Source organism: Frondihabitans sp. GW821-FHT04F02, from assembly GCF_059420045.1.
Window position 1 is genome coordinate 1 of sequence record NZ_JBWKSZ010000002.1, and the last position, 55734, is coordinate 55734.

The 55734-nt window shown below is 70.7% G+C and carries 54 protein-coding genes (1 of these 54 only partly in view); 26 read left to right on the top strand and 28 right to left on the bottom strand.

Translation table 11 applies throughout. The annotated features are described in order from the left end of the window. The 7 genes from AC07TY_RS05165 to AC07TY_RS05195 form a co-directional block, all read right to left on the bottom strand. Positions 1-1114, bottom strand: a 1114-nt coding sequence (locus tag AC07TY_RS05165; RefSeq protein ID WP_494784561.1) for a hypothetical protein, incomplete at its 3' end; no start/stop codon positions are given. Positions 1115-1418: 304 nt separating this feature from the next. After that, on the bottom strand, positions 1419-2237 hold the full coding sequence (locus tag AC07TY_RS05170) for a hypothetical protein (RefSeq protein ID WP_494784562.1): 819 nt from the start codon (positions 2235-2237) through the stop codon (positions 1419-1421). 131 nt (positions 2238-2368) lie between these two features. Next, positions 2369-2962, bottom strand: coding sequence for a nitroreductase family protein (locus AC07TY_RS05175; RefSeq protein ID WP_494784563.1), 594 nt, complete (start codon positions 2960-2962; stop codon positions 2369-2371). A 152-nt stretch (positions 2963-3114) separates the two neighbouring features. Next, entirely contained in the window at positions 3115-3531 is a 417-nt protein-coding gene (locus tag AC07TY_RS05180) for a hypothetical protein (protein WP_494784564.1), read from the bottom strand. Then, complete coding sequence (locus AC07TY_RS05185; protein ID WP_494784565.1) at positions 3528-4619, bottom strand: threonine aldolase family protein; 1092 nt, start codon at positions 4617-4619, stop codon at positions 3528-3530. The genes AC07TY_RS05180 and AC07TY_RS05185 overlap by 4 nt, the downstream gene beginning before the upstream one ends. Further along, positions 4616-6811, bottom strand: coding sequence for a transglycosylase domain-containing protein (locus AC07TY_RS05190; protein ID WP_494784566.1), 2196 nt, complete (start codon positions 6809-6811; stop codon positions 4616-4618). The genes AC07TY_RS05185 and AC07TY_RS05190 overlap by 4 nt, the downstream gene beginning before the upstream one ends. A 64-nt stretch (positions 6812-6875) precedes the next feature. Beyond that, positions 6876-7706 carry an alpha/beta fold hydrolase gene (locus AC07TY_RS05195; protein WP_494784567.1) on the bottom strand — a complete coding sequence of 277 codons (831 nt, stop codon included), beginning with the start codon at positions 7704-7706 and terminating at the stop codon, positions 6876-6878. On the opposite strand from AC07TY_RS05195, the gene AC07TY_RS05200 reads away from it, so the two are divergent. Further along, the gene (locus AC07TY_RS05200; RefSeq protein WP_494784568.1) at positions 7705-8688 is read left to right on the top strand and encodes an AEC family transporter; all 984 of its coding nucleotides are present in this window, start codon (positions 7705-7707) and stop codon (positions 8686-8688) included. The genes AC07TY_RS05195 and AC07TY_RS05200 overlap by 2 nt on opposite strands. A gap of 43 nt (positions 8689-8731) precedes the next feature. Here the strand turns inward: AC07TY_RS05200 and AC07TY_RS05205 are convergent, their stop codons facing one another. After that, positions 8732-9571, bottom strand: coding sequence for an exodeoxyribonuclease III (locus AC07TY_RS05205; protein WP_494784569.1), 840 nt, complete (start codon positions 9569-9571; stop codon positions 8732-8734). Between the two features lie 110 nt (positions 9572-9681). On the opposite strand from AC07TY_RS05205, the gene pyrE reads away from it, so the two are divergent. Together pyrE and AC07TY_RS05215 are read left to right on the top strand one after the other, a co-directional pair. Beyond that, positions 9682-10233 (top strand): orotate phosphoribosyltransferase, encoded by a 552-nt coding sequence (gene pyrE, locus AC07TY_RS05210; protein ID WP_488624960.1) that lies wholly within the window; start codon positions 9682-9684, stop codon positions 10231-10233. A 602-nt stretch (positions 10234-10835) separates the two neighbouring features. Next, positions 10836-13118 carry a septum formation family protein gene (locus AC07TY_RS05215; protein ID WP_494784570.1) on the top strand — a complete coding sequence of 761 codons (2283 nt, stop codon included), beginning with the start codon at positions 10836-10838 and terminating at the stop codon, positions 13116-13118. 180 nt (positions 13119-13298) lie between these two features. On the opposite strand, the gene AC07TY_RS05220 is transcribed toward AC07TY_RS05215, so the two are convergent. Beyond that, complete coding sequence (locus AC07TY_RS05220) at positions 13299-14135, bottom strand: HAD-IIA family hydrolase (protein ID WP_123505691.1); 837 nt, start codon at positions 14133-14135, stop codon at positions 13299-13301. Between the two features lie 42 nt (positions 14136-14177). Between AC07TY_RS05220 and AC07TY_RS05225 the strand changes: the two genes are divergently transcribed. From AC07TY_RS05225 to AC07TY_RS05250, 6 genes are all read left to right on the top strand, one after another. Then, positions 14178-14864 (top strand): TrmH family RNA methyltransferase, encoded by a 687-nt coding sequence (locus AC07TY_RS05225; protein WP_488624957.1) that lies wholly within the window; start codon positions 14178-14180, stop codon positions 14862-14864. A gap of 25 nt (positions 14865-14889) precedes the next feature. Then, positions 14890-15300 (top strand): DUF3151 domain-containing protein, encoded by a 411-nt coding sequence (locus tag AC07TY_RS05230; protein WP_123505689.1) that lies wholly within the window; start codon positions 14890-14892, stop codon positions 15298-15300. A 198-nt stretch (positions 15301-15498) separates the two neighbouring features. After that, positions 15499-16533: a glycosyltransferase gene (locus AC07TY_RS05235; RefSeq protein WP_494784571.1), complete on the top strand. Its 1035-nt coding sequence runs from the start codon at positions 15499-15501 to the stop codon at positions 16531-16533. Further along, complete coding sequence (locus AC07TY_RS05240; protein WP_494784572.1) at positions 16530-17741, top strand: polysaccharide biosynthesis protein; 1212 nt, start codon at positions 16530-16532, stop codon at positions 17739-17741. The genes AC07TY_RS05235 and AC07TY_RS05240 overlap by 4 nt, the downstream gene beginning before the upstream one ends. Then, positions 17738-19054 carry an O-antigen ligase family protein gene (locus tag AC07TY_RS05245; RefSeq protein ID WP_494784573.1) on the top strand — a complete coding sequence of 439 codons (1317 nt, stop codon included), beginning with the start codon at positions 17738-17740 and terminating at the stop codon, positions 19052-19054. The genes AC07TY_RS05240 and AC07TY_RS05245 overlap by 4 nt, the downstream gene beginning before the upstream one ends. After that, complete coding sequence (locus tag AC07TY_RS05250; RefSeq protein WP_494784574.1) at positions 19051-20181, top strand: glycosyltransferase; 1131 nt, start codon at positions 19051-19053, stop codon at positions 20179-20181. The genes AC07TY_RS05245 and AC07TY_RS05250 overlap by 4 nt, the downstream gene beginning before the upstream one ends. Before the next feature lie 81 nt (positions 20182-20262). On the opposite strand, the gene AC07TY_RS05255 is transcribed toward AC07TY_RS05250, so the two are convergent. The 3 genes from AC07TY_RS05255 to AC07TY_RS05265 form a co-directional block, all read right to left on the bottom strand. Next, on the bottom strand, positions 20263-20850 hold the full coding sequence (locus tag AC07TY_RS05255; protein ID WP_488624952.1) for an arsenate reductase/protein-tyrosine-phosphatase family protein: 588 nt from the start codon (positions 20848-20850) through the stop codon (positions 20263-20265). Then, a complete protein-coding gene (locus AC07TY_RS05260) occupies positions 20847-22280 on the bottom strand; it encodes a tyrosine-protein kinase domain-containing protein (protein ID WP_488624951.1) in 1434 nt (477 codons plus the stop codon). The genes AC07TY_RS05255 and AC07TY_RS05260 overlap by 4 nt, the downstream gene beginning before the upstream one ends. Before the next feature lie 121 nt (positions 22281-22401). Then, complete coding sequence (locus tag AC07TY_RS05265) at positions 22402-23457, bottom strand: glycosyltransferase family 4 protein (RefSeq protein ID WP_494784575.1); 1056 nt, start codon at positions 23455-23457, stop codon at positions 22402-22404. Positions 23458-23566: 109 nt separating this feature from the next. Between AC07TY_RS05265 and AC07TY_RS05270 the strand changes: the two genes are divergently transcribed. Next, a complete protein-coding gene (locus tag AC07TY_RS05270; RefSeq protein WP_494784576.1) occupies positions 23567-23977 on the top strand; it encodes a hypothetical protein in 411 nt (136 codons plus the stop codon). 747 nt (positions 23978-24724) lie between these two features. Here AC07TY_RS05270 and AC07TY_RS05275 read toward each other — a convergent pair. From AC07TY_RS05275 to AC07TY_RS05285, 3 genes are read right to left on the bottom strand one after another with little or no spacing between them, the layout of a single operon-like run. Continuing rightward, complete coding sequence (locus AC07TY_RS05275) at positions 24725-26839, bottom strand: YhgE/Pip family protein (RefSeq protein ID WP_494784577.1); 2115 nt, start codon at positions 26837-26839, stop codon at positions 24725-24727. A 16-nt stretch (positions 26840-26855) separates the two neighbouring features. After that, entirely contained in the window at positions 26856-27518 is a 663-nt protein-coding gene (locus AC07TY_RS05280; protein ID WP_494784578.1) for a P-loop NTPase family protein, read from the bottom strand. Next, positions 27515-28156 carry a TetR/AcrR family transcriptional regulator gene (locus AC07TY_RS05285; RefSeq protein ID WP_494784579.1) on the bottom strand — a complete coding sequence of 214 codons (642 nt, stop codon included), beginning with the start codon at positions 28154-28156 and terminating at the stop codon, positions 27515-27517. The genes AC07TY_RS05280 and AC07TY_RS05285 overlap by 4 nt, the downstream gene beginning before the upstream one ends. Before the next feature lie 218 nt (positions 28157-28374). Between AC07TY_RS05285 and AC07TY_RS05290 the strand changes: the two genes are divergently transcribed. Further along, entirely contained in the window at positions 28375-29541 is a 1167-nt protein-coding gene (locus AC07TY_RS05290; RefSeq protein WP_494784580.1) for an RtcB family protein, read from the top strand. A gap of 100 nt (positions 29542-29641) precedes the next feature. On the opposite strand, the gene AC07TY_RS05295 is transcribed toward AC07TY_RS05290, so the two are convergent. Further along, positions 29642-30376, bottom strand: coding sequence for an endonuclease/exonuclease/phosphatase family protein (locus AC07TY_RS05295; RefSeq protein WP_494784581.1), 735 nt, complete (start codon positions 30374-30376; stop codon positions 29642-29644). Between the two features lie 123 nt (positions 30377-30499). Here AC07TY_RS05295 and AC07TY_RS05300 point away from each other — a divergent pair, with 123 nt between their 5' ends. From AC07TY_RS05300 to AC07TY_RS05310, 3 genes are read left to right on the top strand one after another with little or no spacing between them, the layout of a single operon-like run. Next, positions 30500-30919 carry a fluoride efflux transporter FluC gene (locus tag AC07TY_RS05300; RefSeq protein ID WP_494784582.1) on the top strand — a complete coding sequence of 140 codons (420 nt, stop codon included), beginning with the start codon at positions 30500-30502 and terminating at the stop codon, positions 30917-30919. Then, positions 30916-31299, top strand: a complete 384-nt coding sequence (locus tag AC07TY_RS05305) for a fluoride efflux transporter FluC (protein WP_123505674.1) — start codon at positions 30916-30918, stop codon at positions 31297-31299. Before AC07TY_RS05300 ends, AC07TY_RS05305 begins: the two co-directional genes overlap by 4 nt. Before the next feature lie 40 nt (positions 31300-31339). After that, a complete protein-coding gene (locus tag AC07TY_RS05310) occupies positions 31340-32920 on the top strand; it encodes a Na+/H+ antiporter (RefSeq protein WP_494784583.1) in 1581 nt (526 codons plus the stop codon). A gap of 11 nt (positions 32921-32931) precedes the next feature. Here the strand turns inward: AC07TY_RS05310 and AC07TY_RS05315 are convergent, their stop codons facing one another. Then, on the bottom strand, positions 32932-33741 hold the full coding sequence (locus tag AC07TY_RS05315) for an alkaline phosphatase family protein (protein ID WP_494784584.1): 810 nt from the start codon (positions 33739-33741) through the stop codon (positions 32932-32934). A gap of 151 nt (positions 33742-33892) precedes the next feature. On the opposite strand from AC07TY_RS05315, the gene AC07TY_RS05320 reads away from it, so the two are divergent. The 6 genes from AC07TY_RS05320 (at position 33893) to AC07TY_RS05345 (ending at position 40207) form a co-directional block, all read left to right on the top strand. Then, complete coding sequence (locus AC07TY_RS05320; protein ID WP_494784585.1) at positions 33893-36040, top strand: bifunctional copper resistance protein CopD/cytochrome c oxidase assembly protein; 2148 nt, start codon at positions 33893-33895, stop codon at positions 36038-36040. A gap of 10 nt (positions 36041-36050) precedes the next feature. Beyond that, entirely contained in the window at positions 36051-36689 is a 639-nt protein-coding gene (locus tag AC07TY_RS05325; RefSeq protein WP_148061166.1) for a hypothetical protein, read from the top strand. Between the two features lie 182 nt (positions 36690-36871). Next, the gene (locus AC07TY_RS05330; protein WP_123505671.1) at positions 36872-37645 is read left to right on the top strand and encodes a YcnI family copper-binding membrane protein; all 774 of its coding nucleotides are present in this window, start codon (positions 36872-36874) and stop codon (positions 37643-37645) included. Between the two features lie 3 nt (positions 37646-37648). Then, the gene (locus AC07TY_RS05335; protein WP_494784586.1) at positions 37649-38281 is read left to right on the top strand and encodes a copper resistance CopC family protein; all 633 of its coding nucleotides are present in this window, start codon (positions 37649-37651) and stop codon (positions 38279-38281) included. A gap of 142 nt (positions 38282-38423) precedes the next feature. Then, positions 38424-39710 carry an adenylosuccinate synthase gene (locus AC07TY_RS05340; protein WP_494784587.1) on the top strand — a complete coding sequence of 429 codons (1287 nt, stop codon included), beginning with the start codon at positions 38424-38426 and terminating at the stop codon, positions 39708-39710. Positions 39711-39781: 71 nt separating this feature from the next. Beyond that, a complete protein-coding gene (locus AC07TY_RS05345; RefSeq protein ID WP_123505668.1) occupies positions 39782-40207 on the top strand; it encodes an organic hydroperoxide resistance protein in 426 nt (141 codons plus the stop codon). Between the two features lie 19 nt (positions 40208-40226). Here the strand turns inward: AC07TY_RS05345 and AC07TY_RS05350 are convergent, their stop codons facing one another. Then, complete coding sequence (locus AC07TY_RS05350; protein WP_494784588.1) at positions 40227-41006, bottom strand: hypothetical protein; 780 nt, start codon at positions 41004-41006, stop codon at positions 40227-40229. 165 nt (positions 41007-41171) lie between these two features. Here AC07TY_RS05350 and AC07TY_RS05355 point away from each other — a divergent pair, with 165 nt between their 5' ends. Then, positions 41172-41489 carry a chorismate mutase gene (locus tag AC07TY_RS05355; RefSeq protein WP_494784589.1) on the top strand — a complete coding sequence of 106 codons (318 nt, stop codon included), beginning with the start codon at positions 41172-41174 and terminating at the stop codon, positions 41487-41489. Between the two features lie 5 nt (positions 41490-41494). Then, positions 41495-42496, top strand: a complete 1002-nt coding sequence (locus AC07TY_RS05360) for a lactonase family protein (RefSeq protein WP_494785041.1) — start codon at positions 41495-41497, stop codon at positions 42494-42496. 381 nt (positions 42497-42877) lie between these two features. Here the strand turns inward: AC07TY_RS05360 and purL are convergent, their stop codons facing one another. From purL to AC07TY_RS05380, 4 genes are all read right to left on the bottom strand, one after another. Beyond that, on the bottom strand, positions 42878-45205 hold the full coding sequence (gene purL, locus AC07TY_RS05365) for a phosphoribosylformylglycinamidine synthase subunit PurL (RefSeq protein ID WP_494784590.1): 2328 nt from the start codon (positions 45203-45205) through the stop codon (positions 42878-42880). Beyond that, entirely contained in the window at positions 45202-45897 is a 696-nt protein-coding gene (purQ, locus tag AC07TY_RS05370) for a phosphoribosylformylglycinamidine synthase subunit PurQ (RefSeq protein ID WP_494784591.1), read from the bottom strand. Before purQ ends, purL begins: the two co-directional genes overlap by 4 nt. Continuing rightward, the gene (gene purS, locus AC07TY_RS05375; protein ID WP_123505662.1) at positions 45897-46157 is read right to left on the bottom strand and encodes a phosphoribosylformylglycinamidine synthase subunit PurS; all 261 of its coding nucleotides are present in this window, start codon (positions 46155-46157) and stop codon (positions 45897-45899) included. Before purS ends, purQ begins: the two co-directional genes overlap by 1 nt. Before the next feature lie 284 nt (positions 46158-46441). After that, positions 46442-47335 (bottom strand): cytochrome c oxidase assembly protein, encoded by an 894-nt coding sequence (locus AC07TY_RS05380; protein WP_488624934.1) that lies wholly within the window; start codon positions 47333-47335, stop codon positions 46442-46444. Between the two features lie 87 nt (positions 47336-47422). Between AC07TY_RS05380 and AC07TY_RS05385 the strand changes: the two genes are divergently transcribed. Together AC07TY_RS05385 and AC07TY_RS05390 are read left to right on the top strand one after the other, a co-directional pair. Next, positions 47423-47908 (top strand): Fur family transcriptional regulator, encoded by a 486-nt coding sequence (locus AC07TY_RS05385; protein ID WP_123505661.1) that lies wholly within the window; start codon positions 47423-47425, stop codon positions 47906-47908. Between the two features lie 17 nt (positions 47909-47925). Beyond that, entirely contained in the window at positions 47926-49425 is a 1500-nt protein-coding gene (locus tag AC07TY_RS05390; protein WP_494784592.1) for a catalase, read from the top strand. A 76-nt stretch (positions 49426-49501) separates the two neighbouring features. Here the strand turns inward: AC07TY_RS05390 and AC07TY_RS05395 are convergent, their stop codons facing one another. The 4 genes from AC07TY_RS05395 to purD all read right to left on the bottom strand — a co-directional run bounded on the left by AC07TY_RS05395 (position 49502) and on the right by purD (position 52946). Beyond that, complete coding sequence (locus AC07TY_RS05395; RefSeq protein ID WP_494784593.1) at positions 49502-50119, bottom strand: GNAT family N-acetyltransferase; 618 nt, start codon at positions 50117-50119, stop codon at positions 49502-49504. A gap of 38 nt (positions 50120-50157) precedes the next feature. After that, the gene (locus AC07TY_RS05400; RefSeq protein WP_233579928.1) at positions 50158-50652 is read right to left on the bottom strand and encodes a GNAT family N-acetyltransferase; all 495 of its coding nucleotides are present in this window, start codon (positions 50650-50652) and stop codon (positions 50158-50160) included. Positions 50653-50739: 87 nt separating this feature from the next. After that, a complete protein-coding gene (locus tag AC07TY_RS05405) occupies positions 50740-51669 on the bottom strand; it encodes a phosphoribosylaminoimidazolesuccinocarboxamide synthase (RefSeq protein ID WP_494784594.1) in 930 nt (309 codons plus the stop codon). Then, complete coding sequence (gene purD, locus AC07TY_RS05410; protein WP_494784595.1) at positions 51666-52946, bottom strand: phosphoribosylamine--glycine ligase; 1281 nt, start codon at positions 52944-52946, stop codon at positions 51666-51668. The genes AC07TY_RS05405 and purD overlap by 4 nt, the downstream gene beginning before the upstream one ends. 61 nt (positions 52947-53007) lie before the next feature. Here purD and AC07TY_RS05415 point away from each other — a divergent pair, with 61 nt between their 5' ends. Together AC07TY_RS05415 and AC07TY_RS05420 are read left to right on the top strand one after the other, a co-directional pair. Then, entirely contained in the window at positions 53008-53373 is a 366-nt protein-coding gene (locus tag AC07TY_RS05415) for a sterol carrier family protein (RefSeq protein WP_123505926.1), read from the top strand. 68 nt (positions 53374-53441) lie between these two features. Further along, positions 53442-53798 carry a hypothetical protein gene (locus AC07TY_RS05420; protein ID WP_488624927.1) on the top strand — a complete coding sequence of 119 codons (357 nt, stop codon included), beginning with the start codon at positions 53442-53444 and terminating at the stop codon, positions 53796-53798. Between the two features lie 35 nt (positions 53799-53833). Here AC07TY_RS05420 and AC07TY_RS05425 read toward each other — a convergent pair whose 3' ends face one another. Beyond that, a complete protein-coding gene (locus tag AC07TY_RS05425) occupies positions 53834-54274 on the bottom strand; it encodes a hypothetical protein (RefSeq protein WP_494784596.1) in 441 nt (146 codons plus the stop codon). Between the two features lie 149 nt (positions 54275-54423). Continuing rightward, positions 54424-55734, bottom strand: the 3' portion of a protein-coding gene (locus tag AC07TY_RS05430; RefSeq protein WP_494784597.1) for a transporter. The gene runs 261 nt beyond the window's last position; only the last 1311 of its 1572 coding nucleotides appear in the window; its start codon lies off the right edge, out of view; the stop codon is at positions 54424-54426.

Below are 55734 nucleotides of genomic sequence, written 5' to 3' on the forward strand. Positions count from 1 at the left end.
CTGTGAAGTCGAGCGCACCACCGGGGTGGACGAGGTCGTCGACCGGGCTCGTGATCGTGACCGCCGCACCATAGGTGTATCTGACGCTGACCGAGCCGGCAGACAAACCGCCGATCCACTGGGTTACGCGGAACCGATGAGAGCCCCCGCGATTCGGGGCGGGCACCCTGGCCGAGTAGCGGCCGGAGACTGCGCTGGTGGTTGGCGTGGCGACAATCGTGCCGTCGGCATCGGTGATGGTGATGTCGACGTCCTTCTCACCGATCCCGGCGATCGTGACCTCATCGGTCACGGTCGACGTCGCAGAAGCGGTTCCCGACAGCGCTGCGACTTCCAGATTGACGGTGAGATCCTTCTCGGCAACGATCGTGCCGTCGACCCGGTTCTCCAGGTGGACCGTGTTGGCGCCGACTCTGAGGTTCCTCAGGATCGCGCGCCACTTACCGTCGGCGCCGACTCGTGCCTCCTGGCCGCGGTCAATCACCACGATGGACGCGGGCCGGGCGGTGCCCGAGATGTCAGCCCTGCGAGCGGCAACGCTCACGCTATCGACCTTGGCCGCGAGTGCCGGGTTAACGCTCTCCAGCTTGGCCGCGGTGCCCGTCAGACTCAGTTGCGGGTAGAACGAACTGCCATCTTTGAGGGGAGCCACGCTGAGGTAGTGCTTCGACGAGTCGGAGACGATGCGGCCTTCACTGTCGATCGAGAAAAGCGTGAGAGGATCTCCGCAGGCGGGCCCGCTGGTGGTGATGACACGGCCACCCTGCCACGCCAGGTCGTAGAGGCACTTCCCCTTGTGCTTGCCAGCGTCGACCGTGGCATAGAAGCTGTAGCCGACCGTGGTGGTCGTCAGCGTCCACGATGACGCCGCCTCGGCTTGCTGCCGAGTGTCGTATGCGTGGGCGCTCAGGTCGTCCTGGTCGAGTGCCCAGAACTTGTCGGGGGACTCCTCCCAGATAAATGTGAACTTGGTCCCACTCGCCGGGGTTGAGGAGGTCGTCGTCGAGGTCGATGCGGTCGGAGCTGCGGTCGCCGAAGTCGGTCCGAAAGTCAGGCCCGACATGACGGTGACGGCCGCGAGGGCACCCGCACCGAGGCCCTTGAAAATGGTCATGGACAAAAAGAATCTCCTTCGTGAGGCCACATCGAGTGGCAGTGAGTAACTAGTCGAAGGACTAGTCGTTGGATTTATTTCGCCGGTCGCGAGCAAACGTGAGCCGGGTCTCTGCCCGTTCCGCCACTGGAGAGCCCTTAGTGACGAGCGAGGTGAGAGCGCCGCCGGCCGCGAGATGGCCCTCGCTGTCGGTGTGACATCGTGCCGCCGACGGCGAGGTCCATCTCGGGCACCCGGGCCGCGCTTCGCGGTCACGGGCGGCAGAGCCGGGGAGGGCGCAGGAACTCGCCCACCCGGTTCGCGCTCACTCCTTGCCGGGCGTCCAGGGTCCGTGCGTCACCGAGTCGCTCCGGCCCCGCGAGTCGGTCTGCTCGATCGCGAGGCGGTACGTGTGCGTGGCCGACCACGTCCGGGTCGACGTCCAGGTGCCGTCTTCGCCGGCCTTCACGGTGTCGTAGCGGTCGCTGGACTGGGTGGAGCGGATGACGACGGACGCTCCGGGCGTCGCGGTGCCCCGGATGGTGGCCCGGACGGAGGTGTCGTCGCGGTCGTCGGTCGTGATGCCGGCGAGGGCGAGTTCCTGCCACGCGTCGAACGGCACGGTCGTGGAGCCCGTCGGCGAGGAGCTGGTCCAGCCGGTGACGGGCGTGAAGGTCACCGTGAGGGGGCTCGTGTCGGGCACGTACGCGCCGGCGTTCACGGTGAGCTTGATGCCGCCGTTGCTCGCGCCGGCGTTCGGGAGGTCTGCGCCGGTGCGGAGCGACGTGCGGGTGACGACCGTCGCGCCGTCGGCGGCGGGCTTGGCGGCGAACGAGATGGTCCAGCCGTCGCGGGTGGTCGTCGCCGGCAGTGTCGCGCTGAGGCCCTTGGGCAGAGTCGCGGCCCAGACGAGCTTCTGACCCTTCTTCACGGTCAGGCCCTTGGCATCGGTCGCGGGCTTGATCGTGAAGGCGAGCGTTCCCGTGGTATTCGGCAGGAAGTCGTTGCCGTGGGCGGGGGTGACGGACACCGCGTGGACGCCGATGTTCGTCGTCGCCTTCGGTGCTGCGTTCGCTACGGCGGGCGGCGTCGCCAACGCCGCGACGAGGCCGGCAGTGACGGTAGCGGCCAGTACTCTCTTCATCGAAAACCTCTCATCTGCATTTATGGACAGAATGTTGCATCCAGTGTCATTAATGCAAATGGTCGAGGTTGGCGCAAATCAACGACGGAACGCCGCCCCCAGGAAGGAGACGGCGTTCTGTCAGAAGGGACCTAGTCGCGGGCGACGACGAGCTCGTCGAGGGCGAGGCGAGTGCGGGGGAGCGTCTCGCGCTCGGCCAGCTTCTCGGGGAGCTTGTCGGCCTCGTCGACGACGCCGAACGCGGTGACGGTGACGGGCAGGAAGCGCTCGGTCAGATCGAACGCCGTGCGGATGCCGTCGGCCTCGATGCCGGCCATCTGGTGCGCGTGCAGGCCCTCGGCGTGGGCCTGGACGGTCATCGCCGACACGGCGAGGCCCAGGTCGTACTGGGCCCAGCGGCGCTCTTCGCCCTCGTCGGTGGCGGTCTCGGCGACGGCCACGACGAGCGCTGCCGCATTGCCGGCCCACAGAGTGTTGAAGCCCAGGAGGTTGGCGAGGATCGTGTCGAAGGTCTTCGTGCCGCGGCGGCCGGCGATGAAGCGGCGCGGCTGCATGTTCGAGGCGGACGGTGCCCAACGGGCGGCCTCGAGGAGCGCGGTCAGCTGAGCGTCGGTGATCTCGGCGGCGGCATCGAACGAGCGGGGGCTCCAGCGCTCGTCGAGGAGCTCGACCAGCGGCACCTCGGTCTCGGACGAACGGACGGTGGATGAATTCGTGATGGTCATAGCTGTCTCCTCGACGCCGACGGTGGAACGGGGTGTGGTTCTCCTCGCCGTCGAGGAGTGCTGCTTCGTGCAACAGGCTACGCCCGGTGAATATGCCGACGCATCGACTTTCTCCTGGTGGCCGGGTCTCGGTCCGTCAGGGTCTCGGTCCGTCAGGGTGTCAGGCTGCCGAGCACGGCCGAGTCGAGCATGTCTTCTGTCACCGAGTACAGGGCGACGATCAGGATCGCGGCGACGATCGGCAGCCAGAACGCCGGCACGCGGCGCAGCACGAACAGCACCGAGAACACCGTCGCGAAGACGGCGAGGATGATCGGCACGGCCATCGTCAGGGTGTTCGCCAGAGCCGTGCCGTCGACCGAGTACTGCGGCTCGGCCGCTCGCGCCGCCCCGGTGATCTCGTAGACGACGGCGATGAAGTAGAGGATCGCCGTGAACACGACCGTCGCGACGAGGTCGCCCTTGCGCGGGTGGCGCCGGCCCGGGTACCGGCCCGCCAGGCGGGTGCTGGCCACGGCTCCATCGGGGAGCCGCTCGTCGAGCGGGCGGTCGGGGGTGGGGATGCTCACGGGGCCGACTCGATCTCACGGCGGATCGACTCGACGAGGGCGTCGACGTGTGCCTCGGTGGTGTCGAAGGAGCACATGAGCCGCACCTCGCCGGTCGACCGGTTCCAGTCGTAGAAGCGGTGCTCGGCGCGGACGGGCTCGATGACGTGCCTCGGCAGGATCGCGAAGACGGCGTTCGCCTCGACCGCCTGCGTCACCTCGACGCCGGGGAGCTCCACGAGCGCGTCGCGAAGCCTCTGCGCCATCGCGTTGGAGTGCTGCGCTGACCGCAGCCAGAGATCGCCCTCGAGCACAGCGACGAACTGAGCCGAGACGAAGCGCATCTTCGAGGCCAGCTGGGCGTCCATCTTGCGGATGTAGGTGACGCCGGGGAGCTCGTCGTCGGTGAGGACGACCACCGACTCGCCGAAGATCAGGCCGTTCTTGGTGCCGCCGAACGACACGGCGTCGACGCCCGCGTCGCGCGTGAACTGCTGCAGCGTCGCGCCGGTCGTCGCTGCCGCGTTCGCGATTCGAGCGCCGTCGAGGTGGACCTTCATGCCGAGCGAGTGAGCGTGCTGCGTGATGGCGCGGATCTCGGAGACGCTGTAGGCCGTGCCCATCTCGGTCGTCTGCGTGATCGAGACGGCGAGGGGCTGCGGGCGCTGCTGATCGCCCCAGCCGTAGGCCTGCCGGTCGATGAGATCGGGTGTGAGCTTGCCGTCGGTCGTCGGCACCGTCAGCAGCTTGATGCCGCCGAGCCGCTCGGGCGCTCCGCCCTCATCGGTGTAGATGTGCGCAGTGGCTGCGCAGATGACCGCACCCCAGCGGGGCACGAGGGCCTGGAGGGCGACGACGTTCGCACCGGTGCCGGTGAGGACGGGGTGCACGGTCGAGCCTTCACCGAAGTGCTGCACGACGAGCTCCGAGAAGCGTGCCGTGTAGGGATCGGCCCCGTACGACCCGACGTGCCCGCCGTTGGCATCGGCCAAGGCCTGGATCACCTCGGCGTGGGCGCCGGAGTAGTTGTCGGAGGCGAAGGAGTGGAGGGCGGGATCGTGCAGCTGGCTCACCCCTCCAGTCTCCCTCACTTTGCCGACACGGCTCATTCCTCCGCCGACTCGGACCTCCCGGTGTCGTCGGCGGGCGGCGCGTCGTCGTCGGCGTCGTCAGCGCGGGGCGGCGCTGGCGGCGGAGCGATGTACTCGGGTGCGGGAGCGGCGAACGCGTCGCCACCGTAGACAGCGTTGATGCGCGCCTGGACGTTCCGCCAGATGGTGAGCCGCTGCTGGTTCATCGCGCCGTACCCGCCGTAGATCCGGTACTGGTTCTGGTGGCCCGAGATGTTGCCGACCCAGGAGGCGGTGACGACCTTGCTCGAGCCGCCGACGAGCCAGGTCTGCTCGGCGTGGTCGGTCGTGCCGGTCTTGCCCAGGATCGGCACGCCGTCGCGCGGGTTGGCCGACGTCGCGGTGCCGCCCGTGAAGACCCCCTGCATCGCCGACGCGACCTTGGCCGCGACGCCGGCGTCCATGACCCGCTCGCAGTGCGACCGGTGCCCGGCCAGCTTCTTCCCGTCGCCGTCGACGATCGAGTCGATGTAGATCGGCTCGCAGTAGACGCCGCCGTTGGCGATACCCGCGAACGCGGCGGCCATCGTGACCGGTGCGACCGTGTTGCCCGAGCCGATCACCGACGACGGGTACGCGACGAGATCGGCTCCGTCGGCGGCGTGGACGCCGAGCGATGCGGCGACGTCGCGGATGTCGCAGAGGTCGAGCTTCTGCGCCATCGCGGCGAAGGCGGTGTTGATCGAGCGGGCCGTCGCCTGGCGGGCGGTGACCGTGCCGGGGTTGCCGAAGTCGTCGTTCTTCGGGTCGAAGGTCGTGTAGTCGGCCGCGCCGCAGATGCGCATCGGGCTGAAGTCGCGCGGAGTGGCGTTGACGGTCTCGCCGAGCAGGTGGCCCTTGTTCAGCCAGTCGATGAGCGTGAAGGGCTTGTACGTCGACCCGGGCTGGAACCCGGTCGAGCTGCCCCACTTCTGATCGACCGCGTAGTTGACGGCGGTCGTGGTCGGGCCGCCGCCGTCGCGGGTGTCGTCGAAGTCCTTGTTCTGGGTCATCACGATCACGCGGCCCGAATCAGCCTCGATCGAGACGACGACACCGCCCAGGTCGTACCGCACCTCGTCTTTGGGAGCGTAGGTGTCGACCTGCTGCTTGGCTGTCGCCGTGAGGTCGAGGTCGAGGGTGGTGTGGATCTCGTAGCCCCCGAGCCGCCAGTTGTGCTCGCGCTCGGTGGTCGTCTCGCCGAGGGCGGGCATCGTCTTGACCATGCGCCGGATCAGGTCGCACCACTGCCGGGCGCCGATCTCGCCGACCGCGAGGCAGCCCTGCGTCGCCGAGGTGAGATGAACCGACGACCGGACCGTCTTGGCCTTCGCCTTCGCGAGGGTGGCGGCCGAGATCTTTCCGTGCTCCTGCATCGCCTCCAGGATCACGTCGCGCCGCGCCTTGTTGGCCTTGTAGTGCGAGGCGCTCGACAGGTTGCGCCTCTCGGGGTTCTGCACCGTCGCGACAAGGCTCGCCGCCTCGGACGGCGCCAGCGCCTCGGCGTTCTTGCCGAAGTAGCGCTGGCTGGCGGCCTCGACGCCGTAGGTGTTGTCGCCAAAGTACGCGATGTTGAGGTACGCGAGCAGGATCTCGTCTTTGGTGTAGCGCTTCTCGAGGCCGATCGCGAACTTCATCTCGGCGATCTTGCGCGAGGTGCTGAGCTCGGTGGCCTTCTTGTAGGCGGCTTTGCGCTCGGCCGGATCGTCGAGCGCCTCCGCCTGGGCGACGAGGATGTTGCGGACGAGCTGCATGGTCAGCGTGGACCCTCCGCCAGCCGCGCCGAGCTCTCGCGACAGCGCGCTGCCGGCCGCGGCCCGGGCGAGAGACGTCAGGTCGACGGCGCCGTGCTCGTAGAAGCCGTGGTCCTCGCCTGCGACGGCCGCGTCTTTCACCGTCTGGGCCACGTCGTCCCAGCCGACCGTGACCCGGTTCTCGCTGTACAGCGTCGCGAACGGCACCTGCTCGCCCCCGCGCTCGGCATAGAGCACGTTGCGCTGCTGGAGCTTCTGGATCTCGATGAACTCGGGGATGCTGTCGAACGTCGTCGCGGCGGCACCTGCGGCTCGGCCGGCGACCACCACTCCGGGCGCGACGCCGACCGACACCAGCAGTCCGGCGACGGCGCTGAGCGCGATGAAGCCGGCCAGGGCGGTGAGGGCTGAACGGAGGCGGTGAGGCTCGTGGGGCATGGGTCACATGGTATGTCACACCTCTGACAACGGAATCCCCCGCCCGAGGGACCCTGCTAGTCCGTCAGAGGGAGTTCTCGCTCAGCCATTCCGTCAGGACGCGCTCGAACTCCTGCGGCCGCTCGACGCTCGGCAGGTGCGCCGAGTCCGGAAAGCGCGCACCCGACGAGTTCGGCACCGTCGACAGCAGGTACTCCGCCGCCGCGAGCTCGCCCGACAGGTCGTGCTCGCCGACCACGACCAGCGTCGGCACCTCGATGTCGACAGTCCGGTAGTACGCCGGCGACTCCAGCGGCACGGGCGTGGCCTGGTCGGCGAAGCGCTTCAGGTTGTCGGCGTTGAGCTCGGAGGCCAGGCGCAGGAACTCGGGATCCAGCTCGAGCACGTCCCTCGTGGGCCCCGCCGCCCACAGCTCCGCCTCCCGCCGGTTCAGCTTCTCGTTCTCGCCGCGTGCAAGCAGGTCGTCCAGCTCGTCGAACAGCTCGTTCTCGCGCTCGGTCAGGTCGACCTCGGGGAAGCCCGACGGGTTCGAGCCGATCGTCACGAGCCCGGTGACGCGGTCGGGGTGCTCGAGGGCGGCGTCGATGGCGATGCGCCCGCCCCGGGAGGCGCCCACGAGCACCGCGCGGTCGATTCCTGCTGCGTCCATCACCGCGACGAGGTCGTCGACATCCGAGAAGTGCACGTCGGCGGTGGTGGTCTCGCCGAAGCCGCGGGTGTCGTAGCGGAGCACGCGGCGGGTGCTCGCGAGCGGCACGGCGAGAGGCTCCCACATGCGGAGGCTCGCCACTCCGGCGTGGATGAGGACGACTGCGCGGAGTTCCTGCGCCCCGGGGTTCTCGGGCTCGTGCAGCTCGTAGTGCAAGGTGCCGCCGTTGAACTCCGTCTCAGCCATGGTCACAACCTACGGCACGACCGGCCGGAGCTCGCCGCTCAGGCAGACTAGACGGATGGGCGGAGTGCTGATCGGGTTCGGGATCATCGGCACCGTCATCGCGATCGGCTACGTCGTCGGCCGCATCGACCTGCTCGGCCCGCAGGGGCACCGCGTGCTGAGCCAGCTCGTCTTCTTCGTGCTCACGCCGTGCCTGCTGTTCGTGAACATCTCGAAGGCCGACGTGAACGTGCTGTTCTCGCCGGTGCTCGTCGTCTCGACCGTCTCGGCGCTGTTCGCCGCCGCCATCTCGATCGTCGTGCTGCGCCTGGTGTGGAGGCGATCCGTGCCCGAGACCGCGATGGGGACGATGGCGGGCGCCTACGTCAACGCGAACAACATCGGCCTGCCGGTCGCCGTCTACGTGCTCGGCAGCGCGACCTACGTCGCGCCGGTGCTGCTCTTCCAGCTGCTGGTTCTGACGCCGATCGTGCTGACCATCATGGACATCACGACGGCCACCGGGCCCCGCGGAAGCCTGCTGAAGACGGTCACCACCCCCTTTCGCAACCCGCTGCTGATCGCATCGCTGCTCGGCGTGCTGTGCTCGGTCTTCGAGGTCAGGATCCCGGACGACGTGGTCGAGCCCTTCGCGCTCATCGGGGCCGCGGCGGTGCCGGTCGTGCTGATTTCGTTCGGCATGTCGCTGCACGGCCAGAAGCCGCTGCAGGCCGGCCCGGCGCGGGGCGAGATCGTGCTCGAGAGCGCGCTCAAGATCGTCGTGATGCCGGTCGTGGCGTGGATCCTGGGCGTGTTCGTCTTCGACTTCTCGCACGAGCAGCTGTTCGTGACGGTCGTGCTGGCAGGGCTGCCCAGCGCGCAGAACGCGTTCAACTACGCGCAGCGCTACGGGGTCGGGGTCGCCGTGGCCCGCGACACGGTGCTGATCACGACGATCGCGGCTGTCCCCGCCCTCGTGCTGGTCGCCGCGCTGCTGAAGTAGGAGCGGGCTGGAAGGCAGCGCCTGTCTAGAAGGCAGCGCCTGTCTAGAAAATCATCGGCCGGTCGTCGTCGTCGCCCGAGTCGACCTCGAGGTCGACGACCACCGGCACGTGGTCGCTCGGAGCGTCGCCCTTGCGCTCGTTGCGGTCGATGCGCGCACTCGTGACCAGGTCGGCGAACGCCTTCGAGCCCAGGATGAAGTCGATGCGCATGCCCTCGTTGCGCGGGAAGCGCAGCTGCTTGTAATCCCAGTAGGTGTAGCCCTCGGGGAGGCGCGGGCGCACGACGTCGCTGAGCAGGCCCGGCTCGGTGAACGCGTCGAACGCGGCCCGCTCGGGCGGGCTGGTGTGGGTGTGACCCTCGAAGACCGCAGGATCCCAGACGTCGCTGTCGAGGGGCGCGACATTCCAGTCGCCCATGAGCGCGAGGGGTTGGTCGGGGTTCGCCTCCAGCCAGGCCTTCGTCTCGACCTGGAGCCTGGCGAGCCAGTCGAGCTTGTACGCGTAGTGCGGGTCGTCGAGCTCGCGGCCGTTCGGCACGTAGAGGCTCCAGAGGCGCACGCCGTCGACCGTGACGCCGATCGCGCGCGCCTCCTTCGGAGCATCCTGCGACTCGACTCCCTTGGCGAAGCCGGGCTGTGTCGGGAACGTGATCTCGACGTCGTCCATCGGCAGCCGACTGGCGAAGCCGACGCCGTTCCACTGGTTCAGCCCGTGCATCTGCACCTCGTAGCCCGCCGCCTCGAACACGTCGAACGGAAACTGCTCGGGCTTGCACTTGAGCTCCTGCATGCCGAGCACGTCGACGTCTTCGCGGACCAGCCAGTCGACGACGCGGCCCGCGCGAGCACGGATGGAGTTGACGTTCCAGGTGGCGACACGCATGCCACCACGGTACCGGGCGCAGGAACTCGGGGTGGCCGGTTCGACCGCGCCCCGCGCGCCTGTGGAGAACTCCGGGAGGGCGCATCGCGCGCCCGGGTAGCATGGTCGCCGTGACCGATGCACGCCAGAAGCTCATCTCCTACATCAGCGACCTCGCCGTCTTCCACGGCGACTTCACGCTGACCAGCGGCAAGAAGGCGACGTACTACGTCGATCTGCGCAAGGTCAGCCTCGACCACAGGGTCGCGCCGCTGATCGGCCAGGTCATGGTCGACCTCATCGAAGACGTCCCCGACGTCTTCGCGGTGGGCGGGCTGACGATGGGCGCCGACCCGATCGCCGCCGCAGTCTTGCACCAGGGTGCAGCCCTCGGCAAGGACTACGACGCGTTCGTCGTGCGCAAGGAGCCCAAAGACCACGGCCGGGGCCGTCAGGTCGAGGGCCCGGAGCTGACCGGCAAGCGCGTCATCGTGCTCGAGGACACCTCCACTACCGGCGGCTCGCCCCTCAAGGCCATCGAGGCTCTGAAGAAGGTCGGTGCCGAGGTCGTGGGCGTCGCCGTCGTGGTCGACCGGTCGACGGGCGCCCGGGAGGTCATCGAAGAGGCCGGCTACCCCTACTTCGCTGCCATCAGCCTGGAAGACCTCGGGCTGCAGCCGTGAGCGACGAGCGCAGTCCCGACGAGCAGCTCCCGCGTTCCACGCCGGGGCCCGACGGCGAGTCTGCGCGTGAAGTGCCGGCGCAGGGGTCTCCTGCACCCGATTCTCCTGTTCCCGGGTCTCCGACGTCGGGGCGCCGGGCCCTGCCGGTGGCGCCCGACTCAGTGCCGTCGGGTCCTTCGGCGTCGAGTTCTCCGGCGTCGGGGCAGTCGGCGTCGGGACAGGCGCCCTCCGTCTCCTCACCGTCGGCATCACCGGAGTCGGGTGACCCCGAGACCTACCAGACCATCCAGATCCTGCCCCGGCGGCTTCCCAGTGCCGAGTCGTTCTTCGGCGAGCCGCGGCCGCCGCGCCATTCGGCCCGCGTCGATTCGTCGACTGAGCCCCTGAGCCCGGGGACGGCTCCGGATGCAGCGGCGGATTCACGTGCAGCTTCGGCGGGCTCGCCTGCTGTTCCGTCCGGCTCGCCCGCGGCTCCGGCGGGTTCTGCGGCGGTGCCTTCGCCGGTCGAGCCCGGGGCATCGCCGAGTGCGACGGCGCCCGGGGCGTCACCGACTGCGCCGGCGCCCGAGGCGCAGCCTCGGCCAGCTCCCGTGACGCCTCTCGTGGCAGAGCCGATGTTCACGGCGGCCGCCGTCTCATCGTCCGAGGCGCCGCGCGAGGTGTCGGAGGATTCGCCGGGACTCGACGCTCCTGCCCCCTCGACCGAGCCTCCCACGTCTCCGCATCCGATGGCGCTCGACCTGTCGACCCTCCGCGGTCAGTCCGGCGACGAGCCCCTCTCCGATGCCGCCAGTCCGTCGAGCCTGACGGCCGAGCAGCCAGCCCTCGACGCTGACGCTCTGCCGCGCCACGACAGTGCAGGCGAGACGCCGACGGCCGCATTCGGGGCTGTCTTCGGCGCGGTCCCTGACGCTTCAATGGATACTGACGCTTCGGTCGATACTGACGCTTCGGTCGAGACCGACGCACCCGGTGCGGCCGCCGCCCCGGCTGGAACCATCACTCCCGTGGCTGCGGCCTCCGACACGAGCGCCGCGCCTGTCGCGCCTGCCGCCTCGTTCACGGAGCTCATCGCCGTTCCGGCCGATGCAGTGCCTCCGACCGCCGAGCCGACAAGCTTCAACTGGGCCGAAATCGCGTCGCCGGCCACCGCTTCCATCGACGCGTCAGATGTCCACGGTGTGCCGATGGCGCCCGAGGTGCCCGACGACGTGGTGCCGGTCGATCCGATCGCTCTCGACACCGAGGTCGCCGCCGCTCGGCCGGTCGTCGACCACGACGCCGTGCGCGCCGCCGATGCGATTCCGCTCGAGGTCGACGACACCCCCGCCGGGACGGTCGATCCCACGCCCACGATGGCGTGGAGCATCAACGACGGCGACGACGACGGCCCCCAGGGGGCGCGGGACGACGCGACGCCTCCATTCAGCGGCGCGCCCGCCGAAGCTGCGGCCGAGGCCGCGCCCGCCGTCGTCTGGTCGCTGAGCGACGACGACCCCGCACCCGCGGGTGGCTCGCCGGTGTGGGACCTCTCCGGCACGGACGACGGGTACGCGTCGGGGGAGTCGGACGTTCCTGCGCCCGCCTCTGAGCCGGCCGACTCCGACGGCGACGAGACGGACGACGTCGACGCGATGGCCGCGCTCTTCGGCGAGCCGGACAGCGCGCCGGGACCCGAGGCGAGCTTTGACGACACGGCGACGCAGGCCTGGATCATGCCCTCGGAGGAGTCGGCATCGTCGCAGGATGCCTCACCCGAGTCGTCGGCGCCGGAGGAGGACGAGCCGTTCGTCGCGGTTGCCTCCGGCCCCCAGACTCCGACCGGCCCCCAGACTCCGACCGGCGCCGAGGCTCCGACCGTCGCCTACACGCCGCCGTTCGCGGCTGAGCCCGAGGCGTCTGCCGGGGGTAGCTCCTGGGCGGAGACTCCGACGGTCGCGTACACGCCGCCGGGGTCGACCGACCTGCCATCTGCCGCCTCGGAGCCTGCCCAGATGGAGCCCACCAAGGCTGAGCCCGCAGAATCCGCGGCGACTATCGCGCTGCCGGCCGTCGCCGATCGTCCCTCCAGCGAGTCCTCGACCGCAGCGTCGGCCGACGCCGCTCCGACCGCGGTCGTCCCCGGGCTGACACCGTCGTACGGCGGGGCCACCGGGCGTGTGGTCACGCCCATCGACCCGAAGAACGTCCCCGCCGCCTGGGCCAGCGCTGCGCCGGGCGGCTACGCGTCTCCTGCGTCGAGCAGTATGGCTCCGCCCATCGACGCCGACCCCGGCAGTCCGGCCCGCGGCGGAAGTCGACGACCGTGGCTGTTCGTCGGGATCATCGTGGCGTTCCTGGTCGTGCTCGCCGTGCTCTTCTTCTTCGGTCGCACGATCGCCACCGGCGGGACATCGGCTCCTGCGCCGGCTCCCGTCGCGTCGACGACGTCGACGCCCTCGGCCACGACGAAGACGAGCCCGAGTCCGTCGTCGAGTCCGGCTCCGACGAAGACCGCGACGGCTGGCCAGGCTGCGCCAGGCACCCACCCGTGGAACGAGCTCACCGGGGGCGAGTGCCTCTCGGCGTTCACCGACGCGTGGCAGACGACGTACGACGTCGTCGACTGCGGGGGGTCGCACGTCGCCCAGCTCGTGTCGACCGGCAAGCTCGACGGAGCCGCCGGCTCGACGTACCCGGGCTCGGACGCGTTGCAGGCTCAGGTCTCGGGTGCATGCCAGAAGTCGACCGCGATCAACATCAGCGCGGCGCAGGCCTACACCGACCTGCAGATCTCAGACAGCTACCCGTCGACAGCGGCCGAGTGGGCCGCGGGCGCGCGCGACTACTATTGCTTCGCCAGCCGTTCTGGCGGGCAGGCGATCGCGAGCGACCTGGCGCCCTAGCGCAGCGCGCGCCCAGCGCCCAGCGCCCAGCGCCCAGCGCCCAGCGCCCAGCGCCCAGCACCCAGCACCCGGCGCCCCCGCACGCCGGTGAGGAGTCGCTCGTTGTCGCCGCGGCGACCGGCGGCAGCAACGAGCGACCCCTCGGCGGCCGCGGATTGACGCTGGGCGCTCGTGAGAACGTCAGAGGTTGCCGTCGGCGTCACCGAGGTCGTACGCGACAGGCTCGGTGCGGACCAGCTCGTGCACCCCGGCCAGGATCTCGGTCGGACGGAACGGGTAGCGGTCGATCTCGGCCTGGTCGCTGATCCCGGTCATCACGAGGATGGTGTGGAGGCCCGCCTCGATGCCGGCGATGATGTCGGTGTCCATGCGGTCGCCGATCATGGCCGTGTTCTCGGAGTGGGCGCCGATCCTGTTCATCGCCGATCGGAACATCATCGGGTTCGGCTTGCCGACGACGTAGGGCTCCTTGCCCGTGACCTTCGTGATCATGGCCGCGATGGCGCCGGTCGCAGGCAGGATGCCCTCGGCGCTGGGGCCGGTGGCGTCGGGATTCGTGACGATGAAACGCGCGCCGCCCATGATGAGGCGGGCCGCCTTCGTGATCGCCTCGAACGAGTAGTTGCGCGTCTCGCCGACGACGACGTAGTCGGGCGCGGTCTCGGTCATGATGAAGCCGGCCTCGTGGAGGGCCGTGGTCATGCCGGCTTCGCCGATGACGAAGGCCGAGCCGCCCGGCATCTGCGAGCGGCAGAAGTCGGCGGTGGCGAGAGCCGAGGTCCAGATGCGGTCTTCGGGCACTTCGAGGCCGGACGCCCGGAGGCGGGCCGAGAGGTCGCGGGGCGTGAAGATCGAGTTGTTCGTCAGGACGAGGTACGGCGTGCCCGCGTTCTGCCACTGCCGGATCAGGTCGGCGGCGCCGGGCAGCGCCTGGTTCTCGTGGACGAGGACGCCGTCCATGTCGGTGAGCCAGCATTCGATCTCGTCGCGCGTCGCGGAGGCTGTGGCTGAAGGCATAGTCGAAGAGTAGCGGGAGGTGGTTACTGCGAGACTGAGGCCGTGACCGAACAGCCCGAGGCCAGCCCGGAGAGAACGACCAGTCCCGAGAGAACGACCAGCCCGGAGCGGACCACCAGCCCCGAGCAGACGACGCACGGTGTCGGCCCGTGGGCGGGCGAGCACCCCGACGATCCTCGCTTCGACCCGAGGCTGCTCGACGAGGGCGACACGCGCAACGTCATCGACCGCTACCGGTACTGGTCGATGGAGGCGATCGTCGCTGACATCGACGCCCATCGGCACCCGTTCCACGTGGCCATCGAGAACTGGCAGCACGACCTCAACATCGGCTCGATCGTGCGCAGCGCCAACGCCTTCGCGGCCGACACCGTCCACATCATCGGCCGCCGCCGCTGGAACAAGCGCGGCGCGATGGTGACCGATCGGTATCAGCACGTCGTGAACCACCCGGACGTAGAGACCTTCATCGCCTGGACGAGGGAGCGCGGCATCCCCGTGCTCGCCATCGACAACGTCGACGGCTCTGTGCCGATCGAGACGTACGACCTCCCGGCAGAGTGCGTGCTGCTGTTCGGTCAGGAGGGGCCGGGCCTGTCGCCCGAGGCGATCGCGGCCTCCGACGCCGTGCTCGAGATCGTCCAGTTCGGCTCGACTCGGAGCATCAACGCTTCGGCCGCCGCCGCGGTCGTCATGCACGCCTGGGTACTGCAGCACGTGAAGTTCTGACAGCCGCCGCCGCTAGCGTTGCCTCATGTCCTCCACGAACCTGCTCGGCATTCCCGAGACGCTCCTCCCCGCTGAACCCGACGTGCTCGCCGCGCTCGAGGCCGGCACGCCTCTGGTCGAGATCGTGACCGCGCATCCGTCGTCGTCGCTCGCCTGGGCTCTCCTTTCCGACGAGGCGGCAGCGGCCGGTGGGCGTGACCTCGAGGCGTACGCGTATGCGCGCGTCGGCTATCACCGCGGACTCGACTCGCTCCGCAAGGCCGGCTGGCGCGGCCAGGGCCCTGTGCCGTGGGCGCACGAGCCGAATCGCGGTGTCCTCCGGTCGCTGTTCGCACTGCGTCGCGGCGCCACGGCCATCGGCGAGACCGAGGAGGTCACCCGTCTGACGACGTTCCTGAACGACTCCGACCCCGAGGCGCTCGCGCACCTCCAATAGCACCTGAACCACCCTTGCCGGATGTGATATTTTGCATTAGATTTGGTGAAGCGACGCAGGGTCGCCAACCGAACGACCGAGCCCGACCGGTCGAGAATGCGAGATCAACCGGTGAGTTCGCCGCTTCGAGTGCTCCAGTACGGCGTCCACGATCGTGCGTACCCGCGCAATTCACGAATTCGTCGCTACCTGGAGTCCGTGGACGGCGTCGAGGTCCGGGTGGTCGAGCGAGCGAGGTCGGGCGGCCGGGTCCGGCGGGCCCTGGCCGACCTGACTGGCCTGTGGCAAGGCTCGAACGGTGCGGCGATCATCCTCCTGTCCGAGTTCCGGCTCACCCACGCCCCACTTGTCCGTGTCGTCGCGCGCCTCCGCCGGGCGCGCGTCATCGTCGACGGATTCGTCGGCCTGCACGAGACGGCAGTCGGCGATTGGGGCTCCGTCCGCCCGGAGTCTCGGCGTGCCCGCCGTCTCGCGGCTGCCGATCGACGGGCCCTTGCGGCGGCCGACCTCTTCCTCATCGACACCGAGGTCCGGGCGTCGCAACGGCGCGGGGTTGCGCCGCGCGGGGCTGTACCGCGCAGGGCTGTGTTCCGCAGGGCTGTGTCCCCCAGGAACTCGCACATCCGCGTCCTCCCCCTCCCCGTCGGCGCCCCCGCCTGGGCCGTCCACCGTCCGCCGTCGCCGACCTCCCGCCTCCGCATCCTCTACTACGGCAACTACATCCCGCTCCACGGGCTCGACCTGGTCGCGGAGGCCCTCGACGAGCTGCACGGCCGACGCGACTTCGAGGTGACCTTCCTCGGCAGCGGGGCACGACGCGAGGCTTTCGAGGACCGGGTCGCCGCGAGCGCCTGGTCGCCCCGCGCGACGTTCTGCGACCCCGTGCCCGAGGTGGAGCTCGCCGACCGTATCGCCGACGCGACCGTGGTGCTGGGCGTCTTCGGAGACTCCGACAAGGCCCGCTCGGTCGTGGCCAACAAGGTCTGGCAGGGGCTCGCCTGCGGTCGCACTGTCGTCACGCAGGCCGGAGAGGCGCTCGCCGATGTGCCGCCCGCGGTGCGCGAGCTGCTCGTCGAGACCGAGCCGGGCTCGGCCCAGGCGCTCGCGGAGGCTCTCTCCCGAGTCCCGCTCAGCCCGTCGCCCGTCGCACCTCGCGCCAGCGTGCTCGTCGAGGAGCACGTCGGGGCCCGCTTCGCACCCCTCGGCGACTGGGTGAGCGAGGTGCGCCGGTGACCCGCCGCCAGCTCCGCGACATCGCCCTCTACGTGCTCGCGCCCCTCCTGGGCGGCCTGACCCCGCTCGCCGTGATCCCCGCAGTCACCTCCACCGCGGGTGCCGACGGCTGGGCGAGCGTCGCGGTGGCGCTCGCCGTCGGAGTGGCGCTGTCGGTCGTCGCCGAGCTCGGCTGGACCATCGTCGGTCCGCAGCGGGTGGCCCGTGATCGAGCTGGCGCGCTGGGCCTCTACGACGCAGCCTTCGCGTCGAGGCTCGCCGCGGTCGCCGTGCTGGGTCCGGTGGCCTCGGTCGTCACGGCCTCGCTCGTCGACTCCCACCGGCCGGCGGCAGCTCTGCTCGCATTCGCCGTGGTCGCCGCCTCCCTCAACCCGACCTGGTTCTTCATCGGCACGGGCCAGCCTGTCCTGATCGTGGTGTGCGAGACGGTGCCGCGCGTGGCGCTGACGCTGTTCGCCGCGTTCGCCATCGCCGACGGCGCACCCCTCGAGGTCTACGGAGGCGCTCTGCTCGCCGGGGTGCTGGCGTGCTGGGCGCTGGCGGTGTGGCTCGGCCGACTGCCCGCAGCCCCGTCACGGCCGGCGTGGGCTGCGGTGCCCCAGACCCTGCGGGAGCAGGGCGTGCTGCTCGCTGGTCGCGGGATCACCACTGTCTACAAGTCGCTGCCCATCGTGCTCGTCGGGCTCGCAGCGCCCTCCGCCGTCGCTGCCTACGGCGCCGTCGACCGGCCCCTGCGCATGGGGCTCGTCGTGCTCGCAGCTGTCCCGAACCGCCTGCAGGCGTGGGTCGGCCACCCCGAGAGGCACCATCGCGTGCGGCGCGCCCGCCTGTCGATCGGGCTCAACGCCGCGCTCGGACTCGTGGCCGGGCTGGTGTTCGCCGTCGCCATGCCGTGGCTGAGCCCGTGGCTCTTCAGCGGCGTCGTCACCTTCTCGGCCGCCGCCGCGATCTGGGGCGGCGTGCTCGTCGCCGTCATCTCGCTGTCGCGCGGGCTGGGCCTGGCCCTGGTGGCCGACGACCGTGCAGGGACGACCACGTGGGCCTCCGTGGCGGCGGCTGCGGTCGCGGTCGTCGGAGTGCCGGTCGGGGCCGTGTCGGCTGGAGTGGCCGGCGCGCTCGCCGGGCTCGTCGTCGCGGAGACGGCCGGCGTCGTCGTCCAGGCCCTCGCGCTCCGGGCGCGGGTCGACGCGCGGGCGGTGGCCGCATGACGATGCTCCTCGTCGCCGCGCTGGGGCTCGCCGCACTCCTCGCCGGCCTCGCCCTCACGACGATCGTGCCGCGTGACGCCCGGCTCGGCGTCACGCTGGCGCTCGGCGTGGGTCTCCTCTTCGGCGCCACCTCGAGGAACGTCCCGGAGACGATCCGTGACGGCACGCTGATCGTCGCGACGGTCGCAGTCCTCATCGCCGCTCTGTTGTCGCCTCGACCCCTGCACTCGCGTCGGGCTCCGTTCGGCGTCCTCGCCGCGTTCTTCACCGTCATGGTCGTCACGACCCTGGCCATGAACCCCGAGGCGCAGAATCTCGTGGTCCGGATCAGCGTCGTGTCCATCGCCTTCGCCTTCGCAGCGGGCCGGCTGGAGCGCCGCGGTCTCGCCGTCTTGCTCGACGGGCTGATCCTGCTCGCGGTGATCGAGGCCGTGCTGGGCGCCATCGAGTTCTTCGTCACCGGCGAGCCGATCCCGTGGGGCCGTCGCGTCGCGGAAGACGGCTCATTCTTCGACGACACCAACAAGCTTCTCGGCGGTTCGTCCATGCGCGTGCAGGGCACGACAGAGCACCCGATCCCGTATGCCGTGGTGCTGCTCGTCGGCGCTCTCGCCCTCGGCACCCGGTGGGCCGCGCACGCGTCTCTCCTCCGTGTCGCGGCAGTCGCGCTGATCGGCCTCGGCCTGGTGCTGTCCGGGACGCGGAGCGCCATCGTCGCCCTGGCACTCGGCGGCGCCTACCTGGTGCTGTCGTCCGAGGCGTCGACTCGGGTGCTCCGGGTGACTGTGGTGGCGCTCGGCGGCCTGGTCGGGGCTGCCGTCTTCCTGCCCGTGATCGCCGATGCCGTGTCGACGCTCCTGTCGTCGGGGTCGTACGAGAACCGCGCCGGCGCCCTCGAGTCCGTGCCGCGCCTCCTCGGCCAGGACTTCGCGCACGTCCTTCTGGGCAACGGCGCCGGAAGCGAGCCTGGCCTGTATGCGAACGGACTTCTGCCGCAGACGGGTTTCCAGAACGTCGACAACCAGCTCGTGACGAGCCTGGCTACGACCGGCGTCCTCGGCGCGAGCCTCTTGATCGCGGCGTTCCTGACCGGTTTCGCGTCCGCCGCGCGGCCCGGTCGCGTCCTGATCCTCGCGCTGGCTACGATGTTGTTCTCCTTCGACTACCTCGCGTGGAGCTCGATGGCGGCACTGATGGCCGTGGCGATCTGCCTGCCTCGACACGATGGCGAACCTGCTCCGTCCCGGAGCACCACGAAGGCGGCCGGGCTCACCTCGGCCTCGAAGAACCGACTGGAGTCGACCCGCCTATGAGCCGTAACCCCTCGACGACGACCGCCTCGACGCCGACGGCAGCGATAGTCGGCACCCGCGGCTACCCCAGCTACTACGGCGGATTCGAGACTGCCGTGCGCAGCCTCGCCCCCGCTCTCGTCGACGCGGGCTGGGATGTCGTCGTCTACGGCCGCCCCGGCTCCACGCGCGACGACGACCCGGGTCGCGACGACCGGGTCCGCACGGTCGTGACCCGCGGTTCCGAGACGAAGTCTCTCTCGACGCTGACGTACGGCTTCACCTCGGCCGTTCACGCGATGCTCCACAAGCCCGACGCCGCGTTGATCATGAACGTCGCGAACGGCTTCTGGCTGCCGCTCTTCCGGCTGCGCGGAATCCCCACGCTCGTCAACGTCGACGGGATCGAGTGGGAGCGCGCCAAGTGGGGCCGGCTCGCCAAGACCGTCTTCAAGGGCGGCGCCTGGTTCACGGCGAGATTCGCCGACCGCCTCGTCTGCGACGCCGTCGAGATCGCACGCCGCTGGCGCCAGAGCTACGGCGTCGACGGCGTTTTCATCCCGTACGGCGCCGAAGACCCGGGCGCTCTGTCGATCGAGCCCGGACTGACCGAGCGCCAGTACGTGCTCGTCGTCGCGCGCTTCGTCCCCGAGAACACCGTCGGCGAGTTCTTCGAGGCCGTCGACCTCCTCGCTGCCGACCACGACGTCGTGATCGTCGGATCCAGCGGCTACGGCGGCGAGCTCGACGATAAGGCGGCGGCCCTGGCCGCGAAGCACGAGCGCGTGCAGTGGCTCGGCCACGTCAGCGACGACCGTCGCCTGCTCGCGCTCTGGCAGCACGCCGGCGCCTACTTCCACGGCCACAGTGTCGGCGGCACCAACCCGGCTCTCGTCCAGGCGATGATGTGCGGTGCGCCGACAGTGGCCCGCGACACGGTCTACAACCGCGAAGTGCTGGCCGACTCCGGCGTCTTCGTCCAGCCGACACCGCGGGGCATCCGCGATGCGATCGTCGCGCTGCTCGGCGACCCCGAGCGCCAGCAGGCGTTGAGCGCTGCGGCCCGCGAGAGGGCGCTCGCCGAGTACACCTGGGCCGGAGTCAACGGCCGCTACGAGGCTCAGCTGCGCGACCTGCTGCGCTCGTAGGCGCATTCGGTTGCGGGGCGCAGCTCCTGTCTCTGCAACCGGTCTGGCCCGAGGGGACGGCGCCCGCCCGACGAGCGGGACTCAACCCCGCAGTCGGCCCATGAGCCGCGCGACGCTGGCGGTCGCGGCATCGACGCGCAGGCGCATGGCCTCGTACACGGCGTCGCCCTGCAGGTAGGGGTCGTCGATGTCGTCGTCTGAGGGAGACGGCGCAGGAACGAGCCCCCGACGCCGAGACAGCAGAGCCACCGCCGGGGCCCGCTGCGGCCCGTCGACCCCCGCCAGCCCGTCGGCGAGATCGGCGTCGTCGAGCGAGTCGGCCAGGCGGGCGAACTCCGTCAGGGTGAACGCGATGCGGTTCGCGCGAGGCCAGGTCAGCACAGTGTCGCGGCGGTGGTCGCGAGTGAGCGCGAGGATCAGGTCGGCATCGCTGGCGATCGCTCGATCGAGCTGCCTCGCCTCGTGGCCCTCGGTGGTGAACCCGGAGCGGGCGGCGGCCGCCTCGGTCTCGGGTGTGGCGGGGGCGCCGATGACGGCTCCGGTTCCGGCGCTGACCACCTCGATCTCGGGCTGGTCGCACAGAGCGCGGCGGAGAGCGTGCTCGGCGTAGGGCGATCGGCAGATGTTGCCGGTGCAGACGGTCAGGATGCGGAACGGCGCGGCGGTCACTGGCGGACCTGCCGGAGGGCCTTGCGGCTCATCCCGCCAGCCGGGATGGTCTTCTCCGGGGGCCGGCCGTAGTACTCGGAGTAGCCGCCGTACCCGTAGCCGTTGGGGCCCTTGGTGGGCAGCTTGGTCATGACGACGCCCAGTGTGCGGCTGCCGATGTTCTGGAGCAGCGTCACAGCCTCGCGGAGCTGGCCTCGCTTCGAGCTGGCCGCCGAGACGATCAGGAGCGTGCCGGTGACGATCTTGCTGAGGACTGCGGCGTCGGTGACCGGAAGGAGCGGCGGGGCGTCGATGAGCACGAAGTCGAAGTGCTCGGACAGCTGGTCGAGGGCGGCGCTCATCGCCATCGAGCCGAGCAGCTCGCTGGGGTTCGGTGGCACGCGACCGGCCGGCAGCACCGCGAGATTGCCGCGTGAGCCCCAGGGCTGGAGGGCATCGTCCATCTCGATCTGCCCGATCAGCACGTCGGTCAGTCCGACGGCGCCTTCGATGCCCATGATCTCCGCCGTGCGGGGGCGGCGGAGGTCGGCGTCGACGAGGACGACCGAGGCGCCGCTCTCGGCCAGGGCGATCGCGAGGTTGGCGGTGGTCGTCGACTTGCCCTCGGAGGGCATCGCGCTGGTCACGACGTAGCTGCGGCGACTCACGCCCGGATCGATGAAGTTGAGGTTCGTGCGGAGCGCGCGGAACGATTCGGCGCGCGGGCTGCGCGGGTCGACGTGCACGATGAGCGGATGCTTCGCAGCCTCGGGGTCGAAGCCGATTCCGCCGATGACGGGGGTGTCGGTGATGCTCGCGACGTCGGGCGCACCGTGGATGCGGGTGTCGAGCGTGTTGCGGAGGAGTGCGCCCGCAAGCCCGGCGAGGAGGCCGACGACGAAGCCGAGGGCGATGTTGACCGGGACGTTCGGCGACGCGGGCGACGTCGGTGCGACGGCTTTCTGGAACGTGGCGATGCTGACCGGCGAGGTCGACCCGACGGCCGGCGCCTCTAGCTTCTTGGAGACGACGGTGCTGAAGCTCTTGGCGATCGCGTCGGCGGTGGAAGCGGCGCGCCCCGGATCGGTGTCGCTGACCGTGATGTCGATGTTCACCGTGTTGGGCTTCGACTGGGCCGAGACGCGACTCGCAAGCTGCATGCCGGACTCGGCGAGGCCGAGCTCTTTCACGACCGGGTCGAGCACGTCGGAGCTTGTGACGACCTGCACGTACGACCGGACTTTGGCCTGAGCCGCCGTGCTGCCCTGAGAGAGGTCGACGGCGCTGTTGTCGCCGGGCGTCTGCACCGACACGTAGAGCGTGGTCGTCGACTCGTACGTCTTCGTCGCGAGGAGCGAGAGGAGGCTGCCGCTGAGGAGTCCGAGCAGCGTGGCGGTGAGGATCAGCATCCAGCTGCGGCGGAGCAGCCGGATGAATTCAGTGAGTTCCATGGGGTCCCTGCGGTCAGTCGAGTGGTTCGGGCTGGATCGCCTCGACCGGACGGGTTGAGTCGCAGGAAGAAGCGCGGTGTGCAGTCACCAGCGTAACATGTTGGATTTGCATATGACAGAGCTAGGCGAGGATCGAGTTCAGCCGGACGGCTGCGGCATGGACCGATGCGTCGATGCTCATGGTGGAGGCGTTCGTGTGGACGTGGTCGGAGACTCGGCGCCGCAGGATCGGGTCGGCGACGAGGTCGCGCACGGCCGCGTCCCACCGAGGTGTGTCGTCCAGAGGCAGGACGAAGCGGCGGGCGAGCGCGGGGTCGGTGTAGAGAAAGGGTGCGACGCCGACCTGGTCGCTGAGGACGACCGGGAGACCGCTCCAGGCCGCCTCGACGGCGCTCCGGCCGTAGGCCTCGCGCTGGGCCGTGGATACGAACATCGACGCGTCGCGCCAGAGGTCGGCCGCGGGGCGCCAGCCGCCCCAGTCGAGCCCCATGGGTGCCGTCGCGCGAAGCTGCGCTTCGAGCGGGCCGGCCCCGTGCAGGCGCCCGGGGATGCCCGTCCGGCGCACGAGCGAGGCGAAGTCGCCGGGGCGCTTGTCGCTGGTGAGCCGCGCCGCCCAGACCATGGGCGCATGGGCGGTGTCGCCGAACGAGCGGCGCTCGACGGGTGCGATTCCGGCTGGCACCACGTGCGCCGTGCGGGCGCGCGCGACCTGACCGGCGAGAAGCGGGGTGGTGGCCCAGACGTCGTCGGCCGCGCGGAGGGCTCGGGCCTCGAGCAGCTCGAGGGCCCGGCTTCGCAGAGCGTTCTGCTCGCCGCGCTCGGGCCACGGCAGGCCGCGGACCCAGGCGACATGTGCGGCGCCGCCGAGAGCGGGGATGCCGCGGGCGACGGCCATATCGGACTGCGAGATCAAGGTGATGACGACGTCGGCCCGCGTCGCCTCGGCGCAGGACGTGATCGCCTGGCGGATCTCGGGGAGGAGCCGCCGCCCGTGCTCGAGCATCGGCACCTCGGTCACGCCGGGGGTGGGCGCGACCTGGCCGGGGGCTCCGGGACGGACGCCGACGAGGGCGGTCCAGTCGAGGCCGGCAGCGCGGGCGGACGTCACGAGGTCGAGCGTCGAGCGGTAGACGCCGCTCCGAGCCATCAGGGGAAGGGCGAGGAGGCAGACCCTCACGCCGCGACCTCCGCCCCGAGCAGCGACAGCAGGAGGTCGTTCTTGACCCGCACGTGGCCTCGGCCGGGAGCGGCGATGGTCGACGCGCGATTCGGTCGCCGGCCGAGGCGTGGGCGGCGATGACGTGTTCGTGCACCGAGAGGTCGCAGGCGAGGACCTCGTCGAGACCGCGATCGGTGACGCTGCAGAACGGCGTGCTCAAGACGGGGAGGCCGGCTGCGCGGTACTCGTACGTCTTGATGACGTCGCCGCCGACCTCCCCGTCGCCGACGCGGTGCGGGATCCACCCGAGGTCGAAGCGGGTCAGGAGTGCGGGGACGTCGTCGTAGTGGACGTCGCCGAGCAGCTCGACGTTGGGCAGAGCCGCCAGGGCGGGGCGGAACTCGGCGTCGAGGATCGGACCGGCGAAGACGAAGTCGACCTCGGGCAGGGCGGCGACCGTGCGGACGACGCCGCCGAGGTCGAGGCGGCGGCCGATCTTGCCGACGTAGCCGACCGTGAGCGCGCCGGTCGCGGCTGAGGTCGCGGAGAAGCGCTCCGGATCGCAGCCGTTGGGCACGAGGATCACGTCGTCGCGCCCGAACCGTCGGGCGAGCTGCTCCTTGCCGGCCCCGTTGGCCGTCACGTGAGTGGCTGCGGCGAAAGCGGCCGCGTACGCCTCCTCGACCTCGTCGCGGATCGACTCGAAGGCGTGGTGGATGCTCCAGTCGTCGAGCAGGTCGAGAACGGTGGGGCGACCGGACGCGAACGGGTTGGAGTGCTCGGGGGCCGTGGCCACGAACGGGTTCCAGACCAGGGCCGGCGTCTCGGCGTGAGCCGAGGGGATACGCGGGTAGCGATCGGCCGAGTCGACCCACCAGCGCCGGCGGCGCCGAGGGTGGGGGAGGCGCCAGGTGCCGGTCTCGACGGGGCTCGTGCCGGCGGCGAGGCCCCGGGTGCGCTTCGGACGGATCCGGTCGCGCGCGCGGAGCACCTGCGGCTCGGGGCGCGAGACGACGGCCACGCCCTCGCGGGTCGTCGCGCCGAGCCACTCGATGAAGTGGCCGTCGCGGGTGCGATAGCCCTCGGTGAGGAGCTTCGTGGTGCCGTGCATCGGGTAGGCGAGGACGGATGCCTCAGGCCAGTTGGGAGACTCCACGGGGTCCTTTCGGGCGTACCGCGCGCGGGTTGGATGCGCAGTGTGATATTTTAACTGTAACATCACATACCCGCGAAAAGAAGGCCCACCCCGACGGATCGGAGTGGGCCCGCGGTGACGCGCGCGACGTCAGCCGATCAGCGACGGCCTCAGGTCGCGCAGCGTGCGGCGCGCCGTCATGCGGCGTGCAGCGACGAACGACAGCAGGAGCGCCCCGAGCAGCCACAGGCCGAGCACCCCGGCGTCCTGCCAGGCGCTGGCGATGTTGCCGCCGTACATCAGCTGGCGGATTCCGTCGACGGCGTAGCTCATCGGCAGGGCGAAGTGCAGCGCGGCCAGCGGACCCGGGAGCGTCTGCCAGGGGAACGTGCCGCCCGCTGTCACCAGCTGGATCAGCATCAGAACCAGGCCCAGGAACTGCCCGACGCTGCCGAGCCACACGTTCAGAGTCATGATGATCGCCGCGAAGGTCACCGACGCGAGCACCATCAGGCCGACCATCGGCACCGGGTTCACGACGTCGAACCCGAGCGCGAACTTCACGATCGCGAAGAGGGCGAGCATCTGAACGAGTCCCAGCACGGCCGGCGACAGCCAGCCGGCCAGAGTGATGCGCCCCGGCGCCCGGATGGCCGTGATGGCGCGCTTCGAGATCGGCTTGATGATGAGGAACAGCGCGTACATGCCGATCCACGCCGCCAGGCTGATGAAGAACGGGGCGAGGCCCGCGCCGTAGTTGCCTGCGCTGGCGATGGACGAGTCGCGGATCGAGACCGGGTCGGCAATCGCCGCGGCCTGCTTGTCGCGGCTGGCGGCCGTGGTGGCCGGGATCTGCTTGACGCCGTCCTTCAGGCCGGAGGTGAGCTTCGACGAGCCCGAGACGAGGTCGGCGGCTCCGGCGTCGAGCTTCGTGAGGCCCGACGACAGCGAGGCGGCGCCGGTCGACGCGGTCGCCGCTCCGGACGCGAGCTGCGACGACCCGTCGGCCGCGGTGGCGATGCCGTTCGTCAGGGCCGGGGCGGCGGCGCTCAGCTGGGCGGCTCCGGCGTCGAGCCGGGAGATGCCGTCGGCGAGGGCCGGGGCCGAGCCGGACAGCGTCTGGGCGCCGGCGGCGACCTGGGCGCTGCCGGTGGCGAGTTCCTGCGTCGATGTCTGCAGGGTGGCCAGCTGCTTCTCGGCCGCGCTCGCGGCGCTGGTGAGCCGCATGGCGCTCGCCGTGCTCGAGGCGGTGAGGAGGCCCTGGAGGGCGGTCTTCTGGGTGTCCGTGAGGTTCGTGGCCGCGGCGATCTGGTCGAAGCCCTGCTGCTGCGCCTGCTGTGCGGCGGCGAGCTGGGCGGGCAGGGCGGCGACGGTGGCGAGAGCGATCGCGTGCTGGTCGGCAGCCTTCGTCGCGAGCTTCGCGTTGCCCTCGGCCACCTTCTGAGCGCCGGCGTTCAGATTCGCCGCGTCGGCCGGCAGCGAGGCCGTCTGCGACTTCAGCGTGTCGAGGCCGCTCGTCAGCTGCGCGGTCTGCGCGGGGAGTGCGGCCGTCGACGACTTCAGAGTCTGCAGGCCGTCGTTCAGGGATGCTGCTCCCGTCGACAGCTCCGACGTTCCCGAGGCGAGATCTCGGGCGCCGACCTTGGCGCTGTCGAGTCCTGACTCGAGCGATTTCGCACCCGAGGTGACCTTCGAGGATCCGTCGGCGGCGTCCGAGATGTCCGAGCGCACGTCGTTGAGGCCGACGAGCAGCGTCTTCGCTGCCGTCTTGCCCACCTCGGCGGTGATCGTCGCACGGATCGTCTTGCCCGCCTGATCGGCGATCGTCGACGAGAGGTAGCTCGTGGTGTCGTTCGTCGTCAGCTGGATCTTCGCGGCCGTGGGGTCGGTCGTCGACGCCGACGACAGGTCGGACGAGAACGACTTCGGGATCGAGAAGACGAAGTTGTAGGTCTCGTCTTTGATGCCCTTGTCGGCGGTGGCCTGCGAGACGACGTGCCAGTCGAAGTCCTTGCCGTCGACCAGCTGCTTCGTGATCCTGTCGCCGTAGTCGACGGCGTTGCCGTCGGCATCGGTCGCACCGGCGTCGTTGTTCACGATCGCCGCCGGGATGTGGTCGAGCTTGGCGTACGGGTCTTGGTTGGCCCAGAGGTACATGCCGCCGTAGAGGAGCGGCACGCACATGAGCGCGACGAAGGCGAGACGGGCGAGCGACGAGGCGGTGAGCCGCTTCAGCTCGGTGCGGACGAGGGCGAAGGTCTTCATGAGGATGCTTTCGGGGTCAGACGGCGGGGTTCGCGTCGACGCCGTCGTCGACCGGGAGCTGTTCGGTGGGCTCTTCACGAGCAGGCAGGAGCTGGTTCACATGCAGCGCTGCCGCGACGCCGGTCACGAGCAGCACGGTGAAGCCGCGCGCCGAGAGGTCTTCGACGACCCGGAACCAGCGCTCGGTGTCGCCGCCGTGGCGTTCCGGCGACGTGATGATCAAGCCCTTCACGCCCGGGCGCAGCGCTGCGAGCTCACTGAGCAGGCGCACGCGGGCCTCGGTGGGCAGGTTCTTGAGGCGGGTCTTGTCGTGCTCGGCGAGGCCGACGGTGTCGAGGAAGTCGCGGGCGCTGTCGGCGTTTCCGCGGAGGCCAGCCAGGGCGAGGTCTTCCTGGACGACGGTGCGGACCATCAGGTCGGCGAACGGCTCGGCGACGCTCGGGGTGTCGACCAGGGCGAACGTCTCGCGGATGCGTGCTGCGTCGTCGACCCCGTCGATCAGGACGCGTCCGGTGTCGGGGCGCATGCGGCCGCCGGCGATGAGCGAGGCGAGCGTCGGGGCGCCTTCGGTCTCGACCGCGACGACGCCCGGCACGCGGGTGGACGCGGACGCGGAGATCGCCGGCAGGGGAGCGCCGGGGCCATCGCCGAGGCCGACGGCTTCGAGTGTGAGGTTCATGCGTGTGCCTTCTGGATCGTGGTCAGGATGGCCGTCGCGTCGGCCTGGCCGAAGCCGACCATCGCGAGGACGGAGAGCACGACGAGCCGCCGCCCCTCCGACGTCGACATCGGGTGGCGGGTCGACTCGTCGAGCACCGAGATCGCGGCGCTCTCGACGAGGCGTGCCAGGCGTCCGACCTCGATGTCGGTGCGGAACGAGCCATCGGCCACTCCGCGCGCGACGATGCGGAGCACGTGCCGACGGAGCGGAAGCAGGGCGTCGCCGACGAGATGAGCGTGCGGGCCGCGCACGGTCATGAGGGCCATCGACCTGACGTGGTCGACCTCATCCCACAGTCGTGCGCCCACCAGGGCCAGATCCGTCGCAGGAACTCGCGGCTCCTCGTCGGGGGCACCCGCGAGCATCGCGCGGTTGATCCTCGCCGCGCCGTGGAGGGCCACCTCGGCGAGGAGGGCGTCGCGGGTCGCGAAGTGACCGTAGAAGGCGCGGCGCGAGAGCCCCGCCTCGGTCGCCACGGCTTCCAGAGACGCGCTCGGGTCGGCGTTCAGCACGGTCGCCGCCGCGAGGATCAGCGCCTCGCGGTTCTCCGTGGCGTCGCGCCGAGGCGCACGGATGCGGGGCGTGGTGAGGGGCATGGCACGAGTGTACGCCTAAGTTGCACGCGTGTGTGCACTTTAACTTATGGGCGAGCGCGCGCCTTCCGCGAACTCGACTAGGGTCCGGACCTTCGACACACGAAGCCCCGCACCTCAATCGAGGCCCGGGGCTTCTCTCATTTCTCTCGCTTCTGCAGGGCGGACGGAATGCGCCTCCCCGGGTGCACTCCGCATCACCTCACAGAAACGAAAGGACCATGAAGAAGATCACCGACCGGCTTCTCAGCTGGGCGTCGATCCTGGAGCCGAACACCGAGCTCCAGGCCCGCACCACCTCGACCATGCCGTTCATCTACCCCCACCTCGCCCTCATGCCCGACGCCCACCTGGGCCTCGGCGCCACGGTCGGGTCGGTCATCCCCACGCTCGGCGCGGTCATGCCCGCGGCCGTCGGGGTCGACATCGGCTGCGGCATGATCGCCGTGAAGACGCAGTTCACCGCGACCGAGCTGCCCGAGGACCGGAAGGCCGTGCGGGAGGCCATCGAGCGCGCCGTCCCCACGTCGGCCGGGTCGTACAACCGCAAGGTCGTCGCGACGGCGGAGCCGCGGGTCGCCGAGCTCGCGGCGATGGCCGAGGACGCCGGGTTCGATCCTGCGACCTACTCCGGCAAGTGGGATCTGCAGCTCGGGTCGCTCGGATCGGGCAACCACTTCATCGAGATCAGCCTCGACGAGAACGACGACGTGTGGCTCTTCCTGCACTCGGGAAGCCGCGGCGTGGGCAACAAGATCGCGCAGAAGCACATCGCCGTCGCCAAGGCAGCGATGACGAAGTGGTGGATCGAGCTGCCCGACCCCGACCTCGCCTACCTGGTTGAAGGCACGAGGGAGTTCTCGAGCTACATCGCCGAGCTGAAGTGGGCGCAGCACTTCGCGCTGCTCAACCGCGAGGAGATGATGGACCGCGTCGTGCGGCAGTTCTCGGACTGGGTCGGCGCCCCTGTCACCGAGCTCGAGCGGATCAACACGCATCACAACTTCACGCAGAAGGAGCAGCACTTCGGCAAGAGCGTCTGGCTCTCGCGGAAGGGCGCGATCTCTGCGCGCAAGGGGGAGGCGGGCCTGATCCCCGGGTCGATGGGCACCGCGTCGTACGCCGTCGAGGGCCTCGGCAACCCGGTCGCGCTCGAGTCGTCGCCGCACGGCGCCGGCCGGCAGTTCTCGCGGTCGAAGGCGCGCAGGACCTTCACGCACGACCAGCTGCGGGAGGCCATGGTCGGGATCGAGTACCGCGACACCGACGCGTTCCTCGACGAGATCCCGGCGGCGTACAAGCCGATCGACCAGGTGATGGCGGACGCCGCCGAGCTCGTGTCGATCCGGCACACGCTGCGGCAGATCGTCAACGTGAAGGGCGACTGACAGAAGGAAGAGAGCCGGGCGCACGGATCAGGTGTGCGCCCGGCAGGGGGCCGGGGCAGCGCGCACGGATCAGGAGTGCGCGCGGCCCCGGAGACGACCGCTAGCTCGGGAAGCTGGCGGTGGCGACGATCGGCAGGTGGTCGGACTTGCCGCGGGGGAGGACGCGGACTGGTCCGACGAGCAGCCCGCGGGCCGCGACGAGGTCGAACCTGCCGCGGAGGACGCCGAAGCGGCGGTAGGTGTCGTCCGCCGCAAGCGACAGGGTGTGGCCGGTCGAGGCGAGCATGCGGCGGAGCGAGCCCACGCCGACGGGGTAGTTGAAGTCGCCGATGAGGAGGGTGGGCAGCCCTCCGCCGAGCGAGTCGAGCAGGGTGTGCGCCTGGCGCACCTGGCGGCGGCGCAGGCCGTTGCCAGCGGTGAGCGGCGACGCGTGGAACGAGCCGACGACGAACCGCCGACCCGAGAACCGGTCGAAGAGGCGAGCTGAGACGAGGCGGTGCGGCGTGGGTCCGTGCATCCGGTCGTGAACCGAGCGCCCGAGGCGGTCGACGCGGGCGTCCTCGACGACGAACCGGTCGCTGTGGCCGTAGACGGCGAGGCCGAGGCGGCCGTTCGAGGTCGCCACGAGGCTCGAGAGCCGGCCGATCGAGTCGGGCAGCTGCTCGGTGCGGGCCTCCTGGAGGAAGAGCAGGTCGACGCCCTCGAAATCGACCAGCGGCTCGAGCTCGTCGGCGGCGCGGTGCTTCCACAGGTTGTAGCTGAGAATCCCGTAGCCCGAGACGGTGCCGGAGCTGCGATGGGAGCTGGTGCATCCTGCGCTCTCGGTGTTGTTCACGGTGCGTCCCCTTCCCTGGGATGGTCGGTCTTCGTGCGTCCCGGTTCGTTCGGCGCCGTCCGCGAGAGGGTTGGGTCGCGCAATCACCCCAGAGCGAGGGCCGCGCCTGCTTGAATAGTCGCGATGACGCCCGCGCCCCCTCTCTTCCTCCGGCCGAGACTGGTCGGCCTGGTCGCTCTGGGCGGTGCCATCGGCACGGGCATCCGCGAGGCCCTCGCCCTCACCTGGCCGGCCGCGACCACCGGCTTCCCGCTCACGATCCTTCTCATCAACGTCGTGGGGTCGTTCGCGCTCGGCCTCCTGCTCGAGAGCCTCACCCGGCAAGGCGCCGATGAAGGCGGGCGCAGGAACTCGCGGCTCTTCGTCGGCACCGGCGTCCTCGGCGGCTTCACCACCTACAGCTCCTGGGTCACCGACGTCGCCACTCGCCTCGGCCCCGCACCCGGCGTCGCCTTCGCGTACGCGGCGGCGTCGCTCGTGCTCGGGCTGGTCGCCGCGCTCGCCGGGATCGCGCTCGCGGCCCGCCTGAGGCCCACCTCGTGATCGTGTTCCTTCTCGTCTGCGTGGCTGGCGGCGTCGGCGCCGCCCTGCGCTTCGTCGTCGACGGCGCGGTCCGTCAGCGGCTGGCGAGCACCCCGCTGGCGACGTTCCCCGTCGCGACCCAGGTGATCAACGTGACCGGCTCGTTCGGCCTCGGGCTCCTGACGGGGCTGGGGGCGTCGTCGGGCCTGCCGCACGACTGGGTGCTCGTGCTGGGCGGCGGCCTCATGGGCGGGTACACGACGTTCAGCACGGCGAGCGTCGAGGCCGTGCGCCTGGCCGGGCAGCGGAGGTTCGGAGCCGCAGTCGTCTACGGCGTGGGGACGCTGGTGGTCGCGACCGGCGCAGCGGCGCTCGGGGTGTGGATGGGCGGCGGGTTCTAGTTCCTGCGGCCGCCGCTGCTGGTGTGGCAGTCTCATGGCCATGGACCCCGTGACAGCGATCGCCTGGATCGTCGTGTTCGTCGTGGTGACGGTCGCCGTCACCGGGCTCTCGGGTCGGATCGGCTGGTCGGCACCCGTCACGCTCGTGCTCGTGGGCGCCATCGCCTCGTTCGTGCCGGCCGTGCCGCGCGTGACTCTCGAGCCCGACCTCGTGCTGTTCGGGCTGCTGCCTCCGCTCCTATTCGCCGCCGCGATCCGGACGTCGCTGATCGACATCCGCGCCCGCAACGACTCGATCCTCTTGACCAGCGTCGCTCTCGTCGCCTTCACGGTCGTGGCCGTCGGCTTCGCGGCCTGGTGGCTCGTGCCTGGCATCACCCTCGCCGCCGGGCTCGCCTTCGGGGCCGTCGTCGCCCCGACCGACGCGGTCGCCGTCACCGCCGTCACCGGGAAGGTGCCGCTGCCCCGACGCGTCGTGACGATCCTCGAGGGCGAGAGCCTGCTCAACGACGCGACCGCCCTGGTCGCGCTCGACGCCGCGATCACGGCCATCACGCGGGTCGTCACGCCAGCGGACGTCGCCGGCGACTTCGTGCTGGCCGTCGTGGTCGGCGGCGGCATCGGCATGGCCGTCGGCTTCGTGCTCGGCGAGATCCGCAAGCGGCTGCACTCGGCCGTGCTCGACACCAGCCTGTCGCTCGTCACGCCGTTCATCGCCTTCCTGCCGGCGCAGCTCCTGCACGGGTCGGGCGCGCTCGCGGTGGTCGTGGCGGGCCTGTATCTCGGCTTCCGGTCGCCCGTGGTGCTCTCGGCCGAGGCCCGGGTGGCGGAGAGGCTGAACTGGAAGACGGTGCAGTTCCTGCTCGAGAATGCGGTGTTCCTCTTCATCGGGCTGAACCTCGCGGGGGTGCTCGAAGGGGTCGTGAGGAACGGGCCGGGCCTCTGGGTGACCGTCGGGATCAGCTTCGCGGTGCTGGCGGTCGTGATCGCGTCGCGGTTCGCGTGGGTGTTCTTCACGATGCTGCTGTACCGGATCGGCCCCGCGCGGGTGCGCGAGCGCGCCTGGTCGGCGGCCTCGTCGACCGTGGTCTCGGCCGCGGGTATCCGCGGCGTGGTGACTCTCGCAGCCGTGTTCCTGCTGCCCGACCAGACGCCGCAGAGGGAGCTGCTGCAGTTTCTCGCGTTCGTCGTCGTGCTCGGCACGCTGCTCCAGGCGCTGCCTCTGCCGCTGCTGATCCGGCGCGTGCACCTGCCCGCGCCGAACCTCGCGCAGGAGTGGACCGAACGGCAGCTGCTCACCGCCGAGGCGAAGCAGGCGGGGATCGAGCGGCTCGACGCCGTCCGCACCGAGGACGACGAGGAGCGAGTCGTCGAGCAGCTGCGCCGGGCCTCGAGCTTCCTCTCCGAGCAGCTCGCCGACCCGTCGCCCGCCGACCGAGAGCCGTCGCCGGTCACGTTCAGCCGGCTGCGCGGCTCCATGATCGCCGCCGAGCGCGAGGCCGTGCTGCTCGCGCGGCGCGACGGCCGCTATCAGGAGGGTGCGGTGCAGGCCGTGCTCGCCGCCATCGACGCCGAGGAGACCGCGCTGCGGGCGCGGCACCCGAAGGCGATCGGGGAGTAGACCTCGGCAGGCTAGAGGCTCAGGTGCCGCAGCAGGATCGCGGCAACGTCAATCGGCCCGACCGGCGCCGCGGGTGCGACCAGCGTCTGTCCTCCGAAGCGCCGCAGCCCCAGGAACGACCGTGTCAGCACCTCGTCCGCCCCGCCGTGGCCGCCCTCGTCGAGGTGGCCGTGGTCGGTGGTGATCGCGACGAGCCAGTCCTCGTCGCGGGTCGCCGCTCGTGCCTCGACCTCCGCCAGAAGCCGGCCGAGCCGCTCGTCGACGCGGTGCATCGCCTCGCGGTACTCGGCCGAGTCGCCGCCGTAGAGGTGGCCCGCCTCGTCGACCTCGCCGAGGTAGACGAAGCTCACGTCCGGGCCGGCGTCGCGGAGGGCGAGCCGCGAGAAAGCGGCGATGTCGCCGTCGGCATGCCGGTAGCCGTAGACCTCGCCGTCGCGGATCACGACGCGGTGACGGCCGGCGCGCTGGTCGTCCTCGCGGAACGCCAGCACCGGGCCGGGGCCCGAGGGGTCGGCGAGCGGCGGCCAGCTGACGGCCGCGAACGTCGAGCGGCCCGCAGCGGCGGCGCGCGTCAGCACGTCGACGGTCGCGTCGAGGCGATGGCCGAAGAAGGAGTTGTCGAAGACACCGTGCACCGCGTGCGGCGCACCGGTCAGCAGCGACGACCAGCCGGGGCCCGAGATCGTCGGCACCTCCATTGTCAGCGGCAGGTGCGAGCCCTCGCGCAGGAACTCGGCAAGGTGCGACGCCGCGCCTGGCCGCAGCGCGTCGTCGATTCGGAGTCCGTCGATCCCCACCAGCAGAGCCTTCGCGTCAGTCACGGGGCCAGGGTGCACCGGCGGGGTTGCGCGGGAGTGAACGGGGTTCCCGCGCCGTGTCCCTTTCTCTCGGGGCTGTGTCTCTCGGGCCCGTGTCTCTCGGGGCTGTGGATAACTCGACTGCCATTCCGTGGCGAAAACGTAGGATTGCCGGGTGACAGATCAGATCGAAGACCTCCACTTCGAGACGCGCGAGCTCTCGCTGCCCTCGGGCAAGCGCGATCCCGAGCGCGTCCCTCGTCTGTCGCGGACCGCCATCGTCCTTCTCCTCTGCATCCCGCTCGGCCTGGCTCTCGCGCTCGCGGCCATGTACTTCACCGGGGCCCTCGGCGGCCGCCTGATCGTCGACCCGGGCGCGATCGTCACGAACGGCCTCCCGATCACGACCGCCCTCTTCGACGGCTCCGCCGCCGTCGCGATCGGCCTGCTCGTCATCTCGGCCGTCGCGTTGCCCGGGCAGAAGACCGACCTGAAGTCGGCAAGCTTCAGCCAGTGGTACGCCTCCAAGTGGGCCACCTGGGCGGTGCTCGTCTGGCTGGTGTCCGCCGTCGCGAACCTGATGTTCCGGGCCGCCAACGTTCTGGGCGTCCCGTTCACGTCGCCGACGTTCCGCAGCCAGTTCTTCTTCTTCGCCTTCCAGCTCGAGCTCGGCCAGACCTGGGTCGTGACGATCTCGTGCATCCTCGCCGCGCTCGTGATCCTGCTCTCGACGAAGAACGTCTCGTGGCTCGCCGCGGCGATGGGCTTCGCCCTGTTCGCTCTGCTGCCGCTGTCGCTGTCGGGCCACTCTGCGGGCTCGAACGAGCACGTCAACGCCGTGAACAGCCTCGCCATGCACCTCGTAGGCGTCACCGTCTGGATGGGCGGCCTGATCGCCGTCATCCTGCTCCGCGGCAAGGTCGGGACGAACCTCGCCACAGTGGTCTCCCGCTACTCGGCCCTCGCCATCTGGGCCTTCGCCTTCGTCGCCTTCTCCGGGGTGATCAACGCGAGCCTTCGGCTCACGGGCCCCGCCGACCTCGTCACGACGACGTACGGCATGCTGATCCTCGCCAAGTCGATCATCCTGATCGGGCTGGGCGTGGCCGGCTACCTCCACCGCCGCCGCGTCATCCCGCGACTCGTCCGCGAGCCGGGCCGCACTCGCTCGTTCGTGCGTCTCGCCGTCGGCGAGGTCGTGTTCATGGTCGTCGCGATGGGCCTGTCGGTCGCCCTGTCGCAGAGCGCGCCCCCGGTGCCCCAGACGAACGGCGGCGACACCCGCGACGGGCTGATCGGCTTCCCGTACCCGGCGCCGATCACGATCCCGCGCTTCCTGCTCGGGTTCCACCCCGACTACTTCTTCATCGCCGTCGCGGTCATCATGGCGGGGCTGTACATCGCCGCCGTCATGCGGCTTCGCCGCCGCGGCGACACCTGGTCGTGGGGAAGGACCGTGCCGTGGCTGTTCGGCTGCTTCGGCCTGTTCTTCGCGACCAGCGGCGGGCCCAGCGTCTACGGCGCCGTGAACTTCTCGACTCACATGATCCAGCACATGGTGCTGATGATGTACGTGCCGCCGCTCCTCGTTCTCGGCGCTCCGATCCTCCTCGCGCTGCGGACGCTGCCGAAGCGCCGCGACAACAGCCGCGGCCCGCGCGAGTGGATCATGATCGTCATCCACTCCCGGTACGGCCAGGTCGTGACCAACCCCGTCGTGGCGGCGATCATCTTCGCCGGCAGCCTCATCGCCTTCTACTACACGGGCTGGTTCCAGGCGTCCCTCCAGACCCACCCCGGGCACTTCCTCATGGAGGTGCACTTCCTGCTCTCGGGCTACCTGTTCTTCTTCGTGCTGATCGGCGTCGACCCCGGCCCCAAGCGGCCGCCGTTCCCGATGCGGATCATCCTGCTGCTGGCGACGCTGGCCTTCCACGCGTTCTTCGGCCTCGCGATCATGTCGCAGACCACCATCCTCGCCGCCGACTGGTGGCACGCCCTCGGCAAGACGAACTACCAGGACCTCCTCTCCGACCAGCACACCGGGGGCGCGATCGCCTGGGGTGCGGGCGAGTTCCCCACCGTGCTCGTGGCACTGATGGTGATGCGGCAGTGGATCCGCAGCGACGAGCGCGTCGCGAAGCGCTATGACCGGCGGGCCGAGGTCGACGGCGACGCCGAGCTGCGGGCCTACAACGAGCAGCTCGCCGTGATGGCGGGCAAGCCGGCGGCCGCCCGCACCGAGGCGTCGACCCCCGGCGCGGAGTCCGACTCCTCCGCCGGTGCTGGCGATGCGCCCGACCGCCGCTCCGACGCCCAGTAGGCTCGTCGGCATGACCGTCCGGGTGACCTCGCGCGGGCTGCGCGTTGTGCGCGGCCTCGTCGTGGCGACCCTGTCGGTTACCATCGCCGCGTTCTCGCACGTGGCCGGCGGCGGAATGGAGCCGGGCGTGCTCGGCACAGTGCTCGCGCTCGCCTTCGCGATCCTCGCCAGCATCGCGCTCAGCGCCCGCGCCGTCTCGGTCGTCCCGCTCGCGATCTCGGTCGGGCTGAGCCAGGTCGTATTCCACCTGCTCTTCAGCCTCGGCGCCGATCTTCCCGCTTCTGCCGCCGGAACTCACGTGGGCATGCTCGGCATGGTGATGTCGGGCGGCGCCACCGCCACCCTGCCCGACCTCGGCGGCTCGACCGTCCACGCGATGGAGGGCATGAGCGACGCCCGCATGTGGGCGGGCCACCTCGCTGCCGCGGTCCTGACGACGCTGCTGCTCCTGCACGGAGAACGGGCCCTGCTGACCGTCGTGCGTCTCGCCGTCGCGCGTCTGGCCGTGGTCGTCCGCGTGCTCGTCGCAGCACCGCCCGTCCTCGCGCATTCCGTCGCGGCAGCGGTCGGCGACCGCAGCGGCATCCGCCGCCCTCTCGACGTCCTGCTTGCCTCTCGTCCGCATCGGGGCCCGCCGCTCGGCGCCTGACTCCGACCTCCTTCCCCTTTTCCGCGCGCGCACCGCCGCTCGATGGGCGGGCTCTCGTCGTGTCCGGCCCCTCTCCGGAGGCGCGCCGACACCGACCGCCACCCGCCGATCCCTTCACGGGCGCCGACCGGCACCCGCTCGGCGATCCTGCGCGCGCACCCTCACGAGAGACACCTCAACGCATGCCCTCCTTCCCCCTGCGCCGCGCGGCGCTCATCCTCCCGCTCGCCGGCGCACTCGTCCTGGCCGCACCCCTCGCGGCGTCCGCCCACGTGCACGTCGAGGGCGACGACGTCGCGCCCGGCTCGTACTCCACCCTCCAGTTCAAGGTCCCGACCGAGTCGGCGACCGCGTCGACCGTCAAGGTCGAGGTCGCCTTCCCGACCGACCACCCGTTCACCTCGGTCTCGTACCAGCCGATCGCCGGCTGGAAGGCCGACGTCGTCACCGGCACGCTGTCGAAGCCGGTCTCGACCGACGACGGCGAGATCACGAAGGCGGTGACGAAGGTGGTGTGGACCGCCGACTCCACTGCGGAGGGCATCGCTCCGGGCGAGTTCCAGCTGTTCACCGTCTCGGCGGGAGCCGTGCCCGATGTCGCCTCGGTCGAACTGCCGACGACGCAGACCTACAGCGACGGCAGCGTCGTGAAGTGGAACGAGGCGACTCCGGCGTCGGGCGAGGAGCCCGAGCACCCGGCACCCGTGCTCGCCATCACCGAGGCGGCGGCCGATCACCACGGTGCGGCGTCCGACACGGCGACGAGCGAGGCCGCGGCGACCGGTACGAGCGGCGACGGCGACAGCGGTCTCGGTCTGGGCCTCGGCATCGGCGGTCTCGGACTCGGGATCATCGCCCTGGCCGTGGCGGTCCTGGCCTACGTCCGCAGCGGTCGGGGTGCAGGCGCGGCTCGCCCGGCAGGCGGATCGGCCCCCACCACCGGATCGGCGGACTAGCGCGTGGCCCCGTCAGCACTCCGGCGCATCGCGGTCGCGGCGTCGGTCACAGCTGCCGCCGCGGTGCTGGCGGTGGCCCCGGCCGTCAGCGCGAGCGCCCACGACTACCTGGTCAGCTCGACTCCGGCCGACGGGTCGACGCAGTCCGAGAAGCTCGACCAGGTCGTGCTCACCTTCAACGACCGCGTGCTCGACCTGTCGGGCGACGGCTCGTCGAACGTCGTCGAGGTGACCTCGTCGGCCGGCAGGCACTTCGAGTCGGGCTGCCCGGCGATCGCCGACACCGACGTGACGGTGCCCGTCGCTCTCGGCGACTCGGGCAAGTACACGGTCACCTGGCAGGTCGTCTCGGCCGACGGGCACACCGTCTCGGACTCGATCGGGTTCACCTACGACAGGCCCGCCGATGTGGATGCCGCCGCCGGGAGGGCCTCGCGCCCGACCTGCGGCGACCAGCCCACGTCAGGAGTCGGCGCGTCGGCGTCCTCCTCGGGAGCTGAGGAGGGCGCAGGAACGTCCGCCCTCCCCGTCGCCCTCGGCGTCGGGGGCGGCATCATCCTCGTCGCCCTCGTCGCTGTGGTCGTCGTGCTGACCCGGTCGCGCAAGGGCCCGGCCGGCGGCCCGCCCGCGCAGTAACAGCTCTGCCGAGTGCGCGGTCTCTGCTTCCGGAAGTGCGCTTCCGGTGCGGAAACCGCGCATTCGGCACCCCGACGGCAGGCGTCTGTAGACTTAGGTGCACCTGCGCACGGGTGCATTCCCCCGAAGCGAGGAGCACCCAATGCCCGCCATCGTGATCATCGGAGCCCAGTGGGGCGACGAAGGCAAAGGCAAGGCCACCGATCTGCTCGGCAGCCGCATCGACTACGTCGTCAAGTTCAACGGCGGCAACAACGCGGGCCACACGGTCGTCATCGGCAACCAGAAGTACGCCCTCCACCTGCTCCCCTCGGGCATCCTCACCGAGGGAGTGACCCCGGTGATCGGCAACGGCGTCGTCATCGACATCGAGGTGCTGTTCGACGAGCTCGACGCGCTGATCGCCCGAGGCGTCGACGTCTCGAAGCTCAAGGTCAGCGCCAACGCGCACCTCATCACGCACTACCACCGCACTCTCGACAAGGTCACCGAGCGATTCCTGGGCTCGCGGTCGATCGGCACCACCGGCCGCGGCATCGGGCCGGCCTACGCCGACAAGATCAACCGCGTCGGCCTCCGGGTGCAAGACCTCTTCGACGAGAACATCCTGCGCCAGAAGGTCGAGGCCGCTCTCGACCAGAAGAACCACCTGCTGGTCAAGATCTACAACCGCCGCGCGATCAGCGCCGACGAGGTCGTCGAGACGCTCCTCAGCTACGCCGAGCGCCTCCGCCCGATGGTCGCCGACACCGCGCTCGAGCTCCACACCGCGCTCGAAGAGGGCAAGACCGTGCTGTTCGAGGCCGGCCAGGCCACGATGCTCGACGTCGACCACGGCACCTACCCCTTCGTCACGTCGTCGTCGTCGACCGCGGGCGGAGCCGCCACGGGCTCGGGCATCGGCCCCGGCCGCATCGCGCGGGTCATCGGCATCGTCAAGGCGTACACCACACGGGTCGGGGCAGGCCCCTTCCCGACCGAGCTGTTCGATGCGTCGGGCGAGTTCCTGCGCGCCAACGGCTTCGAGTTCGGCACCACGACCGGCCGCCCGCGCCGCTGCGGCTGGTACGACGCCCCGATCGCCCGCTACTCGGCGCGGATCAACGGCGTGACCGACTTCGTGCTGACGAAGCTCGACGTGCTCACCGGCCTCGAGACGATTCCGGTGTGCGTCGCCTACGACGTCGACGGGGTGCGCTTCGACGAGATGCCGGTGTCGCAGTCCGACTTCCACCACGCCGTGCCGATCTACGAGGAGTTCCCGGGCTGGACCGAAGACATCACCGGCGCCCGCACCTTCGACGACCTGCCGAAGAACGCCCAGGACTACATCCTCGCCGTCGAGAAGATGAGCGGCGCCCGCATCTCGGCGATTGGCGTCGGCCCCGGCCGCGATGAGATCGTCGAGCGGCACGACCTGCTGGGCTGACGACACCCGTCGCGCACCCGTTCTCAGCGTTTGGACAGGTCGCGCACAGGCGGAGGGTGTCGTGTTGCATCATGACACTTGAGATCGCCTACACCGCCATCGCCCATGCAACCGGAGGCGGCCGCGACGGCCACGTCCGCAGCGAAGACGACCGGCTCGACCTCGACACCCGGCCCCCCAAGGAGATGGGCGGCTCGGGTGACGGCACCAACCCCGAGCAGCTGTTCGCCGCGGGCTACTCGGCCTGCTTCCTGAGCGCCCTCCACGGCGTCGGCAAGGCGAAGGGCTTCGACACCACAGACGCCTCGGTCTCGGCCAGCGTCGGCATCGGCGCGAACGGAGAGGGCGGCTACGGCCTCGCCGTCGAGCTCGACGTCTACACGCCGAATGTCGCGCCGGAGAACCGCCAGGAGCTCGCCGACGCCGCCCACCACGTGTGCCCGTACTCGAACGCCACCCGCGGCAACGTCGAGGTGACGATCACGCTGGTCGACTAGGGGTCGGCTGCCCGGCCTCTCAGAGCTGGGCGTGTGCGGGCGGTCGCTCGGCGGTCGGGGTGAGAGCCCCGCTGCCGCGGCCGCCCGCTGTCGCGCTCCAGGCGAGGACGAAGATGAGCAGCACTGCGGCGGCACCGGCGAGCACCATCGTTCCGATTCGGCGGCCACGCGAGAGGCGGGTCTCACGGACCTCGAACGAGACCGCGTGGCATTGGCTCGCCGGCCAGGTGCCGTCGAACGACCAGGCCTCGACCACGCGCCGCGCCACGAACTCGTCAGCACCCGGCCGTTCGCCCGCCGGGATCTCGGCGTAGGCGAGCTCGTCGATGTCGGCGCCGACGCGGGCCGCCGTTGCCCGGGCCGTGCGGAGCACCGACTGCGGCGTGCGAATCAGGTCGCCGGCGTTCCGCGCCAGGTCGATGGGCCCGAAGAGTGTTGCGCCCCAGAACAGCACAGCCAGGGCCCCGTCGCGGTCGCTGTGAAGCGTCAGGAGCAGCACCCCCACGAGAAAGACGATGGCGCCGACCACGATGCCGCGCACGGCCTGGGTCCTGTGCGGCCCGGCCAGGCGTTCCCAGCCCACGGCGTCACGCTCCCAGAACGACCACCCCCGTGGAGCCTCGAGGAGGCCAACCACCGGCGTCCAGCCGAGCGGAGGCGTCCAGCCCTGGTTCGCCGCGACCCAGTCGGGGCTGGGCTCGGGCCAGGACGCAGGAACTCGGAACCGCAGCGGAAGCACCCCCGGGGCGGGCCGCGTTCTCGTCATCGGGGTCGCCGGATCGGCCGTAGCGAGTTCCATGAGGTGGGTGCCTTCCGTGGCGTCGTGCTGGAGCGTCGTGCTCTTCGAAGACTAGGCGTGCCAGCGTCTCGGAGCCATTCCCCTTAGCTGGGGGTTCCCTCCCCGCGTCGGCGGTGCGTCGGATGATCCGGCCTGGCGGTTTCTGCGAGCCGATAAAGTCGAGTCATGTCTGACACGACTCCCTCGGCCGCCGTTGCGCGCCTCCACTCGATCCGCGAGAGCATCGACAACATCGACGCCGCCCTCGTGCACCTGCTGGCCGAGAGGTTCAAGTTCACGCAGTCGGTGGGCGTGCTCAAGGCCGAGGCCGGCATGCCGGCGAGCGACCCGGATCGTGAGAAGGTGCAGATCCAGCGCCTCCGCGCCTTGGCCGTCGACTCGCACCTCGACCCCGACTTCACGGAGAAGTTCCTCGGGTTCATCGTCTCGGAGGTCATCCACCACCACGAGCGCATCGCGGCGGGCGACGAGGTCGGCGCGTGACGCGGATGTACGTCGGGGGCTACACGGCCTCCAGCGGCGGGACGGGCGAGGGCATCACCGTCTTCGAGGGGTCCGGCGACAGCGGATGGCGGGCGATGCAGGTCGTCCAGGCCGATGACCCGACCTTCCTCACGGTCACCGAGGGCGCGCTCCACGCGGCGTCCGAGACCGTCGAAGGGCGCGTCGTCTCGTACACGATCAGCGCCGGCAGCCTCGTCGCGGCCTCGGTCGCGGCTTCCGGTGGCACGGCGCCGTGCCACCTCGTGCTCGACCCGGCCTCTGGCGCTCTCGTCGTCGCCAACTACACGGCCGGCACGTTCGGCGTGCTGTCGGCCGACGCGTCCGACCCGGCGCGTGTCACGCGCGTGCTGCCGCTTCCCATCGGCCGCGGGCCGGTGCTCGACCGCCAGGACGGCCCGCACGCGCACAACGTGATGCCCACCCCCGAGGGCACGGTGCTGGTCAGCGACCTCGGCTCCGACCGCATCTACGAGGTGCGCGTCGAGCCCGTCACCCTCGAGCCGTCGTTCATCGGGTCGTCGGCCCTGCCGTCCGGCTCGGGCCCGCGGCACTTCGCCTGGCTCGGAGACAAGCTGCTCCTCACCGGCGAGCTCGACGGCCGCCTCCACGTGCTGTCGCGCACCGAGTCGGGGTCGTTCGGCGTCGACTACTCCGTCGCCGCCTACGACGCGCGACTCTCCTTCGCCAGCGACGAGGTGCTGCTGTCGCACGTCGCCGTCTCGGACGGGTACGTGTACGCGGCGGTCCGCGGGCGCGACACGATCACCGTCTTCGCACCCGGTGCCGACGGCCGCCTGGCCGTCACCGCCGAGGTCCCCGCGGGAGGCCACTGGCCGCGCCACTTCGCGATCGAGGGGGGTCGCCTCTACGTCGCGAACCAGCTGTCGCACACCGTCGCCGTGCTGCCGATCGGCGCCGACGGCGTCCCGGGTGCGCCCGAGCTCCAGATCGAGCTCGGCAGCCCGTCCTGCGTCGTGTTCGCGTAGCGACGGCGCCGGCGCCGGAGTCGACGCTCGCGACTGGTCCGGTGTGGGCGCGCGCTGCGGGGGTGCTCGGCGAGGTGGCCGCCGCCGTCGGGTCGGCGGGCCGTGGGCGACGCCGAGGGCCATCTCGCGGTCGTGCTTGACGGTGCCGCCCGCGGGGTGCCCCGTTCTGGGCGTGCGCGGCGTCGAGTTGCCCCGATCTGGGGGAGAGGGCGGCGTGCTGGCGAGGTGGCCGCCGCCGTCGGGTGGGCGGGGCGTAGGCGACGTGGAGGGCCATCTCGCGGTCGGGGCTTGACGGTGCCACCTGCGGGGTGCCCCGTTCTGGGCGAGCGCGGCAGGGCGACCGCGGCAGGGCGGGGCCGGCGGGGCCGCGCCCGCCGCCGGCTATTCCGCGATCGTGGCGCCGAAGCGCGCCGGCAGCGTGCCGCGGTGCGCCGCGCGGAGCTCCTCGAGCCCCACCGTGAAGACGCCCTGCACCTCGAGCGACGCCGACTCCTTGTCGGTGACGCCGATGCGCGCCACCGGGTAGCCCCGGCCCTCGCACAGCCCGCGGAACTTGACGTCGTCCTCGCGCGGCACCGACACGATCACGCGCCCGGTCGACTCGCTGAAGAGGGCGGTCGCCACGTCGACGCCGTCGCGCTCGACGATCTCGTCGAGCCACACGCGGGCGCCGACGCCGAAGCGCAGCACCGCCTCGGCGAGGGCCTGGCCGAGGCCGCCGTCGCTGAGGTCGTGGGCCGAGCCGATGAGCGACTCGGAAGCACCGGCGCGCAGCAGCGCGGCCAGCTGCTTCTCGCCGGCGAGCGAGACGCGCGGCGGGCGGCCGCCGAGGTGCTCGTGGATGGTGCCGGCCCAGGCCGAGCCGTCGAGCTCGAGCGACGTGGTGCCGAGCAGGTACAGGTTGTCGCCCTCGTCCTGCCAGCCGGAGGGGATGCGCTGGGCGACGTCGTCGATCACGCCGAGCACGCCGACAACCGGCGTCGGGTGGATCGGCTGCGTGCCGGTCTGGTTGTAGAACGACACGTTGCCGCCCGTCACGGGGATCTCCATCTCGAGGCACGCGTCCGACAGCGCTTCGACGGTCTGCGAGAACTGCCACATGACCTCGGGGTTCTCGGGGGAGCCGAAGTTGAGGCAGTCGGTCACAGCGACCGGCGTCGCACCGGTGACGGCGACGTTGCGGTACGCCTCGGCAAGGGCGAGGCGTGCGCCCTGAGCCGGGTCGAGCTGGCAGTAGCGGCCGTTCGCGTCGGTGGCGATGGCGAACCCGAGCCCCGACTCCTCGTCGACGCGGATCATGCCGCCGTCGTCCGGGAAGCTCAGCGCGGTGTTGCCGAGCACGTAGGTGTCGTACTGGTTCGTGATCCAGCTCTTGTCGGCGAGGTTCGGCGAGGAGAGCAGGCGCAGGAACTGCCCCCGCACGTCGTCGCCCTCCTCCGGGCGGGGCAGGCCCGCCGCCGAGTCGCCCTGCAGCTCGTCGATCCACGACGGGTAGGCGACGGGGCGCTCGTAGACGGGGCCGTCGACGGCGACCGTGCGGGGTTCGACGTTGACGATCTCTTCGCCGTGCCAGTTGATGACGAGGCGGCCGGTGTCGGTGACCTCGCCGAGGACGCTGGTCTCGACGTCCCACTTCTGGACGACGGCGAGGAAGGCGTCGAGCTTGTCGGGACGCACGACGGCCATCATGCGCTCCTGGCTCTCGCTCATCAGGATCTCCTCGGCGGTGAGCGTGGGGTCGCGCAGCAGCACCTTGTCGAGCTCGATGAACATGCCGCCGTCGCCGTTCGAGGCGAGCTCGGACGTGGCGCAGGAGATGCCGGCGGCCCCGAGATCCTGGATGCCCTCGACGAGCTCGTCGCGGAACAGCTCGAGGCAGCACTCGATGAGCACCTTCTCGGCGAACGGGTCGCCGACCTGGACGGCGGGACGCTTGGTCGGGCCGCCCGAGGAGAACGTGTCGGAGGCGAGGATCGACGCGCCGCCGATCCCGTCGCCGCCGGTGCGCGCGCCGAACAGCACGACCTTGTTGCCGGCGCCCTTGGCGTTGGCGAGGTGGAGGTCTTCGTGGCGGAGGACGCCGACGCTGGTCACGTTGACGAGCGGGTTGCCCTGGTACACCGGGTCGAAGATCGTCTCGCCGCCGATGTTTGGCAGGCCGAGGCAGTTGGCGTAGAAGCTGATTCCCGAGACGACGCCGTGGACGACGCGCTCGGTGTCAGGGGCGTCGAAGGCGCCGAATCGGAGCTGGTCCATGACGGCGACGGGGCGGGCGCCCATGGAGATGATGTCGCGGACGATGCCGCCGACGCCGGTCGCGGCGCCCTGGAACGGCTCGATGTAGCTGGGGTGGTTGTGGCTCTCGCCCTTGAACGTGACGGCCCAGCCGCCGCCCACGTCGACGACGCCGGCGTTCTCGCCCATGCCGACCATCAGGTTCTTCTTCATCTCGTCGTTGACCTTCTGGCCGAACTGACGGAGGTACATCTTGCTGGACTTGTACGAGCAGTGCTCGCTCCACATGACCGAGTACATGGCGAGCTCGCCGCTGGTGGGGCGGCGGCCGAGGATCTCGCGGATCTGGAGGTACTCGTCTTCTTTCAGGCCGAGCGCACCGTACGGCTGCTCGCGGTCGGGGGTCGCCGCTGCGTTCGCGACGGTGTCGGGGACGTGGCTGCCGGGGGCCTTGGTGAGTTCGGTGTCGGTCATTTGACGAGCGCCTTCTGGATGACGGAGGTGAAGAAGGTGAGGCCGTCGATGCCGGACGACATCGCGGCCGGGGTGTCGGGGCCGAAGCCGGGCTCGGTGGCGTGCTCGGGGTGCGGCATGAGCCCGACGACGTTGCCGCGCTCGTTGGAGACGCCGGCGATGTCGTCGAACGAGCCGTTCGGGTTGACTCCCACGTAGCGGAAGGCGACCTGGCCCTCGCCCTCGATGCGCTTGATGGTCTCGTCGTCGGCGATGAAGCGGCCGTCGGCGTTCTTCAGCGGGATCGTGATCTCCTGGCCCTGCGTAAAGCCGGTGGTCCAGTCGGTGGCGGCGTTCTCGACGCGGAGCCGCTGGTCGCGGCGGATGAACTGCTGGTGCGCGTTGCGCGTGTGGGCGCCGGGGATGAGGCGCGCCTCTGCGAGCATCTGGAATCCGTTGCAGATGCCGAGCACGGGCATGCCCTTGTTCGCGGCGTCGACGACCTCGGTCATGATCGGCGACAGGCTGGCGATCGCTCCGGCGCGGAGGTAGTCGCCGTAGCTGAAGCCGCCGGGAAGGATGATGGCCTCGACGCCGTCGAGGTCGTGCGAGCCGTGCCAGAGGGCGACGGGATCGCCGCCGGCGAGGCGGACGGCGCGCTGCGCGTCGCGGTCGTCGAGCGACCCCGGGAAGGTGACTACCCCGATCCGCATCAGGCGCTGACGGTGTTGTCGAGGACGGTGATGCTCACCACGTCTTCGATGACGGAGTTCGAGAAGACGTCGTCGGCGAGCTCCTTGACCTCAGCGAGGACGGCGTCGTCGACGTGGTCGACGGTGAGCTCGAAGCGCTTGCCGATGCGCACCTCGTGATAGCCCTGGCGGCCCATGCGCGAGAGCGCACCGGTGACGGCCTTGCCCTGCGGGTCGAGCAGTTCGGCCTTGGGCATGACTTCGACGACGATCGTGGGCACCAGATGTCTCCTGAAGGAAGGGGGGCAGGACCGTTCGAGTCTACAAGTTCTGCGTTTGGCGGCAGACGCCAAGGCTCCTGTCAGCGCGCTCTTATGACCGACCGGCAGAGTAGCTGTTGTCGGAAGCGACGAGGCCTTGTGATCGGGCCTTCGAAGTCCTCCGGCACTTGCTGTGAAGCTATCTGATCCGCTTCCAGCCTGAAGGCGCCTAGTCATTTCCCCCGATGGCTAGGCGCCTCCTCCTTTTTCGACCACGGCTCGCCCTTCGGCCGACGAGATCGGGTTCAGCGCTCGCCGCGCAGGTGCGCCGCCGTGAGAGCCGCCATCTCGTCGTCGCTCAGCTCGTCAATGACGGCCGCCTCGCGCCGGTCGGTGCGGGTCCACCGCACGAACAGGAAGATCAGCACCGGGATGTCGGCCACCTCGGCGATGAACCAGAGCAAGTCGCCCGAGAGCTGCTGGTCGCGCAGCTGCGAGGGGAACCAGCCCGGGGCGAGTGCGGCGACCGCGTGTCCGTGGTCGAGCACGTGCCCGGTGATGCGCAGCACGATGGCAGGGATGGCGTCCAGGATGAGCTCGACGAACGCCAGCATGAACTCGACTGTGATGTAGAAGCTCGTGTGCGCCCGGCTGCCGTCGAACACCGGCAGGATCATGAGCAGGCCGACGAGCGGCACCAGCACCGTGATGAGGGCCTCGCTGATCGCGTTCTCGCGCAGGGCGAAGGCGATCGGCGTCAAGAACAGGGAGAACGCCGCCAGGGCGAACAGCGGCGAGAAGATCGCGCTGCCGAGCACCCGCATGAGGCGCGACGACAGGAAGCTCTCGAGCCGGGCGCGGCCGGTCTCGCCGAGGGCCAGCCGGGCCAGGTGCACCGGGCGGCCGACGGCGACGAGGGCAGGCACGACGAAGAGCAGCAGGGCGATCCGCGTCGTGAAGGCGAAGCGGAGGTCGTGGCTGTAGGCGCCGAGGAATCCGAACGAGATCAGGGCGTACGACCCGAGGCCGAGCGCGGCGAAGGCGAGGGTGCGCCAGCTCGACCAGGCGTCGCCGTTCCTGCGCGCGTGGACGACGCCGATCGCGTAGAGGGCGGCTGCCGCCACGATCACGACGAGGGCGACGGGGTCGAGGCGGAAGGTGAGCAGGATCGTGGCGACGGGAGGCGTGGCGATTTCCAATCAGGAGAAGACGGATCAAGTATGCGCTCGTCACGAGGGGTCCTCAGTTGTTTTGAATCATTCATAAAGACGTGCTTGACTGGGGTGATGGAGTCGAACGAGGCGGGCAGCATGCTGCGTGATGCGGGCCTTCGCGTCACCGCACCGCGCTTGGCGGCCCTCGAGGCGCTCGGCGACCACTCGCACGCCACCGTCGACGAGGTCTACGAGCGCGTCGCGACCGGCCTGCCCGGCACGTCGCTCCAGGCCATGTACGTCGTTCTCGCCGCTCTGACCGGCGCGGGCCTCGTGCGGCGCATCGAGCCCGCCGGCTCGGCCGCGCGCTACGAGCTCCGCATCGGCGACAACCACCATCACGTCGTCTGCTCGCTCTGCGGCGCCGTGGAAGACGTCGACTGCGTCGTCGGCGAGGCTCCGTGCCTCATGCCGTCGCACACGTCCGGCTACCTGGTGCAGACCGCCGAGGTCACGTTCTGGGGCCTCTGCCCCGCCTGCCGTGCCCTCGAGACCGGCGACGACGCCGTCGCGTCCGTACCGGCTGCCGCGCCCCACGATCAACCCGTCCGTTCCTGATCAGCTAGGAGACAGAAATGACAGACGACAACTACACGACGAACGCCGCCGGCGCCCCCGTCGCGAGCGACGAGCACTCGCAGAGCGTCGGGGCCGACGGCCCCATCGCGCTCCACGACGCGTACCTCGTCGAGAAGCTCGCCCAGTTCAACCGCGAGAAGGTGCCGGAGCGCATCGTCCACGCCAAGGGCGGCGGGGCGTTCGGCACGCTGACCGTGACCGGCGACGTCTCGAAGTACACTCGCGCCTCGCTCTTCCAGCCCGGCGTGACCACGGAGATGCTCGCCCGCTTCTCGACCGTCGCCGGCGAGCAGGGCTCGCCCGACACCTGGCGCGACCCCCGCGGCTTCGCGCTGAAGTTCTACACCGACGAGGGCAACTACGACCTCGTCGGGAACAACACCCCGGTGTTCTTCATCCGCGACGGCATCAAGTTCCCCGACTTCATCCACTCGCAGAAGCGCCTGCCGGGCTCGCACCTCCGCGACCACGACATGCAGTGGGACTTCTGGACCCTCTCGCCCGAGTCGGCCCACCAGGTCACCTGGCTGATGGGCGACCGCGGCCTGCCGGCCTCGTGGCGCATGATGGACGGCTTCGGCTCGCACACCTACCAGTGGATCTCGGCCACGGGCGAGAAGTTCTGGGTCAAGTACCACTTCAAGACCGAGCAGGGCAACGAGATCCTGACGCAGGCCGATGCCGACCGCATCGCCGGCGAGGACGCGGACTTCCACATCCGCGATCTGTCGGAGGCCATCTCGCGCTCCGACTTCCCGACCTGGAAGCTCAGCGTGCAGATCATGCCGTACGCCGACGCCGCGACCTACCGCTTCAACCCGTTCGACCTGACCAAGGTGTGGCCGCACAGCGACTACCCCCTGATCGAGGTCGGGACCATGGAGCTGAACCGCAACCCCGAGAACTACTTCGCGCAGATCGAGCAGGCGACGTTCGCCCCCTCGAACTTCGTGCCCGGCATCGCGGCCAGCCCCGACAAGATGCTGCTCGCCCGCATCTTCAGCTACGCCGACGCGCACCGCTACCGCGTGGGCACCAACCACGCCCAGCTGCCGGTGAACATGCCGAAGAACGAGGTGCACGACTACTCGAAGGACGGCGGCGCTCGCTACCACTTCTCGTCGGCCACGACGCCGGTCTATGCGCCGAACTCGGTCGGCGGCCCGCACGCCTCGCCCGAGGCGCACGGCGACGACTCCGGCTGGGAGTCCGACGGCGTCCTCGTGCGCTCGGCCGCGACGCTCCACGCCGAAGACGACGACTTCGGCCAGGCCGGGACCCTGTACCGCGAGGTGCTCGACGACGCCGCTCGCGAGCGCATGGTCGGCAACATCGTGGGCCACGTCTCGAAGGTCACGCGCCCCGACCTGCTCGAGCGCGTGTTCGCGTACTGGACGAGCGTCGACGCGGAGCTGGGTGCGCGCGTGCGCGCGGGCGTCGTGCCGTCGGCGCCGGGCTCCAACGAGGACCCCGCGACGGTGGGCGTGCTGCAGTAGTCTCAGCCCCGCCGAAACGGCTCAGCCCCGCCGGGTTTCCGGCGGGGCTGAGCCGTTCTCACGCCTGCCGCCGGGCTCAGACCATCTGGCCGTTCCAGTGGATGTCGCCCTCCGGCCAGTCCGAACGGGCCTCCCGGCACGGCCGCAGCAGCCATCCGGAGTCCTGGCTGACGAGAGTCGAAGCGCCGTCGGCCGTGAACGCGTTGTAGTGGCCGGTGACGCCGTCGAGCGGCTCCCAGCCGTGAGCGCTGTAGAAGCGCTGCGTCTGCTCCCCGGTCTCGAGCAGGCCGAACGGCGCGGCGAGGCGCTCGAGCCCGGCGTCGACGAGGCGGAGCAGCTCGCGGCCGAGACCGGTGCCCTGGAGGATCGGCGAGACCGCGACCATGCCGACCGCGGCGATCAGCTGGTCGGCACCGTCGCCTGCCGCCGAGCCGACGGTGACGAACTGGCGGCGGAGGCCGGCGTGGGCGACGACCACGTCGCCCGAACGGGCGAGGACGCGGAGCTCGGGCTGCATCCCGGCCCAGCTGCGGGCGCCCTGGTACCAGTGGTCGTACGAGTCGAAGGCCTTCGCGAGCATGGCGGCGACGGCCTCGTGGTCAGCCAGCGTCAGGTCGCCCTCGCGGACGATCTCGAACAGCGGCTCGGTCGGGCCGTCGTCGGCGTCGGTGTCGGACTGGGCCTGGTAGGTCATCCGTTCACCGTACGCGTGCCGGTCTGGACCGGGCGGGGCTACTCGTGGGTGAGCGTGCGACCGTAGCAGATCGAGTCGGAGTGGCCGACGTAGTGCCCGAAGTTCGGGATCTTCACGTAGCCCTCGCGCTCGTAGAAGCGGATCGCGTCGGGCTGGGCGACACCGGTCTCCAAGACCAGGCGGGTCCAGCCGCGCTTCAGGGCACGCGCCTCGAGAGCGCGGAGCACCTGGACGGCGGCACCGCCGCCTCGGCTCGACTGGCGGACGAACATGCGCTTGATCTCGGCGTCGCCGGCTTCTGCGGCCTCGCCGTCGAGCCTGCGCAGACCGCCGCACGCGACGGGCTTGCCGTCGATGGTGGCGACGACGAACTCGGCCATGTCGGCGGCCGTGGGCTTGACGCCCGGCTCGGAGTCGTCGGTCCCGTAGCGGATCGCGATCTCAGCTCGCTGCTCGCAGCGGAGGTGGGCGCCTTCAGGGTCGGTCCACGGACGGTCCTGAATCTGGATGTCGGTGGTCAGTGTGTTCGTCACCGGAACATTCTGCATCTTCTCGGACGGGATCGTTAATCACATCCATCCAGATTCATGCAATTCAGTCAGCCGGAGGCGAAACGGACTCTAATTCGCGTCAGACCGGCGGGTCAGGCGCTCGAGCAGCTCCCGGTAGCGGCCGGCCGTCTGGTCGATCACCTCGACGGGCAGGGCGGGTGGAGTGCCCTCTCTGTCCCAGTTCGCCGACAGCCAGTTGCGCACGATCTGCTTGTCGAAGCTGTCGGTGCGGTTGCCCTGCTCGTACACCGACTTGTCCCAGTAGCGGCTGGAGTCGCTGGTCAGCACCTCGTCGGCGAGGGTGATCTCGCCTGTCTCCCGGTCGGCGCCGAACTCGAACTTCGTGTCGGCCAGGATCACGCCGTGCTCTGCTGCGATCGCGGCGGCCCTCCGGTAGATCTGCAACGACAGGTCGCGCAGCGCGGTCGCCGTGTCGGCCCCTACCAGCTCGACGGTGCGCTCGAACGTGATGTTCTCGTCGTGGTCGCCGAACTCCGCCTTGAAAGCCGGCGTGTAGATCGGCTCGGGCAGGCGGTCGCCCGACGAGAGCCCTGCGGGCAGCGGGATGCCGCAGACGGTACCCGACTCCTGGTACTCGACCCAGCCGCTGCCGACGAGGTAGCCGCGCACGACGCACTCGATCGGGAACATGTCGAGCGGCTTGACCAGCATCGACCTCGACGCGACGGTCTCAGGAACTCGAGACGGAGACAGAGCGGGATCGATCAGGTGGTTCGGCACCTCGGCCAGCTGCGCGAACCACCAGTCGCTCAGCTCGGTGAGCAGGCTCCCCTTGCCGGTGATGCCGGGCTCGAGCACGAAGTCGAAGGCACTGATCCGGTCGCTCGCCACGACCAGCACGGCCGGGGCGTCGGCCAGGCCCGTGAATCCGTCGGGCACGTAGAGGTCGCGGACCTTGCCGGAGTAGAGGTGAGTCCAGCCGTCGAGGGGCTCGCCCGTGGGGCGCTCGGGGCCTGCGCCGGTCTGGTCGGTGCTCACTCGGCCACCTTCGCGGCGATGTCGCGTCGGAACTGGCCGCCCTCGAGCGAGATCCGGCCGAGCGCCTCGTACGCGCGGCTGCGGGCCTCGGTGAAGCCGGCGCCGGTGGCGACGACGCTGAGCACCCGGCCGCCGGTCGCGACGAGACGGTCGTCGAGGCGGGCGGTGGCGGCGTGGGCGATCGTGACGCCGGGAACCGCCAGGGCGGCGTCGAGCCCGACCAGCTCGCGCCCCGTGATCGGAGCGTCGGGGTAGCCCTCGGAGGCGAGGACGACGGTGACGGCCATCTCGGACGAGAAGACGGGAGCCGCGTGCGACGACAGCGAGCCGTTCGCGCTCGCGAGCAGCAGGGTGCTCAACGGAGACTCGAGCCGCGGCAGCACCACCTGGGTCTCGGGGTCGCCGAAGCGCGCATTGAACTCGATGACGCGGACGCCCTGCTCGGTGAGGATCAGGCCCGCGTAGAGGAGCCCGATGAACGGGGTGCCCTCCGTGGCGAGCTGGCGCACCGTCGGGAGGGCGATCGTCTCGATGACCTCCTCGACGAAGTCGGCCTCGCTGCCGAAGCGGTCGGCGAGCCACGGCAGCGGCGAGTAGGCGCCCATGCCGCCGGTGTTGGGGCCGGCGTCACCGTCGAGGAGGCGCTTGAAGTCCTGGGCGGGGCTGAGGGGGAGGACCGTGTGGCCGTCGGACAGGAGGAAGAGCGAGACCTCCTGGCCCTCGAGGAACTCCTCGATCAGCACCGAGCCGTGCTGCAGCCAGTAGGTCGCGTGCTCGATGGCGGCCGCGCGATCGTCGGTGACGAGCACGCCCTTGCCGGCGGCGAGGCCGTCGGCCTTCACGACGTAGGGGGCGCCGAATTCGTCGAGCGCCGTCGTCGCCTCGGCCAGGGTGCCGGTGCGGACGGCTCGGCCGGTGGGAACACGCGCTTCGTCCATGATCCGCTTGGCGAACGTCTTCGAGCCCTCGAGCGCGGCGGCCTTCCTGCCCGGGCCGAACACCGGGATGCTGTGCGCGCGCAGCACATCCGCGACACCGGCGACGAGCGGCGCCTCCGGACCGACGACGACGAGGTCGACGTCGTTCTCGAGCGCGTACTCCGTCACGACGCTGCCGTTCGTGGCGTCCAGGCCGACGACCTCGACCTCGGCGGCCATGCCGGCGTTGCCGGGCGCGGCGATGATGTGGTGGGCAGGGCCGTCGCCGGCGCGCTCGCGGAGGAGAGCCGTGACGATGGCGTGCTCGCGGGCACCGGAACCGAGGACGAGGATTCGCACGAAGGACACCTTATCGAGAGACGCGGTCAGGCTCCCCATGGGGCGCAGTAGCGTGGGAGCCGTGGCAAAGGCACGAATCGACCCGGCTGACGGCGCCGCCGCCGTCCGCGAGGCCCTCGGCGCGGGCGCCGACGCGCCTCGCACCGCGAAGGCGACGGCCGTCCGCTACCTCCTGCAGCTGCTCGGCGACCGCGAGCCCGGCGCGACCGTCGAGGTGCGCGTGCCTCCGTTCGGCGCCGTGCAGTTCCGCGAGGGGCTGAGTCACACCCGTGGAACCCCGCCGAACGTCGTCGAGACTGACGCGCTCACCTTCCTGGCCCTGGCCGACGGGCGGCTGACCTGGGCGGAGGCGGTCGACCGGGCGCTCGTGTCGGCGTCGGGGAGCCGCGCCGACCTGACGGGGTACCTGCCGATCCGGTGGGGGTGACGGCCAGTTCCTGCGCCCGGTCTCTCGACGCGGTGAGGGCAGGCCCGGGCACCTGAGAGAATGGTCGGGTGAGTACGGCACCCCAGAGTCCCCAGCAGCCCGAGCCGCAGGTCGAGACGACCCGCGACGAGGTGCGGGTGCGGCGGTCGCCGAAGTACTCCGTCTTCATCTTCGGCGGCATCATCGTCGGCGTCATCGCCACGTTCATCGCCGTCGCGGTCGCACCCGGCGACGACCAGACGCCGTTCGCGCAGGCCTTCGGCTACTTCGCGCTCTACGGAATCGCGATCGGCGCCCTCCTCGGCGCGATCGTCGCCGTGATCTTCGACGCCGTGCTCGCGCGCCGCACCCGCAGCGCCGAGGGCGAGCGCGAGTCGCTGACGCTGCCCGAGACGGACGAGCCGGTCGAGGGCGAGCTGGAGTAGCGCCGTCGCGGCCTGGGCTCTCGGGATCGGAGGGTCTAGCCGTCCTGGCCGGTGAGGGTGCGGTCGCCGAGCGGGGCGTCGAGCCCGACGACCACCGTGGCGCGGAGGCCCTGCTGCGTCACCCACTCCGGGGCCCCGGGGATGATCCCCTGGTGGAGCTCGATCCGGACCTCCGTCGCCGACTCGAACACGCGGGCGTTGACGCCGTAGGCCTGGGGTACTCCGGTCCAGAACGCGACGCGAATCGTCGTCGGCGAGGAGGCCTCGGGGGTGAACCACCTCACCGGGGTCAGCTGCGTCATGTCGTCGCGCGACTCGAGCCGGAGCCCGATGGGAAACGGCGTGGCACGGGGCAGCGGGGTCGGTGCCGAGTCGTCGGGCGCGGAGGCGTCGGACGTCGGCGTCATCGACCGCGACGCGAGCAGGCCTGCCACGGCGATGGCCGCGATGCCGCCGATCTTCACTCTCCTGCGCATTCCGCATGGTAGCGCGGGCGTCGTGACGCCGCCCCCTCCGGTTCGGCTCGAGCCCGCCGTCGCGCCGGCGGGATCGTGCCGATCCGGCGGGGCCGCGTCGCCGGTTGGGCGGTGCCGTGCCGGTCGGGCAGGGCTGTCACCGTCGACGGCTACCGCGGCACCCGCAGCCGCGCGAGCAGCTCCGGCCCCGAGCGCTCGATCTCGCGCCCGCCGAGGCGGATGCCGGAGGAGAGCACGACGGCTCCGAGGCCGAGGCCGACGACGAGGGTGATCCAGCCGAGGAGGGCGCTACCGACGACGCCCGCGACGACGGCGAGCACGATCTCGGGGAGCGACAGGGCGGCGAGGATGCCCCAGGTGGCGAACGTCGTGACCGATGTCGTGAAGCCGGCGCCGGTCTTCGCGGCGAACGGGCTGTCGCCGGGGGCGGGCACCGGCAGGATGATCCTGCTGCTCGAGAGGCTCGAGAGGCCGAGACCGCTCAACAGGATTCCGAGCGAGAGTCCGAGCAGGGCGGGGAGAGCGGCCCAGGAACTCGCGACCGCCGCCGACGCCACCGTGATCCCGGCCACCACGGGCACGGCGAACACGGCCACGGCGGCGACCCGGCCGGTGCGGTCGGCCCGGCCGGTCACCCGCGCCGACAGGTGGGCGGCGAACGCTGTCGAGTCGTACGACAGGTCGCTGAAGATCGAGAGCGACACGAGGAACGCCACGACCGGCCCGGCCGCCGTCACGAGGCTCGGCAGGTCGAGGGTGCGGCTGTTCACGTACAGCAGGATCGGGAAGATCGGGATCAGGATGAGCTGACGGCTGTAGCGCGGATCGCGGGTCCAGTACGTGAGCGACCGGGCGGCGACGGCTCCGGTCGGAGACGCGGGGAACCAGCCGAACAGGCCGATGTGGCCGGCTTCGGCCGTCTTCGTCTCGGGCTGGACCGTCGTCACGAGGGCCGTCGCGAGCGTGCGCCGCCAGATCAGGACGATGACGGCCAGCGTCGCGACCGCGATCAGGAACTTGAGGCCGGCCTCGCCGTAGTTGCCGAGCGCGAGGTCGGACGGCACCGACCAGGCGGCGCCGAGCGGCGACCAGCTCAGGCCATCAGCCAGCTTCGGCAGGGCGTCGGCCGCACCGCGGATGCCCGCCGTCAGGACGGTGATGAGCGGGCCGAGCAGCAGGAGCGGCACCAGCACCAGGATTCCCGAGATCTCGCGGTACCGCCGGTGCGACGAGAGTCCGGCGTTGAGCGACTCGATCATGCGCGACGCGCAGACGCAGGTGAGCACGGCGATGGCCGCGGTGACGACTGCGGCCAGGGCGATGCCGGGGCTGCGCCACCAGGTCGCCGCCGTGAAGACGCCGGCCAGGAGGGTGACGGCGCCGGGGATCCCGAGGACGCCGCAGATCGCCAGGGCGAACACCAGCCGCGACGGCGCGATCGGGAACACCCGGAGCCGCGC

Excerpts from the sequence above, each read along its gene's own strand:
- AC07TY_RS05170 (WP_494784562.1), bottom strand. The coding sequence starts at position 2,237 with ATGAAGAGAGTACTGGCCGCTACCGTCACTGCCGGCCTCGTCGCGGCG.
- AC07TY_RS05175 (WP_494784563.1), bottom strand. The coding sequence starts at position 2,962 with ATGACCATCACGAATTCATCCACCGTCCGTTCGTCCGAGACCGAGGTG.
- AC07TY_RS05185 (WP_494784565.1), bottom strand. The coding sequence starts at position 4,619 with ATGAGCCGTGTCGGCAAAGTGAGGGAGACTGGAGGGGTGAGCCAGCTG.
- AC07TY_RS05190 (WP_494784566.1), bottom strand. The coding sequence starts at position 6,811 with ATGCCCCACGAGCCTCACCGCCTCCGTTCAGCCCTCACCGCCCTGGCC.
- AC07TY_RS05200 (WP_494784568.1), top strand. The coding sequence starts at position 7,705 with ATGGTCACAACCTACGGCACGACCGGCCGGAGCTCGCCGCTCAGGCAG.
- AC07TY_RS05195 (WP_494784567.1), bottom strand. The coding sequence starts at position 7,706 with ATGGCTGAGACGGAGTTCAACGGCGGCACCTTGCACTACGAGCTGCAC.
- AC07TY_RS05205 (WP_494784569.1), bottom strand. The coding sequence starts at position 9,571 with ATGCGTGTCGCCACCTGGAACGTCAACTCCATCCGTGCTCGCGCGGGC.
- AC07TY_RS05220 (WP_123505691.1), bottom strand. The coding sequence starts at position 14,135 with ATGCCTTCAGCCACAGCCTCCGCGACGCGCGACGAGATCGAATGCTGG.
- AC07TY_RS05230 (WP_123505689.1), top strand. The coding sequence starts at position 14,890 with ATGTCCTCCACGAACCTGCTCGGCATTCCCGAGACGCTCCTCCCCGCT.
- AC07TY_RS05245 (WP_494784573.1), top strand. The coding sequence starts at position 17,738 with ATGACGATGCTCCTCGTCGCCGCGCTGGGGCTCGCCGCACTCCTCGCC.
- AC07TY_RS05250 (WP_494784574.1), top strand. The coding sequence starts at position 19,051 with ATGAGCCGTAACCCCTCGACGACGACCGCCTCGACGCCGACGGCAGCG.
- AC07TY_RS05260 (WP_488624951.1), bottom strand. The coding sequence starts at position 22,280 with ATGGAACTCACTGAATTCATCCGGCTGCTCCGCCGCAGCTGGATGCTG.
- AC07TY_RS05275 (WP_494784577.1), bottom strand. The coding sequence starts at position 26,839 with ATGAAGACCTTCGCCCTCGTCCGCACCGAGCTGAAGCGGCTCACCGCC.
- AC07TY_RS05280 (WP_494784578.1), bottom strand. The coding sequence starts at position 27,518 with ATGAACCTCACACTCGAAGCCGTCGGCCTCGGCGATGGCCCCGGCGCT.
- AC07TY_RS05285 (WP_494784579.1), bottom strand. The coding sequence starts at position 28,156 with ATGCCCCTCACCACGCCCCGCATCCGTGCGCCTCGGCGCGACGCCACG.
- AC07TY_RS05290 (WP_494784580.1), top strand. The coding sequence starts at position 28,375 with ATGAAGAAGATCACCGACCGGCTTCTCAGCTGGGCGTCGATCCTGGAG.
- AC07TY_RS05300 (WP_494784582.1), top strand. The coding sequence starts at position 30,500 with ATGACGCCCGCGCCCCCTCTCTTCCTCCGGCCGAGACTGGTCGGCCTG.
- AC07TY_RS05310 (WP_494784583.1), top strand. The coding sequence starts at position 31,340 with ATGGACCCCGTGACAGCGATCGCCTGGATCGTCGTGTTCGTCGTGGTG.
- AC07TY_RS05325 (WP_148061166.1), top strand. The coding sequence starts at position 36,051 with ATGACCGTCCGGGTGACCTCGCGCGGGCTGCGCGTTGTGCGCGGCCTC.
- AC07TY_RS05330 (WP_123505671.1), top strand. The coding sequence starts at position 36,872 with ATGCCCTCCTTCCCCCTGCGCCGCGCGGCGCTCATCCTCCCGCTCGCC.
- AC07TY_RS05340 (WP_494784587.1), top strand. The coding sequence starts at position 38,424 with ATGCCCGCCATCGTGATCATCGGAGCCCAGTGGGGCGACGAAGGCAAA.
- AC07TY_RS05345 (WP_123505668.1), top strand. The coding sequence starts at position 39,782 with ATGACACTTGAGATCGCCTACACCGCCATCGCCCATGCAACCGGAGGC.
- AC07TY_RS05350 (WP_494784588.1), bottom strand. The coding sequence starts at position 41,006 with ATGGAACTCGCTACGGCCGATCCGGCGACCCCGATGACGAGAACGCGG.
- AC07TY_RS05355 (WP_494784589.1), top strand. The coding sequence starts at position 41,172 with ATGTCTGACACGACTCCCTCGGCCGCCGTTGCGCGCCTCCACTCGATC.
- AC07TY_RS05360 (WP_494785041.1), top strand. The coding sequence starts at position 41,495 with ATGTACGTCGGGGGCTACACGGCCTCCAGCGGCGGGACGGGCGAGGGC.
- purL (WP_494784590.1), bottom strand. The coding sequence starts at position 45,205 with ATGACCGACACCGAACTCACCAAGGCCCCCGGCAGCCACGTCCCCGAC.
- purQ (WP_494784591.1), bottom strand. The coding sequence starts at position 45,897 with ATGCGGATCGGGGTAGTCACCTTCCCGGGGTCGCTCGACGACCGCGAC.
- AC07TY_RS05385 (WP_123505661.1), top strand. The coding sequence starts at position 47,423 with ATGGAGTCGAACGAGGCGGGCAGCATGCTGCGTGATGCGGGCCTTCGC.
- AC07TY_RS05390 (WP_494784592.1), top strand. The coding sequence starts at position 47,926 with ATGACAGACGACAACTACACGACGAACGCCGCCGGCGCCCCCGTCGCG.
- AC07TY_RS05395 (WP_494784593.1), bottom strand. The coding sequence starts at position 50,119 with ATGACCTACCAGGCCCAGTCCGACACCGACGCCGACGACGGCCCGACC.
- AC07TY_RS05425 (WP_494784596.1), bottom strand. The coding sequence starts at position 54,274 with ATGCGCAGGAGAGTGAAGATCGGCGGCATCGCGGCCATCGCCGTGGCA.